A 56162-nucleotide genomic window follows, 5' to 3' on the forward strand; every position below is an offset into this window, starting at 1 on the left:
CCAACGGCTCGACGTTCTGGGCCCAGGGCGGCGTCGCTGCCGTCCTGGATGACACCGACACTGTCGAATCCCACGTCGACGACACCCTGAATGCCGGCGGTGGCCTCTGCCACGAAGACGCCGTACGCTTTACCGTCGAGCACAGTAAAGAGGCGATTCAATGGCTGATCGACCAGGGCGTACCCTTCACACGCGATGAACAGTCCGGCACCGAAGATGGCGGATTCGAGTTCCACCTGACCCGCGAGGGCGGCCACAGTCATCGGCGCATCATCCATGCCGCCGATGCCACGGGCGCAGCGATTTTCAGAACCTTGCTCGACAAGGCCAGGCAACGACCGAACATTGAACTGCTGGAACAGCGGGTCGCGGTCGACCTGATCACCGAAAAACGCCTGGGACTTGAAGGTGATCGCTGCCTCGGCGCCTACGTCCTCAATCGCGGGACCGGTGAAGTCGACACCTACGGCGCTCGCTTTGTGATCCTCGCATCGGGTGGCGCAGCAAAGGTCTACCTCTATACCAGCAACCCCGACGGCGCCTGCGGTGATGGTATTGCCATGGCCTGGCGTTCGGGCTGCCGGGTGGCGAATCTGGAATTCAACCAGTTCCACCCCACTTGCCTGTATCACCCGCAAGCCAAGAGTTTCCTGATCACCGAAGCCCTGCGCGGTGAAGGCGCACACCTGAAGCTGCCCAACGGCGAACGCTTCATGCAACGCTTCGACCCTCGCGCCGAGTTGGCACCACGCGACATCGTCGCCCGGGCCATCGACCATGAAATGAAGCGCCTGGGTGTCGATTGTGTCTATCTGGACATCAGCCACAAGCCGGAAGCGTTCATCAAGACTCACTTCCCGACGGTGTACGAACGCTGCCTCGAATTCTCCATCGACATCACCAAACAACCGATTCCAGTGGTTCCGGCGGCGCACTACACCTGCGGCGGCGTGATGGTCGATCAGCAGGGTCGCACCGATGTGCCGGGGCTATATGCCATTGGCGAAACCAGCTTCACCGGCCTGCACGGCGCCAACCGCATGGCCAGCAACTCGTTACTCGAGTGTTTCGTTTACGCGCGTTCGGCGGCGGCGGACATTCTTGAGCAGCTGCCGCAGGTTTCGGTTCCGATCGCCCTGCCCGTCTGGGATGCGAGCCAGGTCACCGACTCCGATGAGGACGTGATCATTGCGCACAACTGGGACGAACTGCGGCGATTCATGTGGGACTACGTCGGCATCGTGCGCACCAACAAGCGCTTGCAACGAGCACAGCACCGTGTGCGGTTGTTGCTGGATGAAATCGACGAGTTCTACAGCAACTACAAGGTCAGTCGCGATTTGATCGAATTGCGTAACCTGGCCCAGGTGGCCGAGCTGATGATCCAGTCAGCCATGGAACGCAAGGAGAGTCGCGGCCTGCATTACACCCTCGACTATCCGAACATGCTGCCGGTTGCCCTGGACACTATTCTGGTGCCGCCCACCTACGTCGACTGAACGTGAGCCGAACCCGCAGGCGCCGGTGCAGATCCGCCGCCTGCGAGTCGCGGGGAACGCAGATTGATCTGACCCGGCGCTCGTCTCGCAGACGAAAACGCAGCACAACGAGCAAAGGTAGCGCCAGGCTGTCCGGTCGTAGCTGCACCGATTGCCAACCCTCCTCCTGATTCCACAATTGCCAGCCATCGGCATTGCGACGCAAGCCGCAAAATGCCCTTGGGTGTGTCAGCAGAATCTGTCGCGGTAACGCCCAAGCGCCGTGAGCCAGACAGCAAAAAGCGCCGAGCAGACTGGCCCAGGCCGGTATAGAGAGAAGGCACAGCGAACCCAGTGCGAACAGCTGGGCCAGAAGATACGCCGCCAGCAATTGCCGTGAGGCATGCCAGCGGCATTCGAACGCATTACTTGGGCTGGACACGATCCAGAATCATGCGAACCATGCGCTGAAGCTCCGGATCTTCCGATTCGGCGCGTTCCATGAACCAGCCGAACATGTCCTGATCTTCACATTCGAGCAGCCTGCGGTAGCAATCGCGGTCGACATCATTGAGGTGCGGATAGACCTCTTTCACGAACGGCACCAGCAACACGTCAAGCTCAAGCATGCCGCGGCGGCTGTGCCAGTAGAGGCGATTCAGTTCAACATCTTCGACCATGGAGCGCTCCTCAAATAGGCGGCAAGTATACAGCCCCAGGCACAGTCGAACACTCGGCTTTGGTCGGCCACCAACGATCCTTTGTGAACTACCCATTTCAAGAGCGCCCCCTTATGATGTCCCCCAGACTCTTTACCCTGCGATGACCCATGGCCGATTCTGCTTTTTTCTGCACCCTGTCTCACGAAGGCGTTCTCGCAGTACGCGGCGCGGATGCCGGCAAATTCCTGCAAGGCCAATTGACCTGCAACCTCAATTACCTGAGTGACACCCAGGCCAGCCTCGGCGCCCGCTGCACGCAGAAGGGCCGGATGCAGTCGAGTTTCCGCATCCTGCTGGAAGGCGACGGCGTTCTGATGGCCATGGCCACCGAATTGCTGGAACCGCAACTGGCGGACCTGAAAAAGTACGCGGTGTTTTCCAAATCCAAACTGACCGACGAAAGCACCGCCTGGGTCCGCTTCGGCGTCGACCATGGTGATGCGGCACTGATCAGCCTCGGTCTTGAGCTTCCGGCCGACACAGACAGCGTCGCGCGCAATGACGGCTTGATCGCCATTCGCGTCTCGCCGGACCGCGCCGAACTCTGGGTCGCCGCTGACCAGGCCGACCTCATCAAGGGCAAACTGTCCTCCGTATTGACCGAAGGCGATCTGAATCAATGGCTGTTGGGCCAGATCCGCGCAGGGATCGGTCAAGTCATGCCGAGCACTCGCGAGTTGTTCATCCCGCAGATGCTCAATCTGCAAGCCGTGGGTGGCGTGAGTTTCAAGAAAGGTTGCTACACCGGCCAGGAAATCGTCGCGCGCATGCAGTACCTGGGCAAACTCAAGCGCCGCTTGTATCGCCTGACACTGGATGCCAGCGAATTGCCTGAACCAGGCACACAATTGTTTTCCCCTACCCACGGCAGCTCTATCGGCGAAGTGGTGCTGGCTGCCAACGCCGGGCAAAACATTGAACTCCTGGCCGTGCTGCAAGCCGAAGCAGCGGAAGGAGGCGATATCCATCTGGGCGCGCTCGAAGGGCCAGCCCTGCACCTGCTCGACCTGCCTTACGAACTGGATCGCGATCGCGAAATCCAGCGTTAACAGCAGCATTTGTCGCAACACCTAGAGAAACGAAATGAGTGAGCTGGCGGAAAAGGTCCAACAGGATTTGGTTGAGGCCATCGATAACGATGACCTGGTTCTGCCAACGTTACCGGAAGTGGCCCTGCAGATTCGCAAGGCCGCTGAAGACCCGGAAATCAGTGTCAGCACCCTGAGCAAAGTGATCGGCCGCGATACCGCGCTGTCGGCGCGCCTGATCAAAGTGGTCAACAGCCCGCTGTTGCGCGCGACCCAGGAAGTCACTGACCTGCACACGGCAATCACTCGATTGGGCATCAATTACAGCAGCAACCTGGCCATCGGTCTGGTCATGGAACAGATTTTCCATGCCCGCTCCGAGGTGGTGGAACACAAAATGCGCGATGTCTGGCGCAAAAGCCTGGAAATCGCCGGGATCAGCTATGCATTGTGCCGCAGGTACACGCAACTCAAGCCCGATCAGGCAGCCCTTGGCGGACTGGTGCACCAGATCGGTGTGTTGCCGATCCTGACCTACGCCGAAGATCACTATGAATTGCTGGCTGACCCGGTCAGCCTCAACCATGTGATCGATCGCATTCATCCACTGCTCGGCGACAAACTGCTCAGGGTCTGGGAGTTTCCGGAAATGCTGGTACAGGTGCCGGGGCTTTATCTGGACTTCAATCGACAGTCCGAGCGGGTCGATTATGTCGATCTGGTGCAAGTGGCCAGCCTGTATTGCCACAAGGACACCGACCATCCCCTCGCGCGCATCGACGCACTCAGCGTGCCTGCGTTCAAAAAGCTGGGAATTGATCCAGAGAACGAGGCGATGTGCCGCGATCTGGAAGAGTCGCGGTCGATGTTTTACTGATTTCTGTGGCGAGGGAGCTTGCTCCCTCGCCACAGGGTTGTGTTCACTCCCCAGCAATAAAACTCACCCGCACCTTCAACCCGGCCCGTTCTCCATCGTGCAGGCTGATTTGAGCCAAGTGTGCGCGGCAGATCTCGCCAACAATCGCCAGTCCCAACCCCGAACCGGCCACCTGCTGGTTGCGCCGGTAAAAGCGCTCGAATACCCGATCTCGCTCTTCAAGAGGAATGCCGGGGCCGTCGTCCTCGACCTCCAACACGGCCGGTGCCGTGACCCGAAGAATCACGTTGCCACCCGACGGTGTATGGGCCAGCGCGTTGTCCACCAGATTGCTCAACAGTTCGTTCAACAGCGTTGGCTCGCCGCGCAACCACACCGGTTCGTCCGCTTCCAGCGCCAACGCCACACCGCGTGCGTGGGCCAGCGGTGCCATGGCCATGCCGAGTTCGCGAGCCAGCTGACTGAGGTCAAGCAACTGCGCGCCGCCCTCGGCGATGGCCCGGGCACCATTTTCGACCCGTGCCAGCGAAAGCAATTGATTGGCAAGGTGGGTCAAACGATCCGTGCCTTGGGCGGCGGTTTCCAATGTACTGCGCCAGGTTTCAGGTTCGGTCGAGCGCAAACCCAGTTCCAGTCGTGCCTTGAGCGCCGCCAGGGGAGTACGCAGCTCATGGGCGGCATCGGCGATGAATTGCGCCTGACGCTCGAACTGCCCGCGCAGACGCTCGGTAAAGTGATTGAGCGCGCGCACCAATGGCCACAATTCGTGCTGCACTTCCACCAACGGCAATGGCCGCAGATCGTCCGATTGACGCTCTTCCACCGCCGTGCGCAAGCGCTCCAGCGGACGCAACGCGGCGCTCACTGCAAACCACACCAGCAACAGCGCCCCCATCGCCAGCATGCCCAGACGCAACAATGTGTCCGCCGCCAGGCTGCGGGCCATGCTGACCCGCGCCTCATCGGTTTCCGCCACACGGATTTCCGCCATGCCGTTCATGTTCGGCTCGCTCACGGGTTTGAGCAGGCTCACCACGCGTACGTTCTGCCCTTGGTACTTGGCGTTATAGAAACGCGCCAGTGCCGGATAGTCGTCCGTTCGCGGGGTTCCCGGCGGCGGAGGGGGAAGGTTTTCGTAACCTGAGATCAGCTTCTGATTGATGTCGTTGACCAGGTAAAAAATCCGTCCCGCACTGTCGTAGGCGAAGGTGTCGAGGGCCACGTACGGCACGTCAGCACTCAGCGAGCCGTCGCGCTGGGAGACGCCCGCCGCGATGGTCCGTGCCGAGGCCAGCAAGGTCCGGTCATAGGCGGTGTCGGCAGCTTCGCGACCGTTCCAGTAAGCGCTCAAACCACTGGCCAACATCAACACCACCAGCAACAACGCCAGATTCCACAGCAACCGCCAACGCAGGCTGCTGGGCTTATGCATCGCGGCTTTCCAGCAAGTAGCCGAGACCGCGGAAGGTCACGATGACCACCGGTTGGCCATCGAGCTTTTTGCGCAGGCGATGGACATAGATCTCGATGGCGTCGGGACTGGCCTCTTCGTCCAGACCGAAAACTTGCGAGGCCAGTTGTTCCTTGCTCATCACCCGGCCAGGACGGGCGATCAGGGCTTCAAGAACAGCTTGTTCGCGGGAGGTCAGCGTCAGTAATTCTTCGCCGAGGGTGAAGCGCCGAGTGTCCAGGTCATAGGCGAGCACGCCGCAGCGCTGCACGCGTTCACCGCCGAGCACACTGCGGCGCAGCAGGGCTTTGACCCGGGCTTCGAGTTCAGTCAGTTCGAATGGTTTGGCCAGGTAATCGTCAGCGCCGAGGTTCAAGCCGTGGACCCGATCCTTGACGTCGCTGCGAGCGGTCAACATCAACACTGGCAGGTTCTTGCCCCGAGCCCGCAGGCGCGCCAGCACTTCGAAGCCATCCATGCGCGGCAGGCCGACGTCGAGAATCGCCATGGCGTATTCCTCGCTGCTCAACGCCAGGTCCGCCGCCACACCGTCGTGCAGCACATCCACGGTCAGCCCGGTGCTCTTGAGCGCCTGGGCGACACTTTCGGCGAGCTGCAGATGGTCTTCGACGAGCAGAACACGCATGGATCTTTACCTCATTCAGGGATGGTCGGCGCCATTCTTTGGCGCGGAGTTTACAGCCGCAACCGCCGCTGTGAAGCCCGAAAACCGTGAAAGTCTTCTGAAAGGTTAGCGAAAGGTTGGCCGGTTAGAGTCCAGCCACGGACAGTTTCGACTGCCGTGCGCTACCGCACATAGCGATACGAAAAACGCCTCGAAGCGTTTTCGCCAATAAGAACAATAAACGGAGTACTTCAATATGCTGTCCATGCAGCTCCAGGCGTGCCCGCCTGCTCGCTTTTCCCGCCTCAGCCACACCGCGCTTGTCAGTGCCGCCGCCCTCGCCGGCTTTTCGCCGTTGAGTCAGGCTGCCTTCTTCGAAGACAGTACGGCAACCCTCGAAACCCGCAACATGTATTTCAACCGCGACTTTCGCGACGGTACCAGCGCCCAGCAATCCAAGCGGGACGAATGGGCTCAGGGGTTCATGCTCAACCTGCAATCGGGTTACACCGACGGCGCCGTGGGGTTCGGTGTCGATGCGCTGGGCATGCTGGGGGTCAAACTCGATTCGAGTCCCGACCGCACCGGCACCGGCCTGCTGCCAACCCATGACGACGGCCGCGCAGCCGATGAGTACTCCAAGCTTGGCCTGACCGGCAAAGTGAAAATCTCCGCCACGGAGCTTAAAATCGGCAGCCTGATTCCGGAACTGCCGATCCTCAAGCCCAACGACGGGCGCATCCTGCCGCAGACCTTTGAAGGCGGAATGCTGACCTCCAAGGAAATCAAGAACCTGACCTTCACCGGCGGGCGTCTGGAGAAAGCCAAGGACCGCGACAGCACCGACTTCGAGGACATCGCCCTCAACAACAAGAACAGCCGCTTCGCTGGCACCGTGGCCGGCAAGCATTTCGACTTTGGCGGCCTGGACTACAAGTTCACGGACAAAATCACCGGCAGCTACCACTTCGCGCAACTTGATGAAGTCTACAACCAGCACTTCCTCGGTGTTGTCGCCTCGCAACCGTTCGGCCCCGGCACTTTCGGCACCGACCTGCGCCTGGCCATCAGTGATGACGAGGGCGCGGCCCGTGGCGGCAAGATCGACAACAAGTCCCTCAACGGCCTGGTGAGCTACGCCTTGAGCGGGCATAAATTCAGCGCCGGCTATCAGCACATGTCCGGCGACAGCGCGTTCCCTTATGTCGATGGCAGTGACCCGTACCTGGTCAACTTCGTTCAGATCAACGACTTTGCCGGCGCCGAAGAACGTTCCTGGCAGGCACGTTACGACTTCGACTTCGCCAGGCTTGGAGTTCCCGGCCTGAGTTTCATGAGCCGTTACGTGAGCGGTGACAACATCAAACTCAAGAACGGTGACGAAGGCAAGGAATGGGAACGCAACAGCGAAATCAAATACGTCGTACAAAGCGGCGCGCTCAAGGATGTTGCCGTGCGCCTGCGTAATGCCACTTACCGTTCCAACTACTCCGCTCGCGATGCCGATGAAGTGCGTCTGCTGGTGAGCTATAGCGTTGCCCTTTGGTAATTCAGTACACCTATAACAACAACTCCCAAGGAGACTTGAATGAACCTATCACTGCGTAAAGTTGCTCTCACCGCCAGCGCCCTGCTGTTCGCCGGCCAATTGCTCGCTGAACCCAAACGCCCGGAATGCATCGCCCCGGCCTCGCCCGGCGGCGGCTTCGACCTGACCTGCAAACTGGCGCAAAGCGCGCTGGTGAATCAGAAATTGCTGACCAAACCAATGCGCGTGACCTACATGCCCGGCGGCGTTGGCGCGGTGGCATACAACGCGGTGGTCGCTCAGCGTCCTGCCGACGCCGGCACGCTGGTGGCGTGGTCCAGCGGTTCGCTGTTGAACCTGGCCCAAGGCAAGTTCGGTCGTTTCGATGAAAGCGCCGTGCGCTGGCTGGCGGCGGTTGGAACAAGCTACGGCGCCATCGCGGTGAAAAGCGATTCGCCTTACAAGAACCTGGACGATCTGGTTCAGGCGTTGAAGAAAGATCCGAGCAAAGTGGTGATCGGCTCCGGCGGCACCGTCGGCAGCCAGGACTGGATGCAGACCGCCCTGATCGCCAAGGCTGCCGGGATCAACCCGCGCGACCTGCGTTACGTCGCCCTCGAAGGCGGCGGTGAAATCGCCACCGCCCTGCTCGGCGGCCACATCCAGGTCGGCAGCACCGACATCTCCGACTCCATGCCACACATCCAGAGCGGTGACATGCGCCTGCTGGCCGTGTTCTCCGAGAAGCGTCTGGACGAGCCGGAAATGAAAGACATTCCGACCGCCAAAGAGCAAGGCTACGACATCGTCTGGCCAGTGGTTCGCGGCTTCTACCTCGGGCCAAAGGTTAGCGACGAAGACTACGCCTGGTGGAAAGACGCGTTCGACAAGCTGCTGGCTTCTGAAGAGTTCGCCAAGTTGCGCGATCAGCGTGAACTGTTCCCGTTCGCCATGACCGGCCCGGAGCTGGACACCTACGTGAAGAAGCAGGTCGCGGACTACAAAGTGCTGGCCAAAGAGTTCGGCCTGATTCAGTGATCGCCTCTGTCTAGCGGCTACGACCCCCTTTCTGCGGGGTCGTGGCGCAGGAGTTTCCCATGCTCTTACAACGCATTTTTGCTTCGGTGCTGTTACTGGCCTGTGTCGGCCTGGCGCTGATGGCGTGGCCGTATCAAGCGTCTTTTTCCTACGAACCGGTGGGACCGCGAGCCTTTCCACTGTTGATGCTCGGCCTGATGGGGCTGGCATTGTTGTACATGGTGTTTCGGCCGACGCCCATTGTGCACAGCGACGACGACCCGAAACTGGACCGTGAAACCCTGATCAAAATCGGCATCTGCGTACTGCTGTTGCTGGTGTTCGCCGGGGCCTTCGAACCTCTTGGTTTCATCGTCGCCAGCATTCTGATCGGGGTCCCGATGGCACGCCTGTATGGCGGCCGCTGGCTGCCCAGTACGGTGATCATCAGCCTGATGGCTATCGGTCTTTATCTGCTGTTCGACAAGGTGATGGACGTGCCACTGCCGCTGGGCGTGCTCGACGTTCTGGAGAACTGATATGGATACTCTTGGCTATTTGGGTCAGGGCTTCGGCGTCGCGCTGAGCCCGTACAACCTGGTGACCGCGCTGTGCGGCACCCTGATCGGCACCGTCGTCGGGCTGTTGCCAGGCCTGGGTCCGATCAACGGCGTAGCGTTGCTGATTCCGATCGCATTCGCCCTGGGCCTGCCACCGGAGTCGGCTCTGATTCTGCTGGCGGCGGTGTACCTGGGTTGCGAATACGGCGGCCGGATCAGTTCGATCCTGCTGAACATCCCGGGTGAAGCATCCACGGTAATGACCACCCTCGACGGTTACCCGATGGCCCGCAAGGGGCTGGCCGGTGTAGCGCTGTCGCTGTCGGCATGGAGCTCGTTCATCGGTGCGTTCATCGCGACGTGCGGCATGGTGCTGTTCGCCCCGCTGCTGGCGAAATGGGCGATTGCCTTCGGACCCGCGGAATACTTCGTGCTGATGGTGTTTGCGATTGTCTGTCTCGGCGGCATGGCCGGCGACCGACCACTAAAGACCTTTATCGCCGCGCTGATAGGCTTGTTTCTATCGACCGTCGGGATCGATGCCAACAGCGGCGTGTATCGTTTCACCGGGGATAACATCCATTTGACGGACGGCATTCAGTTCGTTGTGCTGGTACTGGGCTTGTTCTCCATCAGTGAAATCCTTCTACTGCTGGAAAAAACTCATCGCGGCCAGGAAGCGGTGAAAGCCACCGGGCGCATGATGTTCAACTTCAAGGAAGCCTCGGCGGTGTTCGTGGTGAACATCCGTTGCGGTTTGCTGGGCTTCATCATGGGCGTGTTGCCGGGTGCCGGCGCGACGTTGGCCAGCGCTGTGGCCTACATGACCGAGAAACGTATCGCCGGTGCCAAGGGCACTTTCGGACAAGGCGACATGCGTGGCCTCGCGGCTCCTGAAACCGCTATCGGTGGCGCTGCCTGCGGTGCCCTGGTGCCCATGCTGACCCTCGGCGTTCCGGGTTCGGGCACCACGGCGGTGATGATCGGCGCACTGTCGCTGTACAACATCACCCCGGGCCCGCTGTTGTTCCAGCAGCAACCGGACATCGTCTGGGGCCTGATCGCTTCGTTGTTCGTCGCCAACGTGATGCTGGTGATCCTCAACATTCCAATGATCCGCATCTTCACCCGCATCCTTGCCGTGCCGAACTGGGCGCTGGTGCCGGTGATCGCGATTATTACCGGGATCGGTGTCTACGCGGTGCATGCCACCACCTTCGACTTGTTCCTGATGATCGGCATCGGCATCTTCGGTTACATCCTGCGCAAGCTGGACTTCCCGTTGTCGCCGGTACTGCTGGGCTTCATCCTGGGCGGTCTGATGGAACAAAACCTGCGTCGCGCGCTGTCGATTTCCAACGGTGCACTGGAAATACTCTGGTCGAGCCCGATCACGTTCGGTTGCTGGGTGCTGACTGCAATCATGTTGCTGATGCCACTGCTGCGCATCTGGCGCAAACGCTCGGTCGCCCGGCGCGTTATCGCCGATGTCTGATCGAACACCCTTCAAAGCCTGGTGGGGAACGCCGCTGGTCGGTCTGCTGGGCGGTTACTTGGCCAGCCAGATCGGCTGGCCACTGCCGTGGATGGTCGGCTCGTTACTGGCGATCATCCTGGTGCGTTGCCTGACACCCTGGCAGTTGGCGGAAATCCCTGGCGGCCGCAAGTGCGGCCAGTGGATTGTCGGCATCGGCATCGGCCTGCACTTCACCCCGGTGGTGATGGAGCAGGTGCTAAGCCACTTCGGTCTGATCTTCTTCGGTGCATTGGTCACCAGCCTGACGGCCGTGGTCGGGGTCTGGTTGATGCGGCGTACCGGTGAAGATCGCGCCACCGCGTTCTTTTCCAGCATGCCCGGCGGCTCTGGGGAGATGGTCAACCTCGGCGCGCGTAACGGCGCGGTGCTCAGTCGCGTTGCGGCGGGGCAAAGTCTGCGGGTGTTGGTGGTGGTGCTGTGTGTGCCGGCGGCGTTCAAGTATTTGTTGGGTGACGGTGCGCCGTTGTCCCATGCCACTTCCGTTGACTGGCGCTGGCTGGCGCTTCTGTTTCCGGCGGGCGCCCTCGCCGCCTGGCTCTGGGAGCGTCTGCGGCAACCCAATCCGTGGCTGTTCGGGCCGTTGCTGGTGAGTGCGGCGGTGAGCATTGGCTGGGATCTGCACATCAGTTTGCCCAACGGCGGCAGCCAGATCGGCCAATGGCTGATTGGCAGCGGGTTGGGCTGTCACTTCAACCGACAGTTTTTTCGGCGTGCGCCTTCATTCATGGGCCGGACCTTGATCGGCACGGTGCTGACCATGTTGATCGCCACGTTGGCAGCATTGGGGTTGAGTGCGATGACGCATTTGGATTTGCGTTCGCTGACACTCGGCATGATGCCCGGCGGGATTGCGGAAATGAGCCTGACGGCAGAGACGTTGCAGTTGTCGGTACCGCTGGTGACGGCGATGCAGGTGATGCGGCTGTTGTTTGTGTTGTTTCTGGCGGAGCCGTTGTTCAAGTATTGGAATCGGGTACCGGATTCTGTCTGACTAGACCGAGTCGACCCCATCGCGAGCAAGCTCGCTCCCACATTGATTTTTTGAACACTGAAGAACCAGTGTGGGAGCGAGCTTGCTCGCGATGCTTTTTAGGCGGGCGGCAACCGCCACTCAATCGGCGTTTCGCCATTCTGCTCCAGAAACTTATTGGTTCGACTGAAGTGCCCGCACCCAAGGAAGCCACGATAGGCGGACAGCGGTGACGGATGCACCGACGTCAGCACCAGATGTTTGGTGGCATCGATCAGTTTCTGCTTGCTCTGGGCATGCGCGCCCCACAGCAGGAACACCAGATGTGGCTGGTGTTCGCTGACCACTTCGATAATCCGATCGGTAAAGTGCTGCCAGCCTTTGCCCGCATGGGCGTTGGCGTTGGCGCGTTCCACGGTCATGGTGGTGTTGATCATCAGCACGCCCTGGTCAGCCCAGCTTTGCAGGCAACCGTGGGTCGGGATGTCGATGTTCAGATCGCGTTTCAACTCTTTATAAATGTTCACCAGTGACGGCGGCGCGGGTACGCCCGGTTGCACCGAGAAGCACAAGCCATGGGCCTGTCCCGGACCGTGGTACGGGTCCTGGCCGAGGATGACGACTTTGACTTTATCCAGCGGCGTCGAATTGAGCGCGTTGAAAATCATCGGGCCTGGAGGGTAGATTTCCTTGCCGGCCGCGCGCTCCTCTTGCAGGAAGTTGCGCAACTCTGCCATGTAGGGCTGGTCGAATTCGGCACGCAATGCCTCCTTCCAGCTCGGTTCGAGTTTGATACGGTCGTCAGCAGTCATGGTTACATCCGGCAAAAACAATGGGGCGAACCCTAGGAAAGCCCATCACGCTTGTCAATTGATCTGACGCAGATCCGGCACTTTCCTACATAGCGATCATACTGAACGCTCAAATTCCTGATCGAGGTCACGATGAATCTGCACTTCGAAGAACTCACTGGCACCGACGGCGCACGCATCGGAGTCGCCAGCCTGGATGCCGAAAAGTCCCTCAATGCCCTGTCCTTGCCGATGATCAACGCCTTGCGCGATCAACTGGACGTCTGGGCCAAAGAACCGCAAATCGTCTGCGTCGTGTTGCGCGGCAACGGTGCCAAAGCCTTTTGCGCCGGTGGCGAAGTCCGCAGCCTGGTGGAAGCCTGTCGCGCCCATCCCGGCGAAGTGCCGCCGCTGGCAGCGCATTTCTTTGCGGCGGAATATCGCCTGGACTTCAATCTGCACACGTACCCTAAACCGCTGATCTGCTGGGGGCATGGCTATGTGCTCGGCGGCGGCATGGGGCTGCTGCAAGGGGCAGGCATCCGGATTGTCACGCCGAGCAGCCGGTTGGCGATGCCCGAGATCAGTATCGGTTTGTACCCGGATGTCGGGGCCAGTTGGTTTCTGTCGCGCTTGCCCGGCAAGCTCGGATTGTTTCTCGGCCTGACCGGCGCCCATATGAACGGTCGCGATGCGATCGATCTGGACCTGGCCGACCGTTTCCTGCTCGATGAACAGCAGGAAGAGCTGATGGAAGGCCTGCTGCAGTTGAACTGGCAGGAACAGACGCCAATGCAGCTGAACAGCCTGCTCAAGGCCTTGCAGCAGGAAGCGATCGCGCAAATGCCCGAAGCCCAGTGGCTGCCGCGACGCCAGCAGATCGATGAGCTGCTGGATGTCAGTGACGTGCGCTGCGCCTGGAAGGCCATCAGCCAGCTGCGTGACAGCACGGATATGCTACTCAGCCGTGCCGCGAAAACCATGAGCGAAGGCTCGCCCCTGACCGCTCATCTGGTGTGGGAACAGATCGCCCGCGCCCGGCACATGTCGCTGGCTCAAGTCTTTCAGATGGAATACACCATGAGCCTCAACTGTTGCCGTCATCCGGAGTTCAGCGAAGGTGTGCGCGCACGGTTGATCGACAAGGATCAAAAACCGCATTGGCACTGGCCAGACATCAATAATCTGCCGGATGCAGTGGTAGAAGCGCATTTCCACAAGGCTTGGGAAGGCCGGCATCCTCTGGCTGATCTGTAGGAATACTGAAATCCGGGCATAAAAAAGCGGCGCTTCATGCGCCGCTTTTTTTATAAGTGTTTAACGGTGGCCGCCTCGGCCATCGTGATCGCCTCGTCCATCGTGATCACCGCGACCGTTGTTGTGGTCGCCCCGTCCGCCGTGATTATTGCGTCCACCATTGCCACGGTAATCGTAGTTTCGGCCGTCGCGGTTGCGACCGTCCCAACCTTGATTCTGATGGGCCCGATAATCGCCTCGTTGCGGCTGGTAATAACGCGGTGCCGGTTGATAAACCCGCGGCTGGTAGTAATACCGCGGGGTTGGCTGGTAGTACCGCGCTGGCGGTGCGTAGTACCGGCGTGGTTGCGAGTAATAACCGCCGCCACCTGAGTAGTAAGGCCCGCCGTCATAATAGGATGGCGAGGAATAGACCTCGGAACGGTAATAGTTGGCTCCTCCATCGGAATAGGGCACGCATGCACCAAGAGACAATCCCAATACAGCAATCAGAAGAATTCGCAGATACATGGCGGCCTCCTGGACCGCGAGTGAGCCACGCCAGCGACGCTGGCAGGCGACAGTCAATTATTCGGTGACTGTCGAAAGATCAGACATCGTTTTCCAAATCTGGTGCGTTCCTGAAACACATTGAAACAAGTCGCCGATGAAAGGTTTTTCATCCATTCACCCGCTGATTAATGGTGGCCACCACGATATCCACCTCCGTAATGACGTGGCCCGTGCCCGCCCCAATAGTAGTAGCGATAGCCGCCATAAAAGCGCGGACCATAGTAATAACGCGGTCCGTAATAGTAGGAATAGGGCGAATAGCCGGGGTAGTAATCAGGCTCGGAATACACATCATAGCCACCGGCATAGTAATAGCAGCCGGCTAACCCAAGACCCAGAGCAACACCAAGCAACAGTCGACGAAACATGGCGGCCTCCTGAAAGACCCACAACCGGAACAGGCCGGCTGACACCTGTTTTGACTGGCAATGCTGCACCGAGTGCCAAGCCGCCTGGACCTTCAGATCAGCGGCCAGCCCGATCCATTGCGGTGCACCCACGCACCATCACAAGGCAACGCCGCCACCTATTTCCAACGCGCCATTTGCGTAATTGCCCACGCTAGAGCGCTCAAGCCGACTTGGCACGTCTCTCGCTTTAGCAAAGACGTGCAGGAGTCATCACAGGTTCGCGGCACCACAATTTGCAATGGCTGACTAGGGTTCCGGCTCGCTAAGGCGAGTGGCTGGTCCGAGAGTTGGCGACCTCCAGTTGAGGTTACACGGCGGGATAAAAGCCCGGGAGACAAGCCACCGTTCGCGGTGCCGCGTTGACTCCTGCCCGCCCTTGACCAACTGGAGAACCACCCATGTCCCAGCTTCGTTTACCCGCCCTGCTCGCCGCTGCTTTCGCAGCCTTCGTGAGCTTCTCGTCCCAGGCCGCCCAGAAAGACCACTTCAGCGTCTGCTGGACCATCTACGCCGGCTGGATGCCTTGGGAATACGCTGGCAGCCAAGGCATCGTCGATAAGTGGGCGAAAAAGTACGGCATCAAGATTGATGTGGTGCAGCTCAATGACTACGTCGAATCCATCAACCAATACACCGCCGGCCAGTTCGACGGCTGCACCATGACCAACATGGATGCGCTGACCATTCCGGCAGCCGGTGGCGTCGACAGCACCGCGCTGATCGTCAGCGACTTCTCCAATGGCAACGACGGCATTGTGCTCAAGGGTGACGGCAAGAAAGTCACCGACCTCAAAGGCATGGACGTCAATCTGGTAGAGCTCTCTGTCTCCCACTACCTGCTGGCCCGGGCGCTGGATTCGGTCGATCTCACCGAGAAAGACCTGAAAGTGGTCAACACCTCCGACGCCGACATTTCGGCCGCTTTCAACACCGATCAGGTCAACGCTGTCACCACCTGGAACCCGATGCTTTCGGACATCAAGGCCAAGCCTGCGGTGACCGAAGTGTTCAACTCCAGCCAGATCCCCGGCGAAATCATGGACATGATGGTGGTCAACTCATCGACCCTCAAAGACAACCCGGCCCTGGGCAAAGCGCTGACCGGCGCCTGGTTTGAAGTGGTCGAGTTGATGAACGCGAAAAACGCCGCCAGCAAAGCCGCCCTCGAACACATGGCTAAAGCTTCCGGCACCGATCTGGCCGGTTTCCAGTCGCAACTGGACACCACCAAATTGTTCGCCACACCCAAGGAAGCTTTGGCGTTCTCCACCAGCAAGCAACTGCCGGAAACCATGCGCAAGGTGGCCGAGTTCTCGTTCCAGCACGGCTTGCTGGGTGAAGGCGCCAAGGACACCAGCGCAGTCGGCATGGCGTTCGCCAATGGCGTGACCAGCGGCGACAAGACCAACCTCAAGCTGCGCTTCGACCCGACCTACGTGCAGATGGCCGCCGACGCCAAGCTGTAAACAGGAGGACTGGCCATGCGCCTGATCAATCGCCACCCGGATCGCCCAAGTCGCCTGCTGTTGGTGATCCTGCCGTTCGCCCTGGTGCTGTTTGCCTACTTCATGGGCTCGGCCGAGCGGCTGACGGACAACCCCAATGACAAGCTGCTGCCGAGCGCCGTGCAGATGACCGACGCGGTGAAACGCCTGGCGTTTACTGCCGACACCCGCACCGGTGAATACGTGTTGTGGCAAGACACCGCGTCCAGCCTGCGACGCCTGGCCATCGGCCTTGGTATCAGCGCGCTGGCCGGGCTGTGCCTGGGTATCGCCGCCGGTACGCTGCCGCTGTTTGGCGCGCCGTTGTCGCCGTTGCTGACGGTGCTGTCGATGGTGCCGCCACTGGCGATTCTGCCGATTCTGTTCATCGTGTTCGGCCTGGGGGAGTTGTCCAAAGTGATGCTGATCGTGATCGGCATCACCCCGTGCCTGGCCCGTGATCTGGAGCAACGCGCCCGGGAAATTCCCGTCGAGTTGCTGATCAAGGCCCAGACCCTCGGCGCTTCGACCTGGACGCTGATGCTACGGGTAGTGCTGCCGCAATTGCTCCCACGCCTGCTGATCTCGCTGCGGCTGATGCTGGGTTCGGCGTGGTTGTTCCTGATCGCCGCCGAAGCCATCGCCTCCACCGACGGCCTCGGCTACCGGATTTTCCTGGTGCGCCGCTACCTGGCGATGGACGTGATTTTGCCCTACGTGGTCTGGATCACCCTGCTCGCCTGGCTGATGGATTGGGGCCTCAAGCGCCTGACACAACGGGCGTTCCCTTGGTATGAGGGGGCCCGCGCATGAGCTTCATCACGGTGAAAAATGTCTGGCAGCAATACGCCGACCAGGTGGTGCTCGAAGGGCTGAACCTGAACGTCAATGAGGGTGAGTTCTGCACCTTGGTCGGTGCGTCAGGTTGCGGCAAGTCGACCTTCCTACGTCTGCTGCTCGGCCAGGAACGCGCCAGTCGCGGCGAGATTCTGTTGGATGGCCAGGCCTTGGCTGGCGAGCCGGACGCCAGCCGTGGCGTGGTGTTCCAGCGCTACTCGGTGTTCCCGCATTTAACGGTGCTGGACAACGTCGCCCTGGGCCTTGAACTGCCGCGTTCGCCGCTGCTCGGACGGTTGTTCGGCAGCGCTAAAAAAGACGCACGCGAACAAGCCTCAGTGTTGCTGCACAAAGTCGGTCTCGGTCACTCGCTGGACAAGTACCCGGCGCAGCTCTCCGGCGGCATGCAACAACGACTGGCGATTGCCCAGGCGCTGATCATGAAGCCGCGCGTGTTGCTGCTCGACGAACCGTTCGGCGCCCTCGATCCAGGCATCCGCAAAGACATGCACGCCCTGCTTCTGGAACTGTGGCGCGAGACACAGCTGACGGTGTTCATGGTCACCCACGACCTGTCCGAAGGCTTCAGCCTCGGCACTCGCCTGCTGGTGTTCGACAAGGTCCGCGTTGATCCGCACGCCCCCGGCGCCTATGGCGCACGCATCACCTACGACATCCCTTTGAACAGCGACCGCCGCACCAGCCGTGCCGCCGTCGATGCCTTGCCAGCTGAGCTGGCAGGCACGCTTCGTACCGCTTAAGAGGACTTTTGCACATGACTGATTCGACCCAACTGTTCCCGCCCTTCGCCGAAGAAATGCTCCCCGGCGGCGGCCATCGTTCCTTCGTGTTGAAACGCGGCCAACTGCTGCGTCTGACCGACCTGCGCGGGGGTGCCAACGTCAGCCTGACGTTGCTCAACGCCAACGAAAAAACCGAACGCCTGAACCTGCCCGACAGCCTCAAATGCCAACACACCGCCAAGCTCACCACCGGCCATTGCCTGTACTCGGACATGGGCCGCGTGCTGGCCGCCATCACTGCTGACACCTGCGGCTGGAGCGACAGCCTTGGCGGTGTGCTCTGCGCTGAAGAGGTCACGGAAAAATACGGCCAGGGCCGCTATCAGGAACTGCGCAACGGCTTCTTCCGCAACGGCACCGACAACCTGTTGGTGGAGCTGGGCAAATGGGGGTTGGGCCTGTCCGACCTGCTGATGACGCTCAATTTGTTTAGCCGGGTGAACGTCGATGAGGCTGGCCGTTTCCACTTCGTCGAAGGCAACTCCAAGGCCGGCGACTACATCGAGTTGTATGCACCGATGGACACGCTGGTGGTGCTCACCGCCCTGCAACATCCGATGGACCCTTCGCCTGAGTACGCGCCGAAACCATTGAAGTTGAGCTGGATGAACGCCGACGCCAGCGTCGCCGAACACTGCCGCACCTCGCGCCCGGAAAACGAGCGCGGCTTCATCAACACCGACCGTCTGTTCGCTTGAGGATCGCTGCCATGTCACTCGCAATCGCTACCGCTCAACAGCTGCCCGAAACCGCGATCTACCACGCCACCCTCCCGGCCGGCGAACCGTGGCTGATGGAGGTCAAGGCCGGCCAGACCTTGCGCATCCTCGATCTGGAAGGCAATCAGGCCGTCGACACGTTGTTCTACAGCGTTGCCAACCCAAAGGAGCGCTACGACGTGCAACGCACGTTGCGCCGACAGAACAGCGTCTACCTGAGCACCGGCAGCGTGCTGTATTCCAACCTCGGCAAGCCGATGCTGACCATCGTCGCCGACACCTGCGGCCGTCACGACACCCTCGGCGGCGCTTGCGCGCAAGAGAGCAACACCGTGCGCTATGCGTTGGAGAAACGCTACATGCACAGCTGCCGCGACAACTACCTGCGTGCCTGTGTGCACGATGGACGACTGGGCAAAGGCGACATCGGGCCGAACATCAACTTCTTCATGAACGTACCGGTCACGGCGGATGGCGGGCTGACATTTGAAGACGGCATCTCGGCACCGGGCAAATACGTCGACCTGCGGGCCGAGATGGACGTGATCGTGCTGATCTCCAATTGCCCGCAACTGAACAACCCGTGCAATGCCTACAACCCCACTCCTGCGGAGCTGCTGGTATGGAACTGAAATTCTCGCAGTTGCGGCGGTGGTTGTTTGCCCTGTGCCAGGCCCGTTCAGGCCAGTGCCTGAAAAAGTAAGAACACCGCAATCCCAATGTAGGAGTGAGCCTGCTCGCGATGGCGTCAGCAAAGTCACCTTTGATGTCGACTGACCCACCGCTATCGCGAGCAGGCTCACTCCTCCAAGGGAGCGGCGGCGTTTGAGAAATCTGATTTTTCATCCGGGACGGCCCGGATGCATCAAAAAAAACTGCGGGACGGCCCGCATCCCCTCCAGGGGTTATGCCATGTTCGAAAAAGTCCTGATTGCCAACCGTGGCGCCATTGCCTGTCGCATCCTGCGCACCCTGCGTGAGTTGCAGGTCCAGGGCGTTGCCGTTTACTCCGAAGCCGATGCCGCCAGTTTGCACATCCTGCAAGCCGATGAAGCTCACAGCCTCGGTGAAGGCGCAGCCGCCGGCACCTATCTGTCCGTCGAAAAAATCCTCGCCATCGCCAAATCCACCGGCGCCACGGCGATCCATCCGGGCTACGGTTTTCTCTCGGAAAACGCCGCGTTCGCCGAAGCCTGCCAAGCCGCCGACATCGCCTTCATCGGCCCGACGCCAGAGCAGCTGCGAGTGTTCGGCCTCAAGCACACCGCGCGCGCCTTGGCCAAGCAACACGGCGTGCCGATGCTCGAAGGCACCGAGTTGCTCGACAGCCTCGACGCAGCGCTGATTGCCGGCGAACAGGTTGGCTACCCGGTGATGCTCAAAAGCACCGCCGGCGGTGGCGGCATCGGCATGCGCGTGTGTCGCAGCGCTGCCGAGTTGAGCGAATCCTTTGAAGCCGTCAAACGCCTCGGCCAGAATAACTTCAGCGACGCCGGCGTGTTCATCGAGAAGTACATCCAGCGTGCCCGTCATCTGGAAGTGCAGGTGTTCGGCGATGGCCGGGGCGACGTGATTGCCCTCGGCGTGCGCGACTGTTCGGTGCAGCGACGCAACCAGAAAGTCCTCGAAGAAACCCCGGCGCCAAACCTGCCCGAGGGCATGGCCGAAGCGCTGTGTGCGGCGGCGATCAAACTGGCGAAAGCGGTGAATTACCGCAGCGCCGGCACCGTTGAGTTCGTCTTCGACAGCGAGGCTCAGCGTTTCTACTTTCTCGAAGTTAACACCCGTTTGCAGGTGGAGCACGGCGTCACCGAGCAAGTCTGGGGTGTGGATCTGGTGCGCTGGATGCTGGAACTGGCGGCAGGTGATTTGCCGCCGCTGAGCACGTTGAGCCAAGGCTTGAAAGCCTGCGGCCATGCGATTCAGGCACGGCTCTATGCCGAAGATCCGGGACGGGATTTTCAGCCGAGCCCAGGGTTGCTGACTACCGTGAACTTCCCCGCCGTCGATGGCAAACACCTGCGCATCGACACGTGGGTCGAGGCCGGTTGCGAGATCCCACCGTACTTCGATCCGATGATCGCCAAAGTCATCAGTTGGGCGTCGACCCGTGAACAAGCCGCTGCCGATCTGCATCGAGCGCTGGGCGACAGCCTGCTCTACGGGGTGGAAACCAACCGCGATTATTTGCGGCAGATTCTGCTCGATGTGCCTTTCGCCAGCGGCCAGCCGTGGACCCGTTGCCTGGAAGGTCTGGTGTATCAGGCCAACACGTTTGAAGTGCTCAGCGCCGGGACTCAAACCAGCGTTCAGGACTATCCAGGCCGCCTCGGTTATTGGGCCGTGGGCGTGCCGCCGTCAGGGCCGATGGACAGTCGAGCGTTGCGTCTGGGCAACCTCTTGCTGGGTAACGACGAAGGCGCCGCTGCACTGGAAATCACCATGAGCGGGCCACTGCTGCGCTTCAATTGTGATGCAGTTGTGGCCGTCACCGGCGCGATGATTCCATTGACGCTAAACGGTGAAACCGTACCGATGAACACCGCACTGCTGGTTCCGGCAGGGGCGACTTTGAGCCTCGGCACAATGGCCGGAGCAGGCGCTCGCAGCTATTTGTGCCTGCGTGGTGGCCTGCAAGTGCCGGATTATCTGGGCAGCAAAAGCACGTTCACCCTCGGCCAGTTTGGCGGGCATGGCGGGCGTGCATTGCGGGCTGGTGATGTGTTGCATATACCGACCTTGAGCGACCGCAGCGCCGGTCAACAACTGGCGGCAGAACAGGTCACCGAGTTGCCCGTTCTGCGGCAGATCCGGGTGATCTATGGCCCTCATGGCGCACCGGAATACTTCACCGAAAACTACATCGGCACCTTCTTCGCCACCCAGTGGGAAGTGCATTTCAACTCCAGCCGAACCGGTGTGCGGTTGATCGGACCGAAGCCTGAATGGGTGCGTGCCGATGGTGGCGAGGCGGGTCTGCATCCGTCGAATATTCATGACAACCCGTACGCCATTGGTGCAGTGGATTTCACCGGTGACATGCCGGTCATCCTCGGTCCCGATGGGCCGAGCCTCGGCGGGTTTGTCTGCCCGGTGACGGTGATCGAAGCCGACCTCTGGCAACTAGGCCAATTGAAGGCCGGGGACAAAGTGCAATTCCTCCCCGTCGATATCCAGACCGCCCGCACCCTAGCCTTGAAATGGAATTCCCCATGTAGGAGTGAGCCTGCTCGCGATGGCGGCAGTACAGCCAACATTGATGTGACTGACACACCGCGATCGCGAGCAGGCTCACTCCTACAAGGGGTTGTGTCGCCGGTGGTGTTGGATATTGGTCAGGACGATACGCGGCTGGTGGCGAGACTGTCTGGGGACACTCATCTGCTGCTGGAAATCGGCGCCCCCGAACTGGACCTGGTCCTGCGCTTCCGCGCCCACGCATTGATGCAAGCACTGGAAAGCCAAAATCTGCACGGCGTCATCGACCTGACACCCGGCATCCGCTCACTGCAAGTGCACTACCAACCCGAGCAACTGCCGCTGGCTGATCTGCTCGGCATCGTCGCCGGCGAATGGGACGCCGTGTGCGCCGCCAAGGACCTGCAAGTCCCGTCGCGCATCGTCCATCTGCCGCTGTCCTGGGACGACCCGGCCTGCCAGTTGGCGATCGAAAAATACATGACCACCGTGCGCAAGGACGCCCCGTGGTGCCCGAGCAATCTGGAGTTCATCCGCCGCATCAACGACCTGCCAAACCTCGACGAAGTGCAGCGCACGGTGTTCGACGCCAGCTACCTGGTGATGGGCCTGGGCGACGTCTACCTCGGTGCACCGGTCGCCACGCCACTCGACCCGCGGCATCGCCTGGTGACCACCAAATACAACCCGGCCCGCACCTGGACCGCGGAAAATTCGGTGGGCATCGGCGGTGCTTACATGTGCGTGTACGGCATGGAAGGCCCTGGCGGTTATCAGTTCGTCGGCCGCACGTTGCAGATGTGGAATCGCTATCGCGAGGTCGCCGCATTCGATGGCAAACCGTGGCTGCTGCGGTTCTTCGATCAGATCCGGTTCTACCCGGTCAGTGCCGATGAACTGCTGCGCATTCGACGGGATTTCCCACTCGGGCGCTTCGACCTGAACATCGAGCACAGTCAGCTGAATCTGACGGATTACCAAGCCTTCCTGACGAAGGAAGCCGAGAGCATTGCCGCGTTTCGCGATCAGCAAAAAGGCGCGTTCAACGCCGAGCGCGAGCGCTGGATCGCCAGTGGCCAGGCGCATTTTGACAGCGAAGAACTTGTCCCGGAAGCGACCGAAGACGCGCCGCTGGCCAGCGGTCAACAGAGCGTCGACAGCCACATCGCCGGCAACCTCTGGCAGGTTCAGGTGGAGACCGGCAGCCGCGTCGCCGCCGGTGATGTGCTGGTGATTCTGGAGTCGATGAAGATGGAAATTCCGCTGCTCGCCCCCATGGCCGGAGTGGTGCGGGAGATTCGCGTGCAACCGGGTTCGGCCGTGCGCGCCGGACAGCGCGTCGTGGTGCTGGAACTTGAGTGAACCCATTTTGAAAAGGATTAACGCCATGAACATCAATCTGCAACTCGACGCCCTGCGCAACGCCTACCGCGACGCCAGCATCACACCTCGGCAATTGCTCCTGAGCCTGCGCGATAAAGCCGAGGCGCTGAACCCGGATTATCACCTGTTCATCCACTTGCTCAGTGTTGAAGAACTGGAACCGTACCTTGCTGCACTCGACGGTCGCGACCCCGACAGCTTGCCGCTGTACGGCGTGCCGTTCGCGATCAAGGACAACATCGACCTGGCCGGCATTCCCACCACGGCGGCGTGCCCTGATTTTGCTTATGTGCCGGAACGTTCGGCGACCATCGTCGAGCAATTGCTGGCGCTGGGCGCGATTCCTTTGGGCAAGACCAATCTTGATCAATTCGCCACCGGGCTTAACGGCAGTCGCTCACCGTATGGCGCGAGCCCGAACAGCGTGTTGCCGGAGTATCCATCGGGCGGATCCAGTGCCGGCTCTTCGCTGGCAGTGGCGCTGGGCGTGGCGAGTTTTTCCCTGGGCACGGACACGGCGGGTTCCGGGCGCGTGCCGGCAGCGCTGAACAATCTGGTGGGGTTGAAAGCCACCAAAGGGCTGACCTCCACGGCCGGTGTGGTGCCGGCGTGTCGCACCCTCGATTGCGTGACCACGTTCACCGCAACCGCTCGGGAAGCCAGTCAGTTGCTCGCGCTCACTGCGCACCTTGATCCCCGCGATGAATACAGCCGTAGTAATCCGTTGTGGAATGACGGCTCGGCGTTTGGTGCACCTCGCCCCTTCCGCTTTGGCGTGCCGCGTGCTCAGGATCTGCAGTTCTTCGGCTGCCCTGAGGGTCCGCTGTTGTTTGGCGATGCCATCGATCAGCTCAAGGCTTTGGGCGGTGAAGCCGTGGAACTGGATTTGTCGCCGTTCCTTGAAGCGGCGCGGTTGCTCTATGAAGGCCCGTGGGTGGCTGAGCGCTACAGCGTCGCCGGCGAATTGATGGAGCAAAACCCTGAAGCCGTACTGCCGGTGATCCGCGCGGTGCTGGCCAAGGCGCCGGCGGTGAACGGTGTGCAAACCTTCCGCGCCCAGTACCGGCTGCAAGCGCTGAAAGCCCTGTGCGACGAGGCACTGGACGACCTCGATTGCGTGCTCACACCCACCATCGGCCGCCCCGTCACGCTGGCGGAACTGGACGTCGAGCCGGTGCTGCGAAATTCGGAATTGGGCTACTACACCAACTTCATGAACCTGCTCGATTACGCCGCCGTCGCCGTGCCCAGCGGTTTCATGGGCAATGGTTTGCCTTGGGGTGTAACGCTGTTTGGCCGGGCATTTACTGATCAGTATTTGTTGGGTGTGGCGGATGCCATGCAGCGCCAGCAAGGTTTGGCGACACCGCTTCCGTCGGCGGTCGCACGCAATGATCGTGCACGGTTGGTGGTGTGTGGCGCGCATCTGGATGGATTGGCGCTGAACTGGCAATTGAAGCAGCGCGGGGCTCGACTGGTCGAGACGACGTTCAGCTCGCCGGATTATCAACTGTATGCCCTGGCCGGCGGCCCGCCGTTTCGACCCGGGATGGTTCGCGTGAAGGACGGGGGTGTGGCGATTGCCGTGGAGGTTTGGGAACTGCCGAGCCGTGAATTGGGTTCGTTTTTGACCGGGATTCCGGCGCCGCTGGGATTGGGCAAGGTGCAATTGGCGGATGGGCGTTGGGAGAGCGGGTTTATTTGTGAGGGGTATGGGTTGGAGGGGGCGGTGGATATTAGTCACCTTGGTGGATGGCGTGCGTATCTTGAGACTAGAGTCTGATCCGGAATCCACCCCTCACCCTAACCCTCTCCCCAAGGGGTAGAGGGGACTGACCGAGGTGTTTGTTTGAGCTACAGCGACCGGAAATATCGAGTCGAGCTCTGGTTTTGAACAACATACAAATCTGCTCCCTTTCCCCCCTCTCCCCTATGGGGAGAGGGCTGGGGTGAGGGGTGGCCCTACCTGACACCATTTCCCCCACAAATGCAGCAGTTATTTCCCAGCAGCGCAATTAGAATGCCTGCCATCGGGTCACTGCCAACGGAATCGTCATGCCGCTTCGCTCGCCGCTGTATTCGCAACGTTCGTTGGTCCTCACGCTGATCGCACTGCTGGGCGCAGGCTTTCTCGCCACGTCCTTCCTCAGCTACTACGCCTCGCGAGCGTCAATCCGTGACAGCATCGTCAACACGGAGCTGCCACTGACGTCGGACACGGTCTACTCGGAAATCCAGAAAGACCTCGTCCGACCGATCCTGATTTCCTCGATGATGTCCCGCGACACCTTCATGCGTGACTGGGTGGTAAACGGCGAGCAAGACCCCGAAAAAATGACCCGCTACCTCAACGAGGTCATGACCCACTACGGCGCCTACACCGCATTTTTCGTCTCCAACACCAGCCTCACCTACTACCACGCCAAGGGCGTACTCAAACAGGTCAAAGCCACTGAACCCCGTGATACGTGGTATTTCCGCGTACGAGACATGGCCGATCCCTACGAGATCAATGTCGACCCGGACCTTGCCAACAAGGACAACCTGACCTTCTTCATCAACTACAAGGTCTACGACTACAACAACCGTTTCATCGGCGCGGCCGGCGTCGGTCTGACAGTCGATGCGGTGATCAAGCTGATCGACAAGTACCAGCAGCGCTACCAGCGCAGTGTGTACTTCGTCGACAATTTCGGACGCCTGGTGCTCACCGGCGCCGAGGGCGGCCCGCAAGGCGCGAAGATCGGGCAGCGGCTCGGCGAACTCGACAGCATGAAAAGTCTCGTCAGTCAGTTGCCCAAGCCCCACAGCGGCAGCTACGAATATTCCGCCCAGGGCCAGGGACATTTCCTAAATGTGCGTTTCATTCCGGAGCTGAACTGGTACTTGTTCGTCGACAAACGCGAAGACGGCGCCCTCAGTGAAATCCGCCAGTCGCTGTACCTCAACCTGCTGATCTGCCTGATCGTCACGCTGATTGTGCTGATCCTGCTCAACCGGGTGATCAAGCGCTACCAGGGCAAGATCCAGGCCCAGGCGATCCTCGACAGCCTGACCGAATTGCCGAATCGCCGCGGTTTCGACCTGTTGGCGGCGCAAGCCATGCACGAAGCCCAGCGCGAGCCCAAACCGCTGACCGCGTTGCTGCTGGATCTAGACCACTTCAAGGCGTTGAACGACACCTACGGTCACCTTGCCGGGGATCAGGTGCTGATCGGCTTTGCACGGGATCTGGAGAGTTGCTTGCGGCACTCCGACATCGTCTGCCGTTGGGGCGGGGAGGAATTTATCGTGTTGCTCAAGGACACCGATGGGGAGACCGGTCTGATGGTCGCCGAGAAAATTCGTCAGCATGTCGAGCAACAGCGTTATGCCTACAACGATAAGGCCTTGCAGCTGACGGTCAGCATCGGCCTGACCACCTTGCAGACCGATGACACCTTGCACACGCTGCTCTCGAGAGCGGATCATGCGATGTACCGGGCCAAGCAAGCCGGCCGTAACCGCACCTGCGTGGAAATGCCTCACTCCAGTTATGCATACCCCTAAATGAATAAGCCAGATTTCTGCCCGGCCTGCGGCGCCTCCAACGACTGCACCCTGGCCGACCCGCGAACCGCCGATCGGGCCTGCTGGTGCTACGGCGTCAGCATCGACCCGGCGGTGCTCGAAGCACTACCGCCCGAACTGCGCGACAAATCCTGTTTGTGCCCCCGCTGCGCGCAAGTCGAGGCGCAGCTGTAAGCAACCGCACAACCGATCACGTAAGATACGCGCCCCTTTCCTACCGATCCCTCGTCATGCGCATTGACCGTTTCCTCAGCAACCTGCCGCGCTTCAACCGTAAGCAGGTGCGTCTATTGCTGGTGGAAAAGCGCGTCAGGATCGACGGAAAAGTCGTCAGCGACCCTCACGCCGACGTACTGGAATTCAGCTGCGTGGAAGTCGACGATGAGCTGCTGCAAGTCGGCAAGCCTGCACGCTACTTCATGCTGCACAAACCGTCTGGCTGCGTCAGTGCCACCCGCGATCCGCAACACCCAACCGTGCTCGACCTGATCCATGAGCCGGACAAGGAGGACCTGCACATCGCCGGGCGCCTGGACTTCAACACCACCGGCCTGATGCTGATCACCAATGATGGCAGCTGGTCGCGACGCCTGACCCAACCGCAAACCAAACTGCCCAAGGTCTACTACGTAGAGACCGAGCAAGAGATTGGCCCGCAATACGCTTTGAAATTCACCGAAGGCCTGTACTTCGCTTTCGAAGACCTCACCACCCAACCCGCCGGGCTGGACGTGCTCAGCCCCAAGTCCGCACGACTGAGCATCGTCGAGGGTCGTTACCACCAGGTGAAGCGGATGTTCGGCCATTTCGACAACAAGGTGCTGCGCCTGCACCGCGAAAGCATGGGCCCGCTGGTGCTCGACAGTGCCCTGAAACCGGGCGAGTACCGCGCATTACGCACCGAAGAGATTCAATTGATCTAAGCAGGCGACCGCTCAGCAGAACTTGTCGAACAATTTGCCAAAGATACTTGCGCGATGACGTGACCCCTGCTTGAATCAGGACGTCGGCCGAAATGTGACCGACTAGTCACAACATACTTCTAAGAAACTTTTTGCCGGTAGAGAACCCTCAGGTTCCGCTTTCCCCCCGGCAGACTGCCCGCTAATAACAATACCCGTCGACCGGACCGCATTGGATCGACATGGGCCTCCAAATTCCAGGCGTATGCCTACCTGTCACAAAGCTCGTGCAATCTCATTTGCGCGCATACCCGCTTGCTTGGAGTCTTATGACATGAGGCCAGAAATCGCTGTGCTGGATATACAGGGTCAGTACCGGGTTTACACGGAGTTCTATCGCGCAGACGCCGCAGAAAAGACCATTATTCTGGTCAACGGCTCGATGGCCACGACTGCGTCGTTTGCACAAACCGTGAAAAACCTTCACCCGCAGTTCAATGTGGTCTGCTACGACCAGCCCTACGCGGGCAAGTCGAAAGCCCACAACCTGCACGAAAAATTGCTGACCAAGGAAATCGAAGGGCAGATCCTCCTGGAGCTGATCGACCACTTCGCCGCCGAACACGTGCTGTCGTTTTCCTGGGGTGGCGCCGCGACCCTGGTCGCCCTGGCCCACCAGCCACGACGCATCGAAAAAGCCGTGATCAGCTCGTTCTCTCCGGAGATCAACGCGCACATGCTCGATTACCTCGAGCGCGGCATCGATTACCTCGGCAGCCGGGACGGTGACCGGGTCGGCAACCTGGTGAACAGCACCATCGGCAAACACCTGCCGACACTGTTCAAGCGCTTCAATTATCGGCACGTCAGTTCCCTGGCCGAGCATGAATACGGGCAGATGCACTTCCACATCAGCGATCTGCTGCAAAGTGATCGCCAGTGCTTCTTCAAAGCCGCGGAGAAAGTCAACGTACCGGTGCTGTTCATGAACGGCGAATGGGACGAGTACACCGCTGCCGACGGCGCTCAACTGTTCGCCAACCATGTGCAACACGCTACTTTCACCACCCTGCAGGCCACCGGCCACTTTCTCGACATGGAACACAAATCTGCCTGCCGAGACAGCCGCAACGCATTGCTGGGCTTCTTGAAACCTTCGCAACACGAAAGTCGACCGCGTTATCACTACGTCCAGGACCAACATGCATTGGCCATCTGAAACAGCGTCATCGCGAGCAAGCTTCGCCCTACAGTGTTGAATGCATTCCTGTAGGAGCAAGGCTTGCCCGCGATAGACCGCCATGCGGTCTCTGCTTTGTTTCAATTGCGCTAAAGCCGTCCCACGCAAAGAAAAACTTCATTTCCACGCCCACATCTGGTACAAAGTCAGCCGCTCTGAGCGGGTGTCGTATAATGGCATTACTCCAGCTTCCCAAGCTGATAACGAGGGTTCGATTCCCTTCACCCGCTCCAATCGAATTTCAATCTCACGTCGTTTTTTGACGGGGGATGCAGGTAAAGAAAAAACCGGCCTTGATGGCCGGTTTTTTTGTGTCTGGAGTTTGGTGAAATTGCCTTTTGCCCTTAGGACAGTTATGGCTAAGCTGAGATTCGTTAACGTTTTTTTTGGGAATAACAGTTTTAGTATCAAAATTCACACAGGATTAGTATTTTCGCATCGTAGAAAATTAACGTTTCCGCGCCATACTGGCGTTTTATTAGCATTTTCATTGCCCTGTTAAGGAATTCGTCAATGCCAGTCGGTTTCAAGGCCCTCGCCGATCGCTACGACATCGCAGTTGCACAGCCTCTGCGTGTCGAGTCTGAGATCGGCACTGCACGTCTCAGCCGCGAGAGTGACGGGAATGTGGAGAACCGGTTTCCGCCCAGTTACAGGCCCGAAGACGATTTCGCAGGGCATTTCGAATTCGGCCTCAAGTACGAAGAGATTCATCTTGAGTTCTTCTCTCGCCTGTTTTCGGCGATAGGCCCGCAGCCTATCGAAGACTGGTGTCGACGAGAGCCTTTCGGCCAGTACGCACGGCGCACCGGGTTCCTTTACGAATGGCTGACAGGTGAATGTCTGGATGTGCCTGACGTGACCAATGGCGCCTATGTCGATGCAGTTTCGCCCAAAAAATACCTGACTCGTTGCGAGTCACTGCGAACGCGACGCTGGCGAATCAATAACAACCTGCCGGGCACGGCTGAGTTCTGCCCCTTGGTTCGTCGTACCCCATCAGTACAGGAAGCTCTGCAATTCGATTTGCGCGAAGCATTGGAAGAGTTGGATCACGCCTATGGCTCCGACATCCTGATGCGTACGGCCAGTTGGCTGACGTTCAAGGAGTCGCGCGCGAGTTTTCTCATCGAAAAGGAAGCCGACCAGGCTGATCGCATCCAGCGCTTTGCCCATGTCATTGCTCAGCACTGCGGTCATATCAAAAACCCGTTGAGCAACGAAAGCTTGCAGTCCTTGCAAGCCGGCATCCTGGGGCAGGATGCCATCGGACTGGGCTTGCGCCACTCTCCTGTGTTTGTGGGTCAGGCCACAATGCGCGAGGACATCGTGCATTACATCGCCCCCCATTTCGCAGATCTTGCTCAGCTATTGGCAGGACTTACTGAGTTTGAGGTCGCAACGCGTGGTGCGGAGTCACTGGCACGTGCCGCTGTGTTGGCATTTGGCTACGTGTATATCCATCCCATGCGAGATGGCAATGGCCGGATTCATCGCTTCCTGATCAACGACACCTTGATTCGAGATAAGGCAGTGCCGGACGGCGTGATACTGCCGGTGTCAGCCACCATTACCAGTTCGATCGACTTCAGGGCCGGCTACGATCGTACGCTCGAAGTGTTCTCGCGACCGTTCATGCGACGTTACGCGACGGCCTATCGGTTCGGCGAACTCGTAACCTACGAGGACGGCACTCTCAGTAACTTCATCTTCGATGAATACGAGGACGCATGCTTTGCCTGGCGGTATCCCGACCTGACCGAGCACGTCCTGTACACCGCACGCGTCGTCAAGCACACGATCCATAAGGAAATGGCAGATGAAGCCAAAGTACTGGTGATCTTTCAGCGAGCTCAGGAGCAGCTAAAAGAGGTGCTAGAAATGCCAGATCAGGACGCAAACCGCATTATCCGCTCCATCAAGGAGAATGGCTGGGTGGTGTCCGGCAAGCTGAAGAAAGGGTATCCGCAGCTTGAAGATGACGCCATGGCTGAACGTGTCGTGGAGGCGGTGCGTTCTGCGTTTGAGGATCGGGAGATGGGGGTCGGCAGGGAGTGATTTTCGACGGATTAGATAAGGCCTTGGGGTGGATCATAGAAATGGCCCGGCCCCCCAAATTCCGGGCACAAAAAAACCGGGGGAGCATCAGACCGCCTGCGTCCCAACCCAAGCCTGAATGATATGCAGTGCTATACTTTTTTATGGTTTGAATGAAGCGTACAGCGTTCCCCACGGGTACTGATACCGACTGCAAATCTCGACTGGCAGCTGCATGACAAAGGAGGTCTACGGCAAGCACGAGATGGGAGGTGTGGCATGAATCGACACTATTACATCAGCAACAACCTCGATGATCTTGAAGCCGTTGAAAATGAGCTGGAAGCCAGCGGCATCAATTCCGAACAAATTCATGTGCTCAGTGAACATGTTGCCGATGTTGAGCAACATCATCTTCACGAAGTTAACTCGTTAATGGAACAGGATGTTGTCCACTCTGGCGAAATTGGTGCAGTGATCGGTATACCCCTCGCGGCGCTGGTTCTTGGCGGCGCTTATTGGCTGGGCTGGACCGAATCCGCAGCAGGCTGGATGCCTTTTATCTTTCTTGCCATTGTTGTATGTGGCTTCTGCATCTGGGAAGGCGGTTTTTTTGGTATCCAGGTGCCAAACACTCACTTCCGCAGTTTTAAACAGGTGGTAGCAGAGGGAAAACATATTTTCTTCGTAGATGTCGAGCCGAATCAGGAGTCGGTATTGGACGGAGTTATCGAACATCATCCAATGCTGGAGATCGCCGGTACGGGAACGGCAGCCCCCCACTGGACGGTAGCCTGGCAGCACAAATGGCATCAGTTCAAGCGAGTGATATCGGGTTAGCCCCTGGAGACTGAAGGCCATCCAGACGCTGCTTATTGGCCGAAGGAAATGACCCGGCTGAGGAAAACATAATCCGCCTCGGTGGCCATCAGTCCGACGAGTACCAGCAAACACAACGGTGGCACCAGTATGGCGTAGACCATGGCCAGCCGTTCCCAGGCCATATGCATGAAGATGGAGACAATTAAACCTGCCTTCAACAACATGAAAGTGATAATCAGGGCCCACCGAAGATAGCCATGGAAGTGAAAATAGTCGACGAGATACGACATCGTGCTGAGGACGAATAACAGCCCCCAGATTTTGAGATACAAACTAATCGGATGTTGTTGACCCTGAGCATGCGCCATCACCCGTGCTCCTCTACCATAAATAGAAGAAAGCAAAAATAAACACCCACACCAAATCCACGAAGTGCCAGTAAAGCCCGGCTATCTCGACGTTCTGATAGTTTCCGGAGCGCTCATAATCTCCCCGCAATACTTTCCGCGCCACAATGCTGAGGTAGATAGCGCCGATTGACACATGCAGTCCGTGGAAACCGGTAATCATGAAAAAGCTGGCTCCAAACTGCGCCGCCCCCATAGGGTTCCCCCAAGGACGCACCCCTTCTGCGATGAGCTTGCTCCATTCGAATGCCTGCATGCCGACGAAGGTCACACCCAAGGCAGCGGTCGCCAGCATCAGGGCCGTGGTTTTCGCACGATCACGGCGATAGGCGAAATTGACGGCCATGGCCATGGTGCCGCTGCTACTGATCAGCACAAAGGTCATGATGGCGATCAGAATAAGCGGGATTTCTCTACCGCCGATCGTCAAAGCGAACACTTCACTGGGGTTCGGCCAGGCGGTGGTGATGGTCATGCGTACCGACATGTAGCCGGTTAAAAAACAGGTGAATATAAAGGTATCGCTGAGCAGGAATATCCACATCATCGCCTTGCCCCAGGGGACCTGCTTGAAGGCCTCCTTGTCCGAGGACCAGTCGCTGGCGATGCCCTCCCATCCCGGTACAAGCGGTGAGCCGGGGGGATTGGATGAACTGGACTCGCCTGGGGTTGCTGGGTGCGATGCCATGGCTTTTCACCTCAGGCCGCAGAGTCTGGCGATGGCTTCATAGGTTTGTGGCGTGCTGGTCAGCAGAGCAAATAGCACGAACCACAGACCCAATAAGTAATGCCAATAGATGGCACAGAGTTCGACGCTGGCGCTGAGTTGCGGCAACGGCACACGTAGCAGGAATTTAGCCACGGTTCTGCCCCAGGCAATCAACCCACCCAGCAGGTGGAGCCCGTGCACACCGGTCAACAGGTAGAAGAAGCTGTTGGCCGGGTTGCCGGCGACAAAGTAGCCCCAGGCGACAAACTGCTGCCAGACCCAGAACTGCCCCATCAGAAAGGCCATTGCAAATAGGCCGCCCAACACAAAGCCGATGACCGTTGCGTCGAGCCGAGCCTTGCGAGCGGCCATGCGCGCCCACTGCAATGCGATGCAACTCAAGACCAGAAATGCCGAATTTACCCATAGCTGCCCTGGATTGGCCAACGGCGCCAAGGGCTCTGTCAGGGGCTGCCAGTCGGTCATTTGTGAACGGGCGATAAAGGCGAGCAAGAACAGGAAAAATAACGAACTCACCACGACCAGAAACAAACGCAGGCCTGTTCTTGCGATTTGGTATCGATCGGTGCCCTCGCCGGCCTCAGTACCCCGCGGATCGCGATTCCAGCTGCCGCCGGGGTCAGCGCCGTCGGCGTTTCTCAATAGCAGCCTGCTCATGGTTTAACGCCCGCTGTCGTGGTTCCGGCACTGAGTTGGCGCATCTGCTCCAGCTCCTCGGCGGAGACTGTTTGCGGAACGAAATCCTGTTCTATCCCCGGCACGCTGTAGTCATAGGCCCAGCGATGCACGACCGGCAGCTTCGCGCCCCAGTTACCGTGTATCGGCGGGGTGTTGGGCGTTTGCCATTCCAGACTGGCCGCGCCCCAGGGGTTACTGCCTGCGGGCTTGCCTTTGAACACACTCCAGGCCAGGTTGAACACGAACAGCAATTGGGAAACGCCGACCGTCAATGCGATCACCGTGATGAAGGCATTCAACTCCTGCGCCGACTGCGGAATAAACGCGTAGTTGTCATAGGCGTAGTAACGGCGTGGCATGCCCTGGAATCCCAGGTAGTGCATGGGGAAGAAGATGGCGTAGGTGCCCAGGAAGGTAATCCAGAAATGCAGCTTGCCCAGGGTGTCGTTCAACAGGCGCCCGGTGACTTTCGGGAACCAATGATAAATGCCGCCGAACACCACCAGTACCGGCGCGACACCCATCACCATATGAAAATGGGCGACGACGAAATAGGTGTCCGAGAGCGGAATATCCACGATCACATTGCCCAGAAACAAGCCGGTCAGACCGCCGACCAGGAAGGTGACGATAAAGGCCAGGGCAAACAGCATCGGCACGGTCAGATGAATGTCGCCGCGCCACAGGGTCAACACCCAGTTGTAGACTTTCAGTGCGGTCGGCACTGCGATGATCAAGGTGGTGACGGCGAAGAAAAAGCCAAAGTACGGGTTCATTCCGCTGACATACATATGGTGCGCCCAGACCACAAAGCTGAGTACGCCAATCGCAATAATGGCCCACACCATCATGCGGTAGCCGAAGATGTTTTTACGCGCATGCGTGCTGATCAAGTCGGAGACCAGACCAAACGCCGGGAGAGCAACAATGTAGACCTCCGGGTGGCCGAAGAACCAGAACAGGTGCTGGAACAAGATCGGGCTGCCACCCTGGTGATCGAGCTGCTGCCCCAGCGAGATCATCGCCGGCATAAAGAAGCTGGTACCCAACAGCTTGTCAAACAGCATCATGACCGCACTGACGAACAACGCCGGGAAGGCCAGCAAGGCCATGATCGAGGCCATGAAGATGCCCCATACGGAAAGCGGCATGCGAAACAAAGTCATGCCGTGCGTGCGCGCCTGCAACACCGTGGTCACGTAGTTCAACCCGCCCATGGTGGCTGCGACAATAAAAATCGCCAGAGAGACGAGCATCAGGACGATGCCCCACTCCACCCCCGGTGTCCCCTGAGAAATGGACTGTGGCGGATAGAGCGTCCAGCCCGAACCGGTGGGGCCGCCCGGTACAAAGAAACTGGAGAGCAACACCACTACCGCCAGCAAGTAGAACCAGTAACTCAGCATGTTGACGTAGGGGAAGACCATGTCGCGGGCGCCCACCATCAGCGGGATCAGATAGTTGCCGAAGCCCCCCAGAAACAAGGCCGTCAGCAAATAAATGACCATGATCATGCCGTGCATGGTCATCGCCTGATAGTAAGTACTGGCGTCCATGAACGCCAAGCTGCCGGGGAAGCCTATCTGTATGCGCATCAAGCCGGACAACACGATGGCGATAAGACCCACGAACAAAGCCGTCAAGGAATATTGAATGGCTATGACCTTGTGGTCCTGACTCCAGACATATTTGGTCAGGAAACTTTTGGGCTCGTGTAGCGCTTCTGTTTCGGCTTGCTCCGCATAGGCCATCACGTCATCCTCCTGTTCGAAGTTTCAGTGCATTCCTGGCTGCTTTACGGCTACTTCCCTGGCTCCGCCTTGCTCGCATCAGCGTCGGCATTCGCTTTGGATTTGATAAAAGCGATCAGCGCGTTCAACTCCTGATCACTCGGGGTAAAGGGTGGCATGACGGCTGCGTAGCCTTTGACGATTTTGGCACCGGGATTAAGGATCGAATCCTTTATATAGCCCTCGTCGGCCTTGATACTCGTACCGTCGGCAAGGGCTTCTGTCTTGCCATACAGGCCCTGCCAGCTGGGGCCGACACCCTTGCTGCCATCGACACTGTGGCAGGCCAGACAGCCGAGCGACTGAGCCAGCCGTTGACCCTGTGTCACCAAGTCCTCACCCGGGGCCGACGCTTCGCCGGGAGAAGCTTCTTCAGCTTGCTGCCCGCTACCCAGTGATTTGATCAGGGCGATGAGCGCACCCAGTTCATCGTCATTGAGAGTATAGGCCACCATCACCGGCGGGTAGCCTTGCACCAGGCGGGCCTTCGGATCGAGGATCGACTCTTTCACGTAGGCTTCATCGACCTGCACGCTGGTGCCATCGGCCAGTTGTTCGGTGCGCCCGTAAAGGCCCTTCCATCCCGGGCCGAGACTGGCACTGCCGTCCTGGCTATGACAGGCACGGCAGCCGTACTGCTCGACCAACAGCCGACCTTTTTCCAGCACGCTGTCCCGACTGGGTTTGGCAGCTGTTGTTAATGTCTGCGCAAAGGTCGGCTGGCTGCCCAGCCACTGAGCGAAGGTAGCCTGGTCTTCCACGATCATAGTGCCGCGCATGTTGTAATGACCGACGCCACAATACTCGGCACACAGGACTTCATACTTGCCGATAACAGTTGGCGTAAACCAAAAGTACGACACCATCCCCGGCACCATGTCCATCTTGCTGCGAATCTGCGGTATATAGAAATTGTGCAAAACATCTTTGGAGCGCAATAAAACTTTCACCGGTTGACCGAGCGGAAGGTGAACTTCATTACTTCTGACTATTACATCGTCCTGCCCGACAGGATCTTTGGGATCAACGCCGAGTGGATTGACCGAATCTACAAACTTGATATCCGACTTCCCCAACTTTCCGTCCTGGCCCGGAAAACGGTAAGCCCACTGCCACTGCTGGGAGACCACTTCAAGTTCATAAGCATTTTTTGGAACCCGGATGAAATCATTGTAAACAACCAGGCCCGGCGCCAACATCCCGGCAATACCGATCGAGGTCACGACAATCAACCAGAATTCCAGCCTTTTATTTTCTGGCTGGTAAGTCGCCCGGGAGCCTTCCTTGTGACGAAAACGCATGATGGCCACTGCCATGAAAACGGTAATGGCGATGAAAAATATGCCGCTGATGACCAGGGTGATGAACAGGGTGGTGTCTATAGAACCCCAGTTCGACGCGGGCGGCGCTGCATGCCAAGGCGCAACCAGATGGAACAGCACGGAGGCAATAACGATTAGCACAAGAATAATTGCTATTGCCATTTTGCCTTCATCCTATTCCTGTTACTCATCGGCATGCATAAGCATTCCCACAGAACAACATCGTCAAATTCATACTAATCTGACGCCAAAACAGGCTGGACAAACACCACTTATCTTCGTAGCAAAGTCCGCAGGAAGTATAGTTCATGGCCGGAGCAAACGCTTTTCCTGAAAAGCCTTGCTGCCTGGATATTCCAACTTCAGCATCAACTTGATCACTTGAAACCTATTCGCTATATATAACTGTAACTACTAAGCAACACATCTCGCCTGAACGACACATCGAGCAAGCGAGGCCCGGTTGCCAGCTATAATTAAAATCTGATTACGGAAGGCAAAGATCGGCTAAAAACGCTCGAAAAGATCCTCGCCTATGCATAGCGGTCAGACAGATGACGGCCAAAAGCTATAGAGTCCGGCTGTCCACAACGGAGATTTCGTCATGAGTGCCTTGACGATCGAAGGTCGGTGCAAACTCAACGGTGCAGAAAAGTCGGAACCAATAGGTGAAATCCATTTTTACGTCGATAACCCTCTCCGTCTGAGACTGGAGGAAGCTGAAGAACGCCTGCAGAAGACCGATGGGCGTGAAACCATGGTCGATGTCGACATGGACACACTGGAGTTGAAATTGCCGGAGGGATATGGCCCGTTGTCCGATTGCCAGATGCGCGTCTATATACACTACGAGCGCGGCCAGTTTCATCTGGTCGGGCATCGAGCGAGTGATGGGAGCTTGATCTATAGCAACGCGGTTTTGATCGATCAGTTGCTTGATTAACGACGGCGGGTTGCTCGGCCATCAGTGCGAGAAAGGGACAGACGAAAAGAGCGCGGCCTGTCCCCTTTTCATAGACGCGTCAACGCGATGCAACGATAAACAACCGTGGGAACGGCAGCAGCACGGAACCATCGGCCAACGACGGATAAGCCCGTTCGATCGTCGCTTGGTACTGCTTGAGATACTGCGCCCGCTCCTCGTCATCCAGCGGATCGAGAAACGGCCGCAAACCGCTGCCCTTGAACCACTCGACCACACCTGACGCGCCACCCGCAAGCGGGTGATGATAGGTGGTGCGCCAGATATCGACCCGTGAGCAGTGCGGGCGCAGCATCGAGTAGTAACCGCTGGCACTCTCCATTTCCGTTCGCTGGCCAGCGGCCCCGGCCAGTTTTTCGGCCCACGGCCCATCGGCAGCGACTTCGCGCATCAAGCGGTGGGATGGCTCGTTGAGGTTGTCGGGCATCTGAATCGCCAGGCTACCGCCGGGTGCGAGCCTGGCTACCAGTGACGGCAATAACCGCTGGTGATCGGGCACCCACTGCAACACCGCGTTGGCGAAAATCACGTCGAACGGACCCGTATCGTTCCAGGTATCGATGTCTGCCGTGTCGAATTGCACCTGAGGCAAGCGCTTGCGGGCGGCCTCGATCATGTCGGTCGAACTGTCCAGGCCACGCACCGTGGCATTGGCGAAGCGCTCCACCAGCAATTCAGTGGAGTTGCCAGGGCCGCAACCGATGTCGATGGCCGAGCGCGCATCCGTGCCGGGAATGGCAGCCAGCAAGTCACGGGCCGGGCGTGTGCGTTCATCTTCAAAAGCGACGTATTGTTTGGCGGACCAACTCATTGCGTTCTCCTGTCGGTGCGATGTTGCCTGAGGCGGACATCCGGTCAGCTAGGTTACATCGACCGGCGCGTGCGCCCTATCCCGACCTTCGGATGGCGACGCAATAGAGAGGAATCCGAGCGGGATTTTTTATCGCCAAATCTTCTTGCGCCTTAACCAAACCGACCGTTCGTCGAAACAGAAGCCAAGCAATTTTGACAGCCTATATATCGCATCTATAGTCCTGATCGCGGCCCGTCGGAAGGAACCCGAACCCGTTATTTTGCACGCAAGGAGCAAGGCCAGCTCATGCCAGTGACAGGTGGGTTCCGCCCTTAGTGTGTTCGCAACGGCCGCAAGGCAAGCAAGCGTTGTTGTGCCTGGAAAGAAGCCAGGCATTCACTATGAACAAGGAGCTTTACTATGTCTCGAGTCACGGATGTACTGGTTTCAATCGACACTGAAACCATTCTGAAAAAATACCCGAACATCAGCAAAAACCCTGCGTCGCCGACGCTGATCGACGTCAATCATGTGTACATGGTGACCAATCAAAACAACGTGGTCAGCGGCCAGGCCGGTGGCGAACTGAATTTGAAAGCCCAAGTAGGCGACTTGATTCGCTGGCGTGAAACCAGCCTGTCGCAGAGCTTCGAGACGGCCGTGATTTTCTACAAATTCATTGGCAACGCCGGCAACGAGTTGATCTCCACCCCCACGCCGCGCAAGGCTACAGCCTGTGTCGCCGTCCCCAACACCAGCAACCCGTCCGTGCCCAGCTGCCAGAAAGTCGATAACCATTACTGGTCTTCGGAAACACTTTCGTGCGGTAGCGTGACCTACCACTTCCATTTCCTGATCGTTGATCGCGACTGCAAGATCGTAGGCTGCTGCTCGTGGGATCCGTTCATTTCCATCCATAACTGACAATGACCAGGCCCCTTGGCAACGAGGGGCCTACCGAGTTCGTTGCCGCTTAGGCCGGGACGGGATGTCTTGCTTGATCCGATGCGGATGCCGTCTTGAATCACCATCATGAAAGGAATCCATGATGACTTCCGAACCAATTGCCTCCCCCTCGACGAGTATCGCGCCAGCCAACAATGTGCTGCTGATCGTCGATGCCGAATCACTGCTTTCACGCTATTCGCAGCCCAGTACAGAGCCGCAAAACCCGACCAGGATTGAGGAAGGTTTCATCTTCGCCATCAGCGGCACAAAACAAACACAAAGTACAATAAATGACAGCTTGATAATACTCTCCGCGAATAACAGCGAGAACTTCCACATCCGTGGCAGGACCATCAGCTTGCTCGCCGAACACAGCGTGGTGTTCTACGAGATGTCTGTAGGTGATGCCGGGGTCCTTTCACCGCCTGAACTGGTGGTCCACGCAAACCTGACAGTCCCCGCACCAAATCCCGAAGACCCGACCCAACCAGACAGCCACACGGCCGATGATCATTATTGGCACTGCACGCAATTGGCGGCAGGGGTGGCGGCGTGCGAACTGAAATTCATGCTGATCAATAAAAGCTGCGAGGCATTGGGGTACTTCAGTTGGTCGGTGGACGTGAAGTTGGCGGAGTAAATGGATGCCTGAAAACCGGCCCTTGAGGCTAATGCTGTTCACTTAAGACATTCAGTCAAGCAATAACCTGTGGCGAGGGGATTTATCCCCGTTCGGCTGCGAAGCAGTCGTAATCCAGACAACTTAGTCTGTCTGAAAAGACGCTGGGGCCGCTTCGCAGCCCAACGGGGATAAATCCCCTCGCCACAAATGTAGACGCCCGCGTTTAAGTAAACAGCATTAGCCTTAAAGGCCGGTTTTTTGAATATGGAAATGTAATTAGAATTTCCAACACGCCGTTGCTGTCTGAAATTCAGGCGCATCCCTATAAGGAACACGGCAATGAAATTCGCAAAAGTCGCTCAGAAACTTGCCCTGTGGACGGGCAGCCCCAAGACGTTCATGGGGGCGATCATTCTGATTTTTTTGTGGGGGCTGAGTGGGCCGATTTTTCACTTCAACGACACCTGGCAACTGATCATCAATACGTCGACCACCATCATCACGTTCCTGATGGTGTTCCTGATCCAGAACACCCAGAACCGCGACACGGACATTTTGCATTTGAAGATCGATGAGTTGCTGCGGGTGACGAAGGATGCGCAGAACGCGATGCTGGGCCTCGAGGCGCTGGATCTCAAGCAGTTGGAAGCGCTGAGAAAGCAGTATCGGCAACTTGGCGAGGGCGAAACGGTTTCCGTGGACGGGACCGTCGTCGAGGAAAAAGGCAAACCGGATTTGAATCAATGCTGATCAGGAAGTCGCGGGTGGCCCCAGACCACCCGCGCACTCCGATGGCTAGCGACTGGCTTGCAGCGCCTTGGCCATTTGCAGGTGGTTCTGCAGTTTGGGCAATGTTTCTTCGGCGAAGGCTTTGATTTCAGGCACGTCGGTGGTCTGCGCAGCCTGTTGAAGCTGTTCGATGGCTTCCTGGGTGGTTTTCACCTGACTGGCCGCGTAGGCCTGGTCAAAGCTCGCGTCGTCCTGAACTTGCGGCATCAAGGCTTTGGCTTTATCGACGACCTCTTCGCGCGGGGCCACTGGCAAATCCAGCTGCTTGGCGATTTTCGCCAGGTGCTGGTTGGCGGTGGTGCGGTCGTTGATGACGACGATGGTGTAGTCCTTGACCTCTTTGGATTCGGTTTTCTGGTGCGCCAGGCGGCTGGCCTCAATATCGGCCATGCCTTTGGCCGACGCATCGTTAATGAATTCGGCGGGGGACTGGGCAAAGGCGCTGCTGGCGCACAGGCCCAGCAACGTGGCAAAACTGGCATTGCGTAATCGGGTGGCCATCCGGCTCATGGTCGCGCCCTCCTCGTAAAAAATTCAAACGGGAGCTTACGCTCCCGCCTCTCAATCAAAACTACGTTCACCGCTACTTCGATTTCTGACCACCTTTGCGGCCCATATCGGGTTTCGCAGGGTCTTTATCGACAGTCGTGGTGGTAGTTTTCCCACCTTTGCGACCGGCTTCAGACGCCTTCGTTCGATCGTTGGCGAAGTTTCCCGAGTTCGAGTTTCTTGAATTAGGCATGATTCTCTACCTCTTGGTAATGATCGCGGCGAGCAGGAGCCCGCATAGAATCAGAATTTCGATCACCGCAAAGGTTTAGAAAAGTTGAAATCGCCGCGACGAACGGTGGCAGATTTTTCAGGCCCCGAGGCGTTGGTGATGTTGGCGCTTGGCGGCGTACATGGCTTCATCGGCGTGCCGGAACAACTGATTTTCTTCAGTGCCGTGGTCGGGGTATTGCGCAACGCCGATGCTCGTCTGAATGATCAGGCTGTGGCCGTCCAGACGCAGGGGTTGAGCCAGCACCTGTCGGATTTTTCCCGCCACGATGTCGGCGTCTTCCGAGGCGTGGATGCTGTGCAACAACACTACAAACTCATCACCGCCGATGCGCGCCACCGTGTCGGTTTCGCGCACGCAGCCTTTGAGCCGATTGGCGACCGCTTGCAGCAGCATGTCGCCGACCGTATGACCGTGGGTGTCGTTGACTTGCTTGAAGCGGTCGAGGTCGACGTACAGCAGTGCCATTCGGCCGGAGTCCGCCCGCGCCAGCTTCAGTGAGTCTTTAAGCCGGTCACGCAGCAAATCTCGGTTGGCCAGTTGAGTCAGTGGGTCGTACTGGGCCATGCGCTGCAGTCTGGCATGCAATTGCTTGCGCTCAATCGCGGTGGCGACCTGGGCGCAAACGTATTGCAGCAGCTCCTTGTCCTGTTCGGTGTAGCGCTCACCACCGGGCACGCTTTTAACGATCAGCGCACCGATGGTTCCGTTTTGTGAACTCAACGGCACACCCAGCCAGCAGGGTGAATGCTGACCCGCGACCAGCGCCTCAAACCCTTCCGGCAAATTGTCCTGATCCGGGGTCAGCAGAATCGGCTGGCCGCTGCGAATGACCTCGGCGCAGAGACGGCCGGTGATCGTTCCGGGCTGCTCGGGTCGCAGCTCCAGGTCGTCCACGTGATAAGGGAAATTCAGCTGTGCACAGTGCTCGTCATACAGCGCCACGGAGAAATTCAGCGCCGGCAGCCATTCACCGATGATCAAATGGATGCGTTTGAACAACGCCAACAAGTCTTCCGCCGCGTGGGCCGCTTCGGAGATCGCATACAACGCCGCTTGTCGGGATTCCGCCTGCTTGCGTTCAGTGATGTCACGTGCCACGGCGATGCGCAGCTGGTCGACCTCAGACCAGCGCGCCGACCAGAGGATGTGCGCCACCCGGCCATCTTTGCGCAGATAGCGGTTTTCGAAGTTGAGCTTGGGGTCGTCGCCCATGATTTCCCGTGCGGCATCGAGGGTGCGCTGTCGATCGGCGGGATGCACCAGGTCGATCATCGGCTGGCCGATCAGCTCTTCGGGGGTATAACCGAAAATACGTTCGCAGGCCGCGCTGACAAATACGAAGCGACCTTGTTTGTCGACCGCACAGACGGCGTCCAGCAAGAGATCGATGAAGCTCGCCAACGGCGCGGAATTTCTGGTTGCCATAGTGCGGTGAGCGTGTCCGGACAATGCAGCAATAAAGAACCTTCCCTGCCCCATCAATACAACTGACGCGTCACTGCGATCAGCCTCACGCCTTGTTCGTCACCAGCCCCGGCAATGCATGCGCCAGGGCGTTGATGGCGAAACCGATAAACATCACCCCACACAACCGGGTGATCAACAGCTCATGACGCTGGTACAAGCTGCGCACCTGCCGCGCACCGACAATGCCAATGAGGATAGCGTAGGCCATCAGGCCACCGACGAAGCTCAGGACAATCAGCCACGGCAGCATCGACCAGTGCAGCAATTCGGCACGGCTGGACAGCAACGCCGTAAAAGTCGCTACCGCCACCGGGTAAGCCTTCGGATTGGTCAGGCCAAACAGAATGCCGTGCCAGAACGGCTGCCGCGCCGGGCCCTGTGGCGCTTCGACACTGCTGCGACGGGCACGAACCGCGCGCAGGCCGAGCCAAAACAGGTACAGCCCGCTGAGTACTCCCAGCACATCGAACGCGGTACTGCCGATTTCCCGCGCACCGACAATCGCAATCAGCGCGGTGCTGCACCAGACCACATCCCCCAGCAAATGCCCGCAGAGAAATCCCGCCCCGGCCCGCCGACCACGCGCCGCACCAATGCCGAACACCGCCAACACACCCGGCCCCGGCGTGATGCCGTAAATAAAGCCCGAGGCGAGAACAGCCATTAGCAGCGATGGGGTCATTGGAAGTCCTGTTGAGCCGGGTTGAATGCACGCAAGTCTATCTCAGGTCCCCGGAACCTGACTTACAGATCGTCGAAGAACTTAATTCCCGCATAGGGCTGCTGCCGACAGGCCGTCAGTCGTGACGAAAGATCGCCAACATGGGCTTCGAGCTTGTGCCCGTCTGGGTCGAGGAAATAGAACGATGCGCCTTCGCTCCGGTTATCACGCCATTCCTGGACGTTGGATGATCGCAGGCGTTCGACGAACAGCGGGAAATTCGATGCACTGATACCGAAGGCGTAATGGGTGTAGTCGGCGGCGGGTTCGGATTTGCGCAGTAGATCGAGGGAAAGGCACAACCACAGACCCGGCAGCGAGAGATAGGCGCCGGTGTCCCACGTGGCTTCAAGCTGAAGTTGCAGCAGATCGTGATAGAACGCCACGCTGCGGTTCAAGTCGGTGACGGCGAGGGTCAGGTGGTTGAGGCCCGTGAGCATTTTTTACCTCAATCGCTAATTGATGAGCCCGTGGTTTGGTCGCCACGCACTATCCCCTCCCCAATCCGCCCATTCAACCAGTTCAACGCCTGATCCCCGCCCCGTCGCTTGTGCCAAACCAGCACAAACGTAAACGACGGAATATGAAACGGCGGCGGGACCACGATCAACGCCTGTTCATCGATTTTGAGCAACCCTCGGGAAGCGACGGTGAGGATCAGGTCTGTGCCGCTGATGAACTCCGGGGCGACGCTCCAGTGCGGCAGGCTGATCGCCACGCGACGGCGTTCACGCAGGGCGGTCAGGGCCCGTTCGATTTCCGGGGTGCCGCTGCCGCGCATTTCCAGCAGGACGTGGGGTCGGGCGAGGTAGGTCGGCAGGTCGAGCACGCCATCAGCGGACAGGCTGTTGCGGTCGACCAGACAGGCGTAGTGCTCTTCGAACAGCGGGGTGCTGCGCAACTCGTTCGGCAATTCTGGAAAGACGCCTGCCGCCACGTCGATGTCGCCGTTGAGCACTCCCTCGAGCATACCTTCGCGGCTGGCATGGCTGATTTGCAGATCGATGCCCGGTGCTTCCCGGCGCAAGGTCCGTATCAACCCGGGGAGGACGATTGCAGCGCCATAGTCAGACATCGCCAGTCGAAACGTGCGCTTGGCGGTGACCGGATCGAAGGTATTCGGTGCCAGCAGCGATTGCACCTGAGCGAGGGCTTCGGCCAACGGAGCCATCAACTCCAGGGCTCGCGGGGTTGGCACGAGGCCGGCGCCCGCCCGGACCAACAAAGGATCGCCGAGCAGATCCCGCAACCGCGCCAAGGCATGACTGACGGCCGGCTGACTCAGGTGCAGGCGCTCGGCGGCACGGGTCACGTGTTGCTCGCTGAGCAAGGCGTCGAGAATCACCAGCAAATTGAGGTCGACGCGCCGAAGATCATTCATCTTATGCATGTTCTGGATAGCTATTTGGAATTTAAATCTGCACGACGAATACTCTAGAGTCCAGCAAAACCTGTTGGAGAATCTTCATGAGTACGTTGCATTGGGCCGGGCTGTTGCTGCTGGCCGTGATAGCCGGGGCGGTGGTGCCTTTTCAAAGCGCAATCAACGCCAACCTCGGGCGCGGTTTGGGCCATCCGTTGTGGGCGACCCTCGCGTCGTTGTTGGTGAGTATTGTGGTGTTGTTGCCGGTTATGTTGGCGCTGCGTTTGCCGTTGCCGTCGCTGGCGTTCATCAGCAAGGCGCCGCTGTGGATGTGGGCCGGTGGCGCGTTTGGGGTGTGCTTTATTTCGTTGGCGCTGATGTTGCTGCCCAAACTCGGGGCATCGGGGTTTATTGCGTTGGCGCTGGCGGGACAGGTGGTGGCGTCGCTGGTGCTGGATCACTTCGGGTGGTTTGGGTTGGTGGAGCGGGAGATGACGTTGCCGCGGGTGTTTGGGGCGGTGTTGTTGATAGCAGGCGTGGCGTTGATTCAGTTCAGTGCCACACCAGTCAAAGGGGTGATCACGACTTAAAGATCAAAAGATCGCAGGCTGCGCCAGCTCCTACAGGGATGCGTGGTCCATGTAGGAGCTGGGGTAGCCTGCGGCCTTTTAAAACTTGTCGAGTGTGCGCAGCTTCTGCGGCAACCCCCACAGCAGCAGCGCGACGGCGATCAGCGCAGCGACGCCGATGACATACAGTGCCGGCGTGGTGCTGCCCGTCAGGTCTTTGACCCGCCCCACCATCACCGGGCTGACAATGCCGCCGAACTGGCCGAGGGTGTTGATCACTGCAATCCCGCCAGCAGCCCCTGCGCCAGCACCGGCCAGCAGTTTGGGCGGCAGGGTCCAGAAACTCGGGATGGAGGCGATGATCCCGGCACCGAGCAAGCCCAGCGCGACAATCAGGAAGGTCGTGTGGTTAGCGAAAATCCCCGCGCAGAAGAACCCCACCGCGCCCACCGCAACCAGACCTGCGACAAACTTGCGCCGTTCACCGGTCGCGTCGGACAACCGCCCGATCACCACCATGCTGATCGCGCCGCAGATGTAAGGGATGGCGGTCAGCAAACCAATCATCACCGGGCTCTCGGTGCCGGCGCTGCGAATCAGTTGCGGGGCCCAGAAGTTCAAGCCGTAGGACGCCACCTGAATCAGGAAGTAGATCAGCCCGAGGGTCAGGAAACCCGGAATCCGCAGTGCGGCGAGCAAAGAGCCGCCACTCTTGTGCGGTTCATGGTGAGCGATACGGCTGGCCAGCAGCGTTTTCTCCGATGGCGTCAGCCAATGGGCGTCTTCGATGCGGTCCTTGAGCAACGTCAGCACCAGCAAGCCGAGGCCAATGCAAGGCACGCCGCCCAGCAGAAACAGCCAGTGCCAGCCGCGCATATCCATAAAGCCGTCGAGGTGTTGCAACACCAGCCCTGAGAACGGTGCGCCGACCAGGCCGGCAAACGCCGACGACAGAAACAACATCGAAGTAATGCGTCCGCGATAGTGCTGCGGGAACCACAGCGTCAGGTAATACAGGACTCCCGGCGCAAAACCGGCCTCCATCGCGCCAATCACAAAGCGCAGCGCGTAGAACTGCCATTCGCTATTGACGAAGACCATGGCCGCAGTAGCGAGGCCCCAGGACATCATGATCCGGGCGATCCAGCGCCGGGCGCCGACCTTGTACAGCATCATGTTGCTCGGCACTTCGAAGATCACGTAACCGACCACGAACAACCCGGCGCCGAGGCCGTAAGCGGTGTCGCTCAGGCTCAGGTCGGTCTGCAACTGGAACTTGGCGAAGCTGATATTGATGCGGTCGAAAAACGCGAACAGGTAGCAGACCATGATCAACGGCATCAGACGCCAGGCGACTTTGCTGACCAGGGCTTTTTCTTCGTCGTGGCTAACGGACGGGCTCGCGCCCGCCTCCAGTACATTAAGGCTCATGATGGTTCTCCAGGCGGACTGCCCGTGGGTGTCCGATTGTTTTTGTTGTCTGGTTGAGAGGCTTTGTGGACGCTTTTACTGTAGGAGTGAGCCTGCTCGCGATGACGGAGTCATATCCGACATCGCATGAACTGACCCACCGCTATCGCGAGCAGGCTCGCTCCCACAGGGATTTGTGTTGAGTCAGGATGGCGTCGGATGCAGATCGCAATTGCGTCCGGCCTTGGCCAGCTGACCGGGCACTTCGTGGCCCAGCAGCGCGGGTAATCGTCGCGACAATTGCAGTAACAACGGCAGATCGATGCCGGTATGAACGCCGATCTCATCGCACAGGTTGACCAAATCTTCGGTGCAAATATTGCCCGAGGCGCCCGGCGCGAACGGGCAACCGCCGAGCCCGCCGAGTGCCGCGTCGAAGCGTCGGGCACCGGCCTCATAAGCGGCCAGCACGTTGCACAGACCCAGCCCGCGAGTGTTGTGGAAATGCAGGGTCAGATCAGCCGGCGAAACTCGTTGCAAGACCCGCCGCACCAGACGATCAACCTGCCGCGGATTGGCCATGCCAGTAGTGTCGGCCAAGGTAATGCCCTGAATCCCGAGTTCCTGATAAGCCTCGACGATTTGCAGCACGCGATCCTCGTCGATCTTGCCTTCAAACGGACAGCCGAAAGTAGTGGCGATGCTGCCGTTGAGTCGCACCTTCGTCCCTTGAACGTACTGCACGATCTCGCCGAACGCGGCCAATGAGGCTTCGCAACGCATGCGCATGTTGGCCAGGTTGTGGGTCTGGCTGGCGGACATCACCAGATTCAACTCGTCGGCCCTCGTCGCCAGCGCCCGTTGCGCGCCTTTCAGGTTGGGGATCAACGCGACGTAGATCACCCCCGATTGCCGGGCGATGCCCTTGAACACCAGCTCACCATCGCGCAGCGCCGGAATCGCCTTGGGGGAAACGAACGAGCCGGCTTCGATGCGGCTGAAACCGGCCAGCGACAGCTGATCGATCAAGGCAATCTTGTCGACGGTTTCGACCCACGTCGGCTCGATCTGCAAGCCGTCGCGGGGGGAGACTTCCTGAACAATCAGGGTCTCGGAAAAATCAGTGATCATTGCACCACCCCGGCAGCTTTCAATCGTTCGATGTCCGAACCGGTAAGGCCCAGTCCCGCGAGGATGCCATCGGTGTGCTGGCCCAACGCAGGTCCGGACCAGTTCACGCCACCGGGCGTCTCAGACATTTTCGGCACAATGCCGGGCATCTTCACCGTGGCACCGCCGGGCAGGTCGGCGTTGAGCAGCATGTCCCGCGCCTGATAGTGCGGATCGGCGACGATGTCGGCGACTGAATAGATGCGCCCGGCCGGGACTTCGGCAGCTTCCAGTGCCGACAACACCTCGTCGATCGGCAGGCTGCTGGTCCAGTGAGTGATCGCCGCGTCGAGCACGTTGCTCTTGGCGGCACGCCCGTCGTTATGGGCAAACTCTGGCGCATCGGCCAGATCACGGCGACCGATGACGTCCATCAAGCGCTTGTAGATCGGGTCGCTGTTGCCGGCGATCACCACGTAGGCGCCATCGGCCGTCAGATAAGTGTTGGACGGCGCGATGCCCGGCAAGGCCCCGCCGCTGCGCTCACGCACATGGCCGAGCATGTCGTATTCCGGCACCAGGCTTTCCATGACGTTGAACACACTTTCAGCCAGGGACACGTCGACGACTTGCCCACCGCCCTGCCCGGTCTTGACCCGCAGCAGCGACATCAAGGCGCCGATCACCGCATGCAGCGAAGCCAGGGAATCGCCGAGGCTGACGCCCACCCGAGCCGGTGGTGAACCGGGGGTGCCGGTGGTGTAGCGGATCCCGCCCATGGCCTCGCCGATCGCACCGAACCCGGGACGATCGCGGTATGGGCCGGTCTGGCCATAACCGGATATACGCACCAGGGTCAGGTTAGGGTTGAGGGCGTGTAGAACGTCCCAACCCAGGCCAAGTTTTTCCAGGGCACCGGGACGCAGGTTTTCGATCAACACGTCAGCGCTGGTCGCCAGTTGCTTGACCAGTTCAATGCCTTCGGGGGATTTCAGATTCAGCGCCAGGGACTTCTTGTTTCGCGATTGCAGGTACCACCACAGCGACGTGCCTTCGTGCAGCTTGCGCCATTTGCGCAGCGGGTCGCCCTGACCCATGGCTTCGATCTTGATCACTTCGGCGCCGAACTCGGCGAGCATGCGCGCAGCGAACGGCGCGGCGATCAGCGTGCCGATCTCGATCACTTTGATTGCACTCAAGGGGGCAGTCATCGCGGGGTACCTCATGTTGTTCTTGGAATATGAGCCAAGGCTAGAGGACCACGGGTGAAGGAATCCAACCTTCAGTTGGCAACGTTCGTTCGCGAAACGCGAACGCTCGGCAGAAGGATTGTCGCGACCTCAAGTCCGCTATCGCGAGCAAGCTCCCTCCCACAAGGGATCGGTGCTGGATTCAAACTCACTGCAAGACCACTGTGGGAGCGAGCTTGCTCGCGATGGGGCCAGTCCATCCAATCGAAAATTATCAGACCTGCCCACGCAACTGCTCAAACAACATCCGGCTCACCGGTGACAGCGCCGCTTCATCGCGCACCACCAGAACCAACGCGCGATCCGACCAGTCATCCGTCAACGGCACCGCGTGCAAACCCAGTGCCCGGCCAAATAGCTCATAGGCCTTTTGCGGCAGGATGCCGATGCCCATGTTGGCCTGGACCATCCGGCACATGGCATCGAAACCCGGTACATGAATCCGTAACCGCAGCACTTTGCCGGCCTCTCGTGCGGCCGCGTGGGTTCGCATATTGATCGAACTGGCGGAGTGCAGACCGACGTAATCACTGCCCAGCGTATCGGCGAAAGCCAGGCTGGAACGACTCGCCAACGGATGATCGGGCAGCATCAACACCATCAGTTTGTCCTGTCGATAAAGCACGCTGTGCAGACCTTTGACGTCGCTGTCACTGGAGCAGATCCCCAGGTCCGCCACGCCATCCAGCACCCCCTGAATCACCCCGCTGCTGGGGCGCTCTTCGAGGTCGGTCTTTACCTCAGGATGACGCTCGGAAAAGTCCCGCAGGTCTTCGGGCAGAAACTGAATGATCGCCGACAGGTTCGCGAGCATCCGCACATAGCCGCGGATACCGTGGCTGTGTTCGCCCAGTTCGAGCCCAATTTTCTCGACGTTGAACAGCATCTGCCGAGCATGGTGCAACAAGGTTTCACCGGCCGGCGTCAGGGTCATGCCCTTGGCCTGGCGCACAAACAGACTGATGCCCAGCGCTTCTTCCAACTCCATCAGCCGCTTGCTGGCCGCCGACACGGCGATGGCTTCACGCGCGGCGGCACGGGTCAGCGTGCCCTCCTCATGAACGGCAACAAACAGCTGGAGAGTGATCAGGTCGAGGCGGCGGATCAGGCTTTTTTGCAGCATGGAGGGCTCGATGACTTCTGTTCGACTGAGTCGGCAGGATAGCCCGGTTTCTACGCGACTCGGCAAGGCAAATTGCCCACAACATCACGAGGCATCGCCCTACGCATAAATCTCTTGTAACACTCAGCCGTACCGGAAACAGCCGATTCAAAGCCTCCGCCGCGCTCTGTAAAGTCTGGAAACACACACGAACTGCAACACACCCATGGATCGTTTCACTCAAGGAAAGTCATCTTCACATGGACCAGACAGCACACGCGGCAAACCGCTACACCAACTACCGCAAAGTCATCGCATTGGCCGATCACGATTGGGAGAGCGCTGAAGCCGGGAAAATTTCAGGGCTTAACGTCGAAATCAAAAGTGCCAACCGAATGCTCGATCAGCACGGGCGCGCGTTTCATCATTTCTGCACAACGTCGTACCTGGGCCTGGACCACCATCCCGACATTCTCGACGGCGCCATGAATACCCTGTGGGAAACCGGCACCCTTCGCGTCGCCAACTCAAAGAACCGCTGCAAGCTGGCCATTCTGGAACAGTACGAAACCGAACTGTCCGAGTTGTTCGGCGCCAGCTGCCTGAGCACCTTGTCGTGCAGTGCGGCGAGTGCCGCAATCCTGCCATTGCTGGCTAGCGGCGTGTTCACGGAAAACCGCCCTCCCGTGATGGTCTTCGACCGGTTGGCGCATTACTCGATGAATCACCTCAAAGCCGCCTGCGCCGATGAAACCACGGTCGTGACCTGCCCTCATAACGACATGGATTTTCTCGAGAAGCAGTGCCAGCAGCACCGCACCGTCGCGTATATCGCCGACGGCGCCTACAGCATGGGCGGGGTCGCGGACCTGGACAGTCTTTTGTATCTAAAGGACCGCTATGGGTTGTTTCTCTATCTGGACGATTCCCACGCGCTGTCCGCCGTCGGGACAATGGGCGCAGGCCTCGTGCGCCCCAGGTTGCATGCCCTGGAGGATGACTGCCTGATCGTCGCCTCGCTGGCCAAGTCGTTTGGCGCCAGCGGTGGTCTGGTGATGCTGGGCAATGAACGGCAGAAGAAGCTCATTGCCCGTTACGGCGGCCCCAGCAATTGGTCGCAAAGCCTGAACAGTGCAGCCATTGGCGCGGGCAGAGCGTCCATCCTGCTTCATCGCACGCTGGAATTTGCCGCGTTGCAGGAAAAACTTCAGGTTAATATCCGGCTGTTCGACAGCCTCATACGCACCGATCAACACAACAGCAACATGGCCATTCGACTGGTCAACTGCGGCGAAGCAGCACTGGCCAACAACATCGCCATGGAACTGGCCAATCACGGCTTCTTCACCTCGGCCGTGTTTTTCCCGGTGGTCGCACAAGGCAAGGCGGCCATCAGAATCACCCTGCGCGCCGACATGGAGCCGACGCTGATCCGCCACTTTTGTGAACTCATTACCGAGCTTTTACGCACTCAAGGCCGGGAAATCGGCGGTTGAACTGAAATCAGGGAAGATTCAATGAAGAGCAGCACCTCCCTCATCGTCACCTGCTGCACGGTTTTCCTCGCCCAGTTGGGCATGAGCATTTACCTGCCGGCGCTGCCGGACATGGCCCGTGATCTATCCGCCGACGCCTCGCAGGTGTCCTGGGGGCTGGCGGTGTATCTGATCGGCATGGCGTTGCCGATGTTGTTCTGGGGCAGACTTGGCCAGCGCATCGGCCACAAACCGGTGCTGCTCGCCGCGCGGGGCATCTACGGGTTGGGCAATCTGGCCCTGCCCCTGAGCCAGACACTTGAATCGTTCCTGATGTTTCGACTGATTCAGGGCATTGGCGCCAGCGGCATTTCGGTCATGGCCAGGGTGCTGATCCGCGACAGTTTCCGCGGTGACCTGCTGGCCAAGGCGTTGTCCTGGATTTCGATTTCCTTTGTGGTGGCGCGGGGTATCTAAAAGGCGCTGCGGAAAATCTCCTCGATCTGGCGCTGATCCGCCGCGCGGGGATTGGTCAGGCCGCACGCGTCTTTCAAGGCATTGCTGGCGAGGGTCGGGATGTCGTTGAGCTTGGCGCCGAGCTCACGCAAACCGGCGGGAATTTCCACGTCTCTGGACAGGCTGCGGATCGCCACGATGGCCGCCTGGGCGCCTGCTTCCGGGGTGAAACCGTGAACATTGGCGCCCATCGCAAGGGCGACATCGGTGAGGCGATCGGCGCAAACCAGCGCGTTAAAGCTTTGTACGTGGGGCAGCAGTACCGCGTTGCACACACCATGAGGCAAATCGTAGAACCCGCCCAACTGGTGAGCCATGGCGTGGACATAACCCAGGGATGCGTTATTGAACGCCATGCCGGCGAGGAACTGCGCGTACGCCATGTTTTCCCGCGCGGCCATGTCACTGCCGTCGCGGACGGCCAGGCGCAGGTTGTTGCTGATCAACGTGATCGCCTTCAGTGCGCAGGCATCGGTGATTGGATTGGCCGCCGTGGAAACGTAGGCTTCGATAGCGTGGGTCAGTGCGTCCATGCCAGTGGCAGCCGTCAGGCCCTTGGGCATGGCGACCATCAGCGCCGGGTCGTTGACCGACAACAGCGGCGTGACGTTGCGATCGACAATGGCCATTTTCACGTGACGGGACTCGTCGGTGATGATGCAGAAACGGGTCATCTCGCTGGCCGTGCCGGCCGTGGTGTTGATGGCGATCAGCGGCAGTTGTGGCTGGGTGGATTGATCGACACCTTCGTAATCGCGAATCTGCCCGCCGTTGGTTGCGCATAACGCGATGCCTTTGGCGCAGTCATGGGGTGAACCGCCGCCCAGGGACACCACGAAGTCACAGCGGGTTTCTTTCAGCAGACCCAGGCCGCTCTCGACGTTGGCCATGCTCGGGTTGGGCTTGGCGCCGTCAAAAATCACTGAATCGATGTCCTGCATCGCCAGTTTCTCGGCAATCATCTTCGCTACGCCCGCCTTGGCCAGCCCGGCGTCGGTGACGATCAACGCCTTGCGAAAACCGTACTTGCGAATGGCGTCCATGGCTTCGTCGAGGCAACCGATGCCCATGATGTTCACGGAGGGGATGAAAAACGTGCTGCTCATGAACGAGTCTCCTGGCTGAGGCCAAACCGGCAGCGCCGATCCAGCGGGTACCCACAGGATCGACCTATCGCTCACGCAGTAACTTGATCTGGCTCAAGTCTTGGTCGTGATAAAGTCGCCGCCCATCAGACCTTCTGCTTTGAGACTTTGAACGCAATGACCGATTTCCAGGATGTTGATGCCCAACTTGAAGACTGGAACGCCTTGCGCGCCACCGCCTCGTTCAGCGGCCTGCTGGTGGGCAACGGCGCCAGTCGCGCCGTGTGGGACGACTTCGGCTACGACTCGCTGTTCGAAAACGCCCGTACCGTCGAAGAAAAACCCCTGAGCCAGTCCGAACTGAGCGTGTTCGACGCCATGCAGACGCGTAGCTTCGAGCAAGTGCTCAGCGCGCTGAAAACCACCAGCCGGGTCAACAAAGCCTTGGCCGTGAGTTCCGCCGCACCGCGCAATCGTTACTACGCGATCAAGGAAGCGCTGATCAACACCGTACACGCGGTGCACATCCCGTGGCGACTGGTGGTGCCTTCGTCGCTGGCGACGATCAATCAGGAACTGGGCCGCTATCGCACGGTTTTCACCACCAACTACGACTTGCTCAACTACTGGGCGACTCAACACCAGCCCGACGCGATCAGCGACCTGTTTCAGGGTGCAGAATCAAGCTTTGATCTGAGCGCCACGGCGACCGATAAAACCCGCCTGCTTTACCTGCACGGCGGATTGCATCTGGTGCGGAACCAGGACGGCACGGCGCGCAAATTGATGTCGACCGAGGGCACGTTGCTCGGCAGTTTCGCGATCAACAACACGATCAAGACCCTCGACGACGTGCCGCTGTTCGTCAATGAAGGTCCGGCGCAGGACAAGCTCAAAACCATTCGCAGCTCGGACTATCTGTCGTTCTGCTACGACCAGTTACTCGGTCATGGCGACGGGTTGTGCCTGTTTGGCCATGCCCTGGGCGAGCAGGACAGCCACATCATTCACGCCTTGCGCCAGGCGAAACCGCAAGTGGTGGCGATCTCGATTTATCCGCGCAGCAAAGCGTTCATTCAGCACCAGAAGCGGCACTACGCGAAAATGTTTGAGGGCACCGGGAGTGAGTTGCGGTTTTTTGATTCGAAGACGCATGCGTTGGGCAGCCCGAAGCTGACGGTGCCGGTCGAGGTTTAGCGGCGACGCCACTGACGCCTTCGCGAGCAGGCTCGCTCCCACATTGGAATTGCATTCCCCCTGTGGGAGCGAGCTTGCTCGCGATGAGGCCATAACATTCAACAGAGATGTTGATCGTCGGAACGCCGCCCGGAGCAAGCTCGCTCCCACAGGGGATTTGTATTGGACTTGAATGGTGGTTTTAGAGCACCGGCAAGGTCTTGTCCTTGATCACCGTGGTCGGCCCGTTAGCCTTCACGCTGGCGATGCCTTTCTCCAGCGCGGCAGCGGAGGTGTAAGCCTCGCTGCTACCGATGATCTCGTGGTTACCGGCCTTGAGGTTGAAGTAAGGATGGCCATCCTTGGTGGTTTTCTTCTCGTAGCGTTCATCCTTCGGGCTGTTGCTCTGAACCGCCACGATGCCTTTGTCAGCGGCAGCGCGGGTGGTGTACAGCTCGCTGGTCAGAATGGTTTCCGCGTTAGCGGCTTTCAGTACAAATTTGAACTGACCATTGCTGCTTTTGCTCACTTCATACCATCCAGACATGCTCTTTCTCCTTGGCAATTGAGAGGTTTTGCGCTTCAGAGTAAAGACCAGCCTCAGACATCTGTCACCTGTACCGGCCCCTTCGCGAGCAGGCTCACTCCTACAATGGAAATGCGTTCCCCTGTAGGAGTGAGCCTGCTCGCGATGGGGCCGGCTGTGTCGATACAAATCTGTCTATTTCACCGCCGCACGCACCACCGATAATTCCGGTGGCTGCGCCCGTCGCTGACTCAGATACCGCGTACAACTGACCCGCAAAAACGAGGCGAAATTCACCACCTCGCCGCGGTAGTCCATCACCTCTTCATACAGCTTGGCGATCAACTGGTTGGTGGTCATGCCGTCGACCTCGGCGATTTCGCTGAGGATGTCCCAGAACTGATTCTCCAGCCGCAGGGTGGTGACCACCCCGCAGATGCGCAGCGAGCGGGAGCGCGATTCGTAGAGAATCGGATCGGCTTTGACGTAGAGCTCGCACATGGAAAGGTCCCTCGTTACAGCGTGATTTTGGTGCCCAGCAACCCGAGGAAACCGGCGAGCCAGCTCGGGTGCGCCGGCCAGGCTGGCGCAGTCGCCAGATTGCCTTGTACGTGACCTTCCGTCACCGGGATATCGATGAACGTACCGCCGGCCAGGCGCACTTCCGGGGCACAGGCCGGGTAGGCGCTGCACTCGCGACCTTCGAGAATCCCCGCGGCCGCCAGCAATTGAGCACCGTGACACACGGCG

General features: G+C 59.1%; 56 protein-coding genes, 1 tRNA gene, 1 pseudogene and 1 riboswitch (2 of these 59 cut by a window edge). Of the genes and pseudogenes, 31 read left to right on the top strand and 27 right to left on the bottom strand.

The window, feature by feature from the left end:
• A protein-coding gene (nadB, locus tag VD17_RS22525; protein WP_046055720.1) for an L-aspartate oxidase crosses the window boundary here: on the top strand, nucleotides 1-1499 show its 3' portion. 118 nt of this gene lie to the left of the window's left edge; the window shows 1499 of its 1617 coding nt (coding positions 119-1617); the start codon falls outside the window, past its left edge; the stop codon is at nucleotides 1497-1499.
• Here the strand turns inward: nadB and VD17_RS31815 are convergent.
• Both VD17_RS31815 and VD17_RS22530 read right to left on the bottom strand, forming a co-directional pair.
• On the bottom strand, nucleotides 1468-1920 hold the full coding sequence (locus tag VD17_RS31815) for a protein YgfX (protein WP_080932057.1): 453 nt from the start codon (nucleotides 1918-1920) through the stop codon (nucleotides 1468-1470). The genes nadB and VD17_RS31815 overlap by 32 nt on opposite strands.
• Nucleotides 1904-2158 (bottom strand): FAD assembly factor SdhE, encoded by a 255-nt coding sequence (locus VD17_RS22530; protein ID WP_033054070.1) that lies wholly within the window; start codon nucleotides 2156-2158, stop codon nucleotides 1904-1906. Before VD17_RS22530 ends, VD17_RS31815 begins: the two co-directional genes overlap by 17 nt.
• A gap of 149 nt (nucleotides 2159-2307) precedes the next feature.
• On the opposite strand from VD17_RS22530, the gene ygfZ reads away from it, so the two are divergent.
• Together ygfZ and VD17_RS22540 are read left to right on the top strand one after the other, a co-directional pair.
• Entirely contained in the window at nucleotides 2308-3249 is a 942-nt protein-coding gene (gene ygfZ, locus VD17_RS22535; protein WP_046055721.1) for a CAF17-like 4Fe-4S cluster assembly/insertion protein YgfZ, read from the top strand.
• Between the two features lie 34 nt (nucleotides 3250-3283).
• Complete coding sequence (locus VD17_RS22540; protein ID WP_046055722.1) at nucleotides 3284-4105, top strand: HDOD domain-containing protein; 822 nt, start codon at nucleotides 3284-3286, stop codon at nucleotides 4103-4105.
• 43 nt (nucleotides 4106-4148) lie between these two features.
• Here the strand turns inward: VD17_RS22540 and VD17_RS22545 are convergent, their stop codons facing one another.
• Together VD17_RS22545 and VD17_RS22550 are read right to left on the bottom strand one after the other, a co-directional pair.
• Nucleotides 4149-5537: a sensor histidine kinase gene (locus VD17_RS22545; RefSeq protein WP_046055723.1), complete on the bottom strand. Its 1389-nt coding sequence runs from the start codon at nucleotides 5535-5537 to the stop codon at nucleotides 4149-4151.
• Nucleotides 5530-6201, bottom strand: coding sequence for a response regulator (locus VD17_RS22550; RefSeq protein WP_046055724.1), 672 nt, complete (start codon nucleotides 6199-6201; stop codon nucleotides 5530-5532). The genes VD17_RS22545 and VD17_RS22550 overlap by 8 nt, the downstream gene beginning before the upstream one ends.
• Nucleotides 6202-6436: 235 nt before the next feature.
• Here VD17_RS22550 and VD17_RS22555 point away from each other — a divergent pair, with 235 nt between their 5' ends.
• The 5 genes from VD17_RS22555 to VD17_RS22575 are packed head-to-tail and all read left to right on the top strand — an operon-like array spanning nucleotide 6437 to nucleotide 11813.
• Nucleotides 6437-7729, top strand: coding sequence for an OprD family porin (locus tag VD17_RS22555; protein ID WP_046055725.1), 1293 nt, complete (start codon nucleotides 6437-6439; stop codon nucleotides 7727-7729).
• A gap of 39 nt (nucleotides 7730-7768) precedes the next feature.
• On the top strand, nucleotides 7769-8746 hold the full coding sequence (locus tag VD17_RS22560; RefSeq protein ID WP_046055726.1) for a Bug family tripartite tricarboxylate transporter substrate binding protein: 978 nt from the start codon (nucleotides 7769-7771) through the stop codon (nucleotides 8744-8746).
• A gap of 59 nt (nucleotides 8747-8805) precedes the next feature.
• Nucleotides 8806-9264, top strand: coding sequence for a tripartite tricarboxylate transporter TctB family protein (locus VD17_RS22565; RefSeq protein ID WP_046055727.1), 459 nt, complete (start codon nucleotides 8806-8808; stop codon nucleotides 9262-9264).
• Between the two features lies 1 nt (nucleotide 9265).
• Nucleotides 9266-10780, top strand: coding sequence for a tripartite tricarboxylate transporter permease (locus VD17_RS22570; protein WP_046055728.1), 1515 nt, complete (start codon nucleotides 9266-9268; stop codon nucleotides 10778-10780).
• On the top strand, nucleotides 10773-11813 hold the full coding sequence (locus VD17_RS22575) for an AbrB family transcriptional regulator (RefSeq protein ID WP_046055729.1): 1041 nt from the start codon (nucleotides 10773-10775) through the stop codon (nucleotides 11811-11813). The genes VD17_RS22570 and VD17_RS22575 overlap by 8 nt, the downstream gene beginning before the upstream one ends.
• A gap of 98 nt (nucleotides 11814-11911) precedes the next feature.
• Here the strand turns inward: VD17_RS22575 and ung are convergent, their stop codons facing one another.
• Nucleotides 11912-12604, bottom strand: coding sequence for a uracil-DNA glycosylase (ung, locus tag VD17_RS22580; protein ID WP_046055730.1), 693 nt, complete (start codon nucleotides 12602-12604; stop codon nucleotides 11912-11914).
• 132 nt (nucleotides 12605-12736) lie between these two features.
• On the opposite strand from ung, the gene VD17_RS22585 reads away from it, so the two are divergent.
• Nucleotides 12737-13840 (top strand): enoyl-CoA hydratase/isomerase family protein, encoded by a 1104-nt coding sequence (locus VD17_RS22585; protein ID WP_046055731.1) that lies wholly within the window; start codon nucleotides 12737-12739, stop codon nucleotides 13838-13840.
• 60 nt (nucleotides 13841-13900) lie between these two features.
• Here VD17_RS22585 and VD17_RS22590 read toward each other — a convergent pair whose 3' ends face one another.
• Complete coding sequence (locus VD17_RS22590; protein ID WP_080932058.1) at nucleotides 13901-14350, bottom strand: hypothetical protein; 450 nt, start codon at nucleotides 14348-14350, stop codon at nucleotides 13901-13903.
• A gap of 167 nt (nucleotides 14351-14517) precedes the next feature.
• A complete protein-coding gene (locus VD17_RS22595) occupies nucleotides 14518-14760 on the bottom strand; it encodes a hypothetical protein (protein ID WP_046055796.1) in 243 nt (80 codons plus the stop codon).
• A 277-nt stretch (nucleotides 14761-15037) separates the two neighbouring features.
• A riboswitch (guanidine-I (ykkC/yxkD leader) is annotated at nucleotides 15038-15138 on the top strand.
• A 62-nt stretch (nucleotides 15139-15200) separates the two neighbouring features.
• On the opposite strand from VD17_RS22595, the gene VD17_RS22600 reads away from it, so the two are divergent.
• The 14 genes from VD17_RS22600 to VD17_RS22665 all read left to right on the top strand — a co-directional run bounded on the left by VD17_RS22600 (nucleotide 15201) and on the right by VD17_RS22665 (nucleotide 31815).
• Entirely contained in the window at nucleotides 15201-16268 is a 1068-nt protein-coding gene (locus VD17_RS22600; RefSeq protein ID WP_046055733.1) for a putative urea ABC transporter substrate-binding protein, read from the top strand.
• A 15-nt stretch (nucleotides 16269-16283) separates the two neighbouring features.
• Nucleotides 16284-17099 carry an ABC transporter permease gene (locus VD17_RS22605; RefSeq protein WP_033054095.1) on the top strand — a complete coding sequence of 272 codons (816 nt, stop codon included), beginning with the start codon at nucleotides 16284-16286 and terminating at the stop codon, nucleotides 17097-17099.
• The gene (locus tag VD17_RS22610; protein ID WP_046055734.1) at nucleotides 17096-17884 is read left to right on the top strand and encodes an ABC transporter ATP-binding protein; all 789 of its coding nucleotides are present in this window, start codon (nucleotides 17096-17098) and stop codon (nucleotides 17882-17884) included. Before VD17_RS22605 ends, VD17_RS22610 begins: the two co-directional genes overlap by 4 nt.
• Nucleotides 17885-17898: 14 nt before the next feature.
• Nucleotides 17899-18624 carry an urea amidolyase associated protein UAAP1 gene (locus tag VD17_RS22615; protein WP_046055735.1) on the top strand — a complete coding sequence of 242 codons (726 nt, stop codon included), beginning with the start codon at nucleotides 17899-17901 and terminating at the stop codon, nucleotides 18622-18624.
• A gap of 11 nt (nucleotides 18625-18635) precedes the next feature.
• On the top strand, nucleotides 18636-19277 hold the full coding sequence (locus VD17_RS22620; protein ID WP_046055736.1) for an urea amidolyase associated protein UAAP2: 642 nt from the start codon (nucleotides 18636-18638) through the stop codon (nucleotides 19275-19277).
• A gap of 280 nt (nucleotides 19278-19557) precedes the next feature.
• On the top strand, nucleotides 19558-23205 hold the full coding sequence (gene uca, locus VD17_RS22625; RefSeq protein WP_046055737.1) for an urea carboxylase: 3648 nt from the start codon (nucleotides 19558-19560) through the stop codon (nucleotides 23203-23205).
• Between the two features lie 25 nt (nucleotides 23206-23230).
• Nucleotides 23231-25009: an allophanate hydrolase gene (gene atzF, locus VD17_RS22630; RefSeq protein WP_046055738.1), complete on the top strand. Its 1779-nt coding sequence runs from the start codon at nucleotides 23231-23233 to the stop codon at nucleotides 25007-25009.
• A 272-nt stretch (nucleotides 25010-25281) separates the two neighbouring features.
• Nucleotides 25282-26775 (top strand): sensor domain-containing diguanylate cyclase, encoded by a 1494-nt coding sequence (locus VD17_RS22635; protein ID WP_046055739.1) that lies wholly within the window; start codon nucleotides 25282-25284, stop codon nucleotides 26773-26775.
• The gene (locus VD17_RS22640; RefSeq protein ID WP_008153014.1) at nucleotides 26776-26970 is read left to right on the top strand and encodes a cysteine-rich CWC family protein; all 195 of its coding nucleotides are present in this window, start codon (nucleotides 26776-26778) and stop codon (nucleotides 26968-26970) included.
• A 56-nt stretch (nucleotides 26971-27026) separates the two neighbouring features.
• Nucleotides 27027-27719, top strand: a complete 693-nt coding sequence (locus tag VD17_RS22645) for a pseudouridine synthase (protein ID WP_046055740.1) — start codon at nucleotides 27027-27029, stop codon at nucleotides 27717-27719.
• Nucleotides 27720-28032: 313 nt separating this feature from the next.
• A complete protein-coding gene (locus VD17_RS22650) occupies nucleotides 28033-28917 on the top strand; it encodes an alpha/beta fold hydrolase (RefSeq protein ID WP_046055741.1) in 885 nt (294 codons plus the stop codon).
• 180 nt (nucleotides 28918-29097) lie between these two features.
• A tRNA-Gly gene (locus VD17_RS22655) sits at nucleotides 29098-29171 on the top strand.
• 280 nt (nucleotides 29172-29451) lie between these two features.
• Nucleotides 29452-30996 (top strand): Fic family protein, encoded by a 1545-nt coding sequence (locus VD17_RS22660; RefSeq protein WP_046055742.1) that lies wholly within the window; start codon nucleotides 29452-29454, stop codon nucleotides 30994-30996.
• Between the two features lie 258 nt (nucleotides 30997-31254).
• Nucleotides 31255-31815 (top strand): hypothetical protein, encoded by a 561-nt coding sequence (locus tag VD17_RS22665; RefSeq protein WP_046055743.1) that lies wholly within the window; start codon nucleotides 31255-31257, stop codon nucleotides 31813-31815.
• A gap of 32 nt (nucleotides 31816-31847) precedes the next feature.
• On the opposite strand, the gene VD17_RS22670 is transcribed toward VD17_RS22665, so the two are convergent.
• The 5 genes from VD17_RS22670 to VD17_RS22690 are packed head-to-tail and all read right to left on the bottom strand — an operon-like array spanning nucleotide 31848 to nucleotide 36886.
• On the bottom strand, nucleotides 31848-32165 hold the full coding sequence (locus tag VD17_RS22670) for a cytochrome C oxidase subunit IV family protein (RefSeq protein WP_033061398.1): 318 nt from the start codon (nucleotides 32163-32165) through the stop codon (nucleotides 31848-31850).
• A 13-nt stretch (nucleotides 32166-32178) separates the two neighbouring features.
• Complete coding sequence (locus VD17_RS22675) at nucleotides 32179-32892, bottom strand: heme-copper oxidase subunit III family protein (RefSeq protein WP_033061396.1); 714 nt, start codon at nucleotides 32890-32892, stop codon at nucleotides 32179-32181.
• Between the two features lie 6 nt (nucleotides 32893-32898).
• Nucleotides 32899-33591, bottom strand: a complete 693-nt coding sequence (locus tag VD17_RS22680) for a cytochrome c oxidase subunit 3 (protein WP_046055744.1) — start codon at nucleotides 33589-33591, stop codon at nucleotides 32899-32901.
• Nucleotides 33588-35363, bottom strand: a complete 1776-nt coding sequence (gene ctaD, locus VD17_RS22685; RefSeq protein ID WP_046055745.1) for a cytochrome c oxidase subunit I — start codon at nucleotides 35361-35363, stop codon at nucleotides 33588-33590. The genes VD17_RS22680 and ctaD overlap by 4 nt, the downstream gene beginning before the upstream one ends.
• 50 nt (nucleotides 35364-35413) lie before the next feature.
• Nucleotides 35414-36886 (bottom strand): cytochrome c oxidase subunit II, encoded by a 1473-nt coding sequence (locus VD17_RS22690; protein WP_046055746.1) that lies wholly within the window; start codon nucleotides 36884-36886, stop codon nucleotides 35414-35416.
• A 442-nt stretch (nucleotides 36887-37328) separates the two neighbouring features.
• On the opposite strand from VD17_RS22690, the gene VD17_RS22695 reads away from it, so the two are divergent.
• Nucleotides 37329-37667 (top strand): hypothetical protein, encoded by a 339-nt coding sequence (locus VD17_RS22695; protein ID WP_046055747.1) that lies wholly within the window; start codon nucleotides 37329-37331, stop codon nucleotides 37665-37667.
• A 79-nt stretch (nucleotides 37668-37746) separates the two neighbouring features.
• On the opposite strand, the gene tam is transcribed toward VD17_RS22695, so the two are convergent.
• Nucleotides 37747-38517 (bottom strand): trans-aconitate 2-methyltransferase, encoded by a 771-nt coding sequence (gene tam, locus VD17_RS22700; RefSeq protein ID WP_046055748.1) that lies wholly within the window; start codon nucleotides 38515-38517, stop codon nucleotides 37747-37749.
• Between the two features lie 402 nt (nucleotides 38518-38919).
• Between tam and VD17_RS22705 the strand changes: the two genes are divergently transcribed.
• From VD17_RS22705 to VD17_RS22715, 3 genes are all read left to right on the top strand, one after another.
• Nucleotides 38920-39423, top strand: coding sequence for an inclusion body family protein (locus VD17_RS22705; protein WP_046055749.1), 504 nt, complete (start codon nucleotides 38920-38922; stop codon nucleotides 39421-39423).
• A gap of 124 nt (nucleotides 39424-39547) precedes the next feature.
• Entirely contained in the window at nucleotides 39548-40087 is a 540-nt protein-coding gene (locus VD17_RS22710; protein ID WP_046055750.1) for an AidA/PixA family protein, read from the top strand.
• A gap of 321 nt (nucleotides 40088-40408) precedes the next feature.
• Complete coding sequence (locus VD17_RS22715) at nucleotides 40409-40819, top strand: low affinity iron permease family protein (protein WP_046055751.1); 411 nt, start codon at nucleotides 40409-40411, stop codon at nucleotides 40817-40819.
• Nucleotides 40820-40864: 45 nt separating this feature from the next.
• Here VD17_RS22715 and VD17_RS22720 read toward each other — a convergent pair whose 3' ends face one another.
• From VD17_RS22720 to VD17_RS22740, 6 genes are all read right to left on the bottom strand, one after another.
• The gene (locus VD17_RS22720) at nucleotides 40865-41368 is read right to left on the bottom strand and encodes a DUF4142 domain-containing protein (RefSeq protein ID WP_046055752.1); all 504 of its coding nucleotides are present in this window, start codon (nucleotides 41366-41368) and stop codon (nucleotides 40865-40867) included.
• A 73-nt stretch (nucleotides 41369-41441) separates the two neighbouring features.
• Nucleotides 41442-41600: a KGG domain-containing protein gene (locus VD17_RS31825; RefSeq protein WP_010462447.1), complete on the bottom strand. Its 159-nt coding sequence runs from the start codon at nucleotides 41598-41600 to the stop codon at nucleotides 41442-41444.
• Between the two features lie 117 nt (nucleotides 41601-41717).
• A complete protein-coding gene (locus tag VD17_RS22725; protein WP_046055753.1) occupies nucleotides 41718-43067 on the bottom strand; it encodes a sensor domain-containing protein in 1350 nt (449 codons plus the stop codon).
• 85 nt (nucleotides 43068-43152) lie between these two features.
• Complete coding sequence (locus VD17_RS22730; protein WP_033061380.1) at nucleotides 43153-43791, bottom strand: LysE family translocator; 639 nt, start codon at nucleotides 43789-43791, stop codon at nucleotides 43153-43155.
• A 62-nt stretch (nucleotides 43792-43853) separates the two neighbouring features.
• Nucleotides 43854-44270, bottom strand: coding sequence for a fosfomycin resistance glutathione transferase (gene fos / locus VD17_RS22735; protein ID WP_046055754.1), 417 nt, complete (start codon nucleotides 44268-44270; stop codon nucleotides 43854-43856).
• Between the two features lie 8 nt (nucleotides 44271-44278).
• Entirely contained in the window at nucleotides 44279-45220 is a 942-nt protein-coding gene (locus VD17_RS22740; protein ID WP_080932059.1) for a LysR family transcriptional regulator, read from the bottom strand.
• A 77-nt stretch (nucleotides 45221-45297) separates the two neighbouring features.
• Between VD17_RS22740 and VD17_RS22745 the strand changes: the two genes are divergently transcribed.
• Complete coding sequence (locus VD17_RS22745; RefSeq protein ID WP_046055756.1) at nucleotides 45298-45783, top strand: DMT family transporter; 486 nt, start codon at nucleotides 45298-45300, stop codon at nucleotides 45781-45783.
• A gap of 78 nt (nucleotides 45784-45861) precedes the next feature.
• On the opposite strand, the gene VD17_RS22750 is transcribed toward VD17_RS22745, so the two are convergent.
• The 4 genes from VD17_RS22750 to VD17_RS22765 form a co-directional block, all read right to left on the bottom strand.
• Nucleotides 45862-47193, bottom strand: coding sequence for an MFS transporter (locus VD17_RS22750; protein ID WP_046055757.1), 1332 nt, complete (start codon nucleotides 47191-47193; stop codon nucleotides 45862-45864).
• A gap of 183 nt (nucleotides 47194-47376) precedes the next feature.
• Nucleotides 47377-48303, bottom strand: a complete 927-nt coding sequence (locus VD17_RS22755; protein WP_046055758.1) for a hydroxymethylglutaryl-CoA lyase — start codon at nucleotides 48301-48303, stop codon at nucleotides 47377-47379.
• Nucleotides 48300-49493, bottom strand: coding sequence for a CaiB/BaiF CoA transferase family protein (locus VD17_RS22760; protein WP_046055759.1), 1194 nt, complete (start codon nucleotides 49491-49493; stop codon nucleotides 48300-48302). The genes VD17_RS22755 and VD17_RS22760 overlap by 4 nt, the downstream gene beginning before the upstream one ends.
• Nucleotides 49494-49746: 253 nt before the next feature.
• A complete protein-coding gene (locus tag VD17_RS22765; RefSeq protein ID WP_046055760.1) occupies nucleotides 49747-50655 on the bottom strand; it encodes a LysR family transcriptional regulator in 909 nt (302 codons plus the stop codon).
• Nucleotides 50656-50894: 239 nt separating this feature from the next.
• Here VD17_RS22765 and VD17_RS22770 point away from each other — a divergent pair, with 239 nt between their 5' ends.
• A complete protein-coding gene (locus tag VD17_RS22770; protein ID WP_046055761.1) occupies nucleotides 50895-52130 on the top strand; it encodes an aminotransferase class I/II-fold pyridoxal phosphate-dependent enzyme in 1236 nt (411 codons plus the stop codon).
• Between the two features lie 21 nt (nucleotides 52131-52151).
• A pseudogene (locus tag VD17_RS22775) lies at nucleotides 52152-52583 on the top strand (MFS transporter); the annotation flags it as partial.
• On the opposite strand, the gene yiaY reads toward VD17_RS22775, so the two are convergent.
• A complete protein-coding gene (yiaY, locus tag VD17_RS22780) occupies nucleotides 52583-53731 on the bottom strand; it encodes an L-threonine dehydrogenase (protein ID WP_046055762.1) in 1149 nt (382 codons plus the stop codon). The pseudogene VD17_RS22775 and the gene yiaY overlap by 1 nt on opposite strands.
• Before the next feature lie 156 nt (nucleotides 53732-53887).
• Here yiaY and VD17_RS22785 point away from each other — a divergent pair, with 156 nt between their 5' ends.
• The gene (locus VD17_RS22785) at nucleotides 53888-54907 is read left to right on the top strand and encodes a DUF4917 family protein (RefSeq protein WP_046055763.1); all 1020 of its coding nucleotides are present in this window, start codon (nucleotides 53888-53890) and stop codon (nucleotides 54905-54907) included.
• A 181-nt stretch (nucleotides 54908-55088) separates the two neighbouring features.
• Here the strand turns inward: VD17_RS22785 and VD17_RS22790 are convergent, their stop codons facing one another.
• The 3 genes from VD17_RS22790 to VD17_RS22800 form a co-directional block, all read right to left on the bottom strand.
• Complete coding sequence (locus VD17_RS22790) at nucleotides 55089-55433, bottom strand: YegP family protein (protein ID WP_046055764.1); 345 nt, start codon at nucleotides 55431-55433, stop codon at nucleotides 55089-55091.
• Between the two features lie 174 nt (nucleotides 55434-55607).
• Nucleotides 55608-55913 carry a ribbon-helix-helix domain-containing protein gene (locus VD17_RS22795; protein WP_046055765.1) on the bottom strand — a complete coding sequence of 102 codons (306 nt, stop codon included), beginning with the start codon at nucleotides 55911-55913 and terminating at the stop codon, nucleotides 55608-55610.
• Nucleotides 55914-55927: 14 nt separating this feature from the next.
• On the bottom strand, nucleotides 55928-56162 hold the end of the coding sequence (locus tag VD17_RS22800) for a DJ-1/PfpI family protein (protein WP_046055766.1). 347 nt of this gene lie beyond the right edge of the window; the window shows 235 of its 582 coding nt (coding positions 348-582); the start codon falls outside the window, past its right edge; it ends in the stop codon at nucleotides 55928-55930.

The sequence above is a fragment of the Pseudomonas fluorescens genome (assembly GCF_000968015.1).
GTDB classification, from domain to species: domain Bacteria; phylum Pseudomonadota; class Gammaproteobacteria; order Pseudomonadales; family Pseudomonadaceae; genus Aquipseudomonas; species Aquipseudomonas fluorescens_W.

Excerpts from the sequence above, each read along its gene's own strand:
- VD17_RS22530 (WP_033054070.1), bottom strand. The coding sequence starts at position 2,158 with ATGGTCGAAGATGTTGAACTGAATCGCCTCTACTGGCACAGCCGCCGC.
- ygfZ (WP_046055721.1), top strand. The coding sequence starts at position 2,308 with ATGGCCGATTCTGCTTTTTTCTGCACCCTGTCTCACGAAGGCGTTCTC.
- VD17_RS22540 (WP_046055722.1), top strand. The coding sequence starts at position 3,284 with ATGAGTGAGCTGGCGGAAAAGGTCCAACAGGATTTGGTTGAGGCCATC.
- VD17_RS22545 (WP_046055723.1), bottom strand. The coding sequence starts at position 5,537 with ATGCATAAGCCCAGCAGCCTGCGTTGGCGGTTGCTGTGGAATCTGGCG.
- VD17_RS22550 (WP_046055724.1), bottom strand. The coding sequence starts at position 6,201 with ATGCGTGTTCTGCTCGTCGAAGACCATCTGCAGCTCGCCGAAAGTGTC.
- VD17_RS22555 (WP_046055725.1), top strand. The coding sequence starts at position 6,437 with ATGCTGTCCATGCAGCTCCAGGCGTGCCCGCCTGCTCGCTTTTCCCGC.
- VD17_RS22560 (WP_046055726.1), top strand. The coding sequence starts at position 7,769 with ATGAACCTATCACTGCGTAAAGTTGCTCTCACCGCCAGCGCCCTGCTG.
- VD17_RS22565 (WP_046055727.1), top strand. The coding sequence starts at position 8,806 with ATGCTCTTACAACGCATTTTTGCTTCGGTGCTGTTACTGGCCTGTGTC.
- VD17_RS22570 (WP_046055728.1), top strand. The coding sequence starts at position 9,266 with ATGGATACTCTTGGCTATTTGGGTCAGGGCTTCGGCGTCGCGCTGAGC.
- VD17_RS22575 (WP_046055729.1), top strand. The coding sequence starts at position 10,773 with ATGTCTGATCGAACACCCTTCAAAGCCTGGTGGGGAACGCCGCTGGTC.
- ung (WP_046055730.1), bottom strand. The coding sequence starts at position 12,604 with ATGACTGCTGACGACCGTATCAAACTCGAACCGAGCTGGAAGGAGGCA.
- VD17_RS22585 (WP_046055731.1), top strand. The coding sequence starts at position 12,737 with ATGAATCTGCACTTCGAAGAACTCACTGGCACCGACGGCGCACGCATC.
- VD17_RS22590 (WP_080932058.1), bottom strand. The coding sequence starts at position 14,350 with ATGTATCTGCGAATTCTTCTGATTGCTGTATTGGGATTGTCTCTTGGT.
- VD17_RS22595 (WP_046055796.1), bottom strand. The coding sequence starts at position 14,760 with ATGTTTCGTCGACTGTTGCTTGGTGTTGCTCTGGGTCTTGGGTTAGCC.
- VD17_RS22600 (WP_046055733.1), top strand. The coding sequence starts at position 15,201 with ATGTCCCAGCTTCGTTTACCCGCCCTGCTCGCCGCTGCTTTCGCAGCC.
- VD17_RS22605 (WP_033054095.1), top strand. The coding sequence starts at position 16,284 with ATGCGCCTGATCAATCGCCACCCGGATCGCCCAAGTCGCCTGCTGTTG.
- VD17_RS22610 (WP_046055734.1), top strand. The coding sequence starts at position 17,096 with ATGAGCTTCATCACGGTGAAAAATGTCTGGCAGCAATACGCCGACCAG.
- VD17_RS22615 (WP_046055735.1), top strand. The coding sequence starts at position 17,899 with ATGACTGATTCGACCCAACTGTTCCCGCCCTTCGCCGAAGAAATGCTC.
- VD17_RS22620 (WP_046055736.1), top strand. The coding sequence starts at position 18,636 with ATGTCACTCGCAATCGCTACCGCTCAACAGCTGCCCGAAACCGCGATC.
- uca (WP_046055737.1), top strand. The coding sequence starts at position 19,558 with ATGTTCGAAAAAGTCCTGATTGCCAACCGTGGCGCCATTGCCTGTCGC.
- atzF (WP_046055738.1), top strand. The coding sequence starts at position 23,231 with ATGAACATCAATCTGCAACTCGACGCCCTGCGCAACGCCTACCGCGAC.
- VD17_RS22635 (WP_046055739.1), top strand. The coding sequence starts at position 25,282 with ATGCCGCTTCGCTCGCCGCTGTATTCGCAACGTTCGTTGGTCCTCACG.
- VD17_RS22640 (WP_008153014.1), top strand. The coding sequence starts at position 26,776 with ATGAATAAGCCAGATTTCTGCCCGGCCTGCGGCGCCTCCAACGACTGC.
- VD17_RS22645 (WP_046055740.1), top strand. The coding sequence starts at position 27,027 with ATGCGCATTGACCGTTTCCTCAGCAACCTGCCGCGCTTCAACCGTAAG.
- VD17_RS22650 (WP_046055741.1), top strand. The coding sequence starts at position 28,033 with ATGAGGCCAGAAATCGCTGTGCTGGATATACAGGGTCAGTACCGGGTT.
- VD17_RS22660 (WP_046055742.1), top strand. The coding sequence starts at position 29,452 with ATGCCAGTCGGTTTCAAGGCCCTCGCCGATCGCTACGACATCGCAGTT.
- VD17_RS22665 (WP_046055743.1), top strand. The coding sequence starts at position 31,255 with ATGAATCGACACTATTACATCAGCAACAACCTCGATGATCTTGAAGCC.
- VD17_RS22670 (WP_033061398.1), bottom strand. The coding sequence starts at position 32,165 with ATGGCGCATGCTCAGGGTCAACAACATCCGATTAGTTTGTATCTCAAA.
- VD17_RS22675 (WP_033061396.1), bottom strand. The coding sequence starts at position 32,892 with ATGGCATCGCACCCAGCAACCCCAGGCGAGTCCAGTTCATCCAATCCC.
- VD17_RS22680 (WP_046055744.1), bottom strand. The coding sequence starts at position 33,591 with ATGAGCAGGCTGCTATTGAGAAACGCCGACGGCGCTGACCCCGGCGGC.
- ctaD (WP_046055745.1), bottom strand. The coding sequence starts at position 35,363 with ATGGCCTATGCGGAGCAAGCCGAAACAGAAGCGCTACACGAGCCCAAA.
- VD17_RS22690 (WP_046055746.1), bottom strand. The coding sequence starts at position 36,886 with ATGGCAATAGCAATTATTCTTGTGCTAATCGTTATTGCCTCCGTGCTG.
- VD17_RS22695 (WP_046055747.1), top strand. The coding sequence starts at position 37,329 with ATGAGTGCCTTGACGATCGAAGGTCGGTGCAAACTCAACGGTGCAGAA.
- tam (WP_046055748.1), bottom strand. The coding sequence starts at position 38,517 with ATGAGTTGGTCCGCCAAACAATACGTCGCTTTTGAAGATGAACGCACA.
- VD17_RS22705 (WP_046055749.1), top strand. The coding sequence starts at position 38,920 with ATGTCTCGAGTCACGGATGTACTGGTTTCAATCGACACTGAAACCATT.
- VD17_RS22710 (WP_046055750.1), top strand. The coding sequence starts at position 39,548 with ATGACTTCCGAACCAATTGCCTCCCCCTCGACGAGTATCGCGCCAGCC.
- VD17_RS22715 (WP_046055751.1), top strand. The coding sequence starts at position 40,409 with ATGAAATTCGCAAAAGTCGCTCAGAAACTTGCCCTGTGGACGGGCAGC.
- VD17_RS22720 (WP_046055752.1), bottom strand. The coding sequence starts at position 41,368 with ATGAGCCGGATGGCCACCCGATTACGCAATGCCAGTTTTGCCACGTTG.
- VD17_RS31825 (WP_010462447.1), bottom strand. The coding sequence starts at position 41,600 with ATGCCTAATTCAAGAAACTCGAACTCGGGAAACTTCGCCAACGATCGA.
- VD17_RS22725 (WP_046055753.1), bottom strand. The coding sequence starts at position 43,067 with ATGGCAACCAGAAATTCCGCGCCGTTGGCGAGCTTCATCGATCTCTTG.
- VD17_RS22730 (WP_033061380.1), bottom strand. The coding sequence starts at position 43,791 with ATGACCCCATCGCTGCTAATGGCTGTTCTCGCCTCGGGCTTTATTTAC.
- fos (WP_046055754.1), bottom strand. The coding sequence starts at position 44,270 with ATGCTCACGGGCCTCAACCACCTGACCCTCGCCGTCACCGACTTGAAC.
- VD17_RS22740 (WP_080932059.1), bottom strand. The coding sequence starts at position 45,220 with ATGCATAAGATGAATGATCTTCGGCGCGTCGACCTCAATTTGCTGGTG.
- VD17_RS22745 (WP_046055756.1), top strand. The coding sequence starts at position 45,298 with ATGAGTACGTTGCATTGGGCCGGGCTGTTGCTGCTGGCCGTGATAGCC.
- VD17_RS22750 (WP_046055757.1), bottom strand. The coding sequence starts at position 47,193 with ATGAGCCTTAATGTACTGGAGGCGGGCGCGAGCCCGTCCGTTAGCCAC.
- VD17_RS22755 (WP_046055758.1), bottom strand. The coding sequence starts at position 48,303 with ATGATCACTGATTTTTCCGAGACCCTGATTGTTCAGGAAGTCTCCCCC.
- VD17_RS22760 (WP_046055759.1), bottom strand. The coding sequence starts at position 49,493 with ATGACTGCCCCCTTGAGTGCAATCAAAGTGATCGAGATCGGCACGCTG.
- VD17_RS22765 (WP_046055760.1), bottom strand. The coding sequence starts at position 50,655 with ATGCTGCAAAAAAGCCTGATCCGCCGCCTCGACCTGATCACTCTCCAG.
- VD17_RS22770 (WP_046055761.1), top strand. The coding sequence starts at position 50,895 with ATGGACCAGACAGCACACGCGGCAAACCGCTACACCAACTACCGCAAA.
- yiaY (WP_046055762.1), bottom strand. The coding sequence starts at position 53,731 with ATGAGCAGCACGTTTTTCATCCCCTCCGTGAACATCATGGGCATCGGT.
- VD17_RS22785 (WP_046055763.1), top strand. The coding sequence starts at position 53,888 with ATGACCGATTTCCAGGATGTTGATGCCCAACTTGAAGACTGGAACGCC.
- VD17_RS22790 (WP_046055764.1), bottom strand. The coding sequence starts at position 55,433 with ATGTCTGGATGGTATGAAGTGAGCAAAAGCAGCAATGGTCAGTTCAAA.
- VD17_RS22795 (WP_046055765.1), bottom strand. The coding sequence starts at position 55,913 with ATGTGCGAGCTCTACGTCAAAGCCGATCCGATTCTCTACGAATCGCGC.